Here is a 57,671-nt window from a genome sequence, read left to right on the forward strand (position 1 = left end):
TTTTATCAAAAGGTGTCCTTTTTGTTTACTAAAATAGCGACAAAAAAAGGCGTGGGGTCTACACTTTTTAAGTGTAAGCCCCAACGCCTTAATTTTATTTACTGGAGTTTTGTCCCAGCCTCTTTTTGCAGATGTTTCCCTAATCATTCATCCCAGTCTTTTAAGATTTTTTCCTCTACATTCATAAAACACTTAAGACGTTCCGCTTCTTCCTTCATCCGTTCCAAAGCAAATTCGGTAAACTGTTCAATGTTAGCGGTCCCTAAATAATGGATATAGTCAGGTTTATCTTTAGCCCTTATGATCAGTGGAGGAAGATCTCTTTCTAACAAAGAATAATTGATTAGCATTCTCCCAGTACGTCCATTTCCATCCGAAAATGGATGAATGCGTTCAAACTGAATATGAAAATCGATCACAATTCTAACTATGTCATCACGCTCTGTTGCGTGTTCTAGCTGATAGTTTAGGTTATCTACCCATTGCTTCATAAGATGAGGTGTTTCTTGGGGACTCGCTGTTTTAAAATCCGCCCCCATAATGGCATTTTCCGACTGTTTAAATTGCTCTTTATCAACCAATAATCTATCTGTCAATCTTTCATGGATCCCTTTGATAATGGATAAAGAAAGTGCCGTTCCATTTATAACATTCTCCAGCATATAATGAAACGTTTCTCTGTGATTTTCAATTTCAAAATATTCCCTTCGCGATGTTTTACCTGGGATCGTATTGTGCAAAATAATAGACACTGTATCTGGCAAACTAATCGTATTTCCTTCTATGGCTGAAGAATGATGGGCAAGCCGTACTAAAAAAATCCTGCAAATACTCTTCAGGAAGATCTACCCTAGCCATAAACACAACCACCTCTTTCCAACCGTCAATAGGAGTTTATTTTATGTCTTTCATTATAACGACTTTTCACTCTATCTTCCAATCAGAAAATTCTTCACTTGACCCTTGTCGGAATTTGCGTTATGATTTTACATTGAACGGATACTCTTATCCTGAGATGGTGGAGGGAACAGGCCCTGTGAAACCCAGCAACCTACTACGAATCAATTGATTTCCCGTAGCAAGGTGCTAACCTGGTGCAAGGTGGATGGCCTTGGACGATAAGAGTGAAAGGCTCGGATAAGAATTAACCTTTCCTCTATTTTTATACGGGAAAGGTTTTTCGTTTTTTTAGAGAGAAACTTGGAGGAGGAACATAGGTGTCAAAAAATCGACGTTTATTTACTTCGGAATCTGTCACAGAAGGACATCCAGACAAAATATGTGATCAAATTTCTGACTCTATTTTAGATGAACTTTTGGCTGACGATCCCAATGCTCGCGTGGCCTGTGAAACTTCGGTCACGACTGGGCTTGTACTAGTAGCAGGAGAAATTACCACCACAACATATGTGGATATTCCAAAAATTGTAAGAGACACATTAAAGGACATCGGTTATACCCGCGCGAAATATGGTTTTGATGCGCAGACATGTGCGGTCATGACTTCAATTGATGAACAATCTCCAGATATTGCTTCAGGCGTGAACACAGCATTAGAAGCAAGGGAAGGAAAAATGACGGAAGCGGAAATCGAAGCGATTGGTGCTGGGGACCAAGGCTTAATGTTTGGCTACGCATGTAATGAAACAGAGGAATTAATGCCTCTTCCGATCTCATTAGCTCATCGAATTTCAAGGAAACTAGCGGAAGTGAGAAAACAAAAAGTTCTTCCTTATCTACGACCAGATGGTAAAACCCAAGTGACGGTAGAATATGATGAAGAGGGACATCCTGTTCGAATTGATACGATTGTCATTTCTACTCAACATCATCCAGACATTGAGTTAGCACAAATCCAAGAGGATATGAAAAACTGTGTCATTGCTCCTGTTGTTCCGGAAGGGTTATTGGATGAGGAAACGAAGTACTTTATTAACCCGACCGGCCGATTTGTGATTGGTGGACCACAAGGGGATGCTGGACTAACAGGCAGAAAAATCATTGTTGATACGTATGGAGGCTATGCGCGACATGGAGGAGGAGCTTTCTCTGGGAAAGATCCAACAAAAGTCGATCGTTCCGCAGCATATGCCGCCCGTTATGTAGCCAAAAACATTGTCGCCGCAGGCCTTGCCGATAAATGCGAAGTACAATTGGCCTATGCGATTGGTGTGGCTCAACCTGTTTCCATCTCCGTTGATACATTTGGAACAGGAACCGTATCAGAAGAACTGCTCGTTGAGGCAATTCGTGCCCATTTTGACCTACGCCCTGCTGGAATTATCAAAATGTTAGACCTTAGACGGCCCATCTACAAACAAACCGCCGCCTACGGCCATTTTGGTCGACCTGATCTTGATCTCCCGTGGGAAAGAACAGATAAGGCAGAAGAACTATTGAAAGCTATACAATAAAGTGAAACTTCAATCGGGGATTTACTGGCAGTTGATCCCCCACTTACAACTCTTGTTTCCCTCGGATTCTTGAAGTAGGGGTCTTACTGCCAGTTGATCCGGGATAATATATGTATGATTATTAGGATTTGGGAGAAAATAACAGAGCCAAGATTTGCTCTGTTATTTTTTGAAGGATGTTCAAAAAAGTCCGGTAAAAATGACACATCGAATTTCTTCGTTGGCTTGTTTCTACGCTGCTCATGTATCTAAATGCATACATTGCGCTGCTCGAAACTGCGCCGCCTCGAACTTCTTGGTCCTTTTTATCCTCCTTTTTGAACACTTATTTTTACGGATAAATACTGACAAAGATTTGGATTAAATGCTAAAATAGAAACATTGAGAATGAGTACTAGTTGTTTACTATAGAGGAGTGTCGAAACATGTGCGGTTTTATCGGTTGTATCCATGATCATCCAACATCAGAAAAGCATCCAGACAAAGCACTATTTCATCAAATGAATACAATCATTACCCATCGTGGTCCAGATGATGAAGGTTATTTTGAAGATGAGCATGTTCAATTTGGTTTTCGCAGACTAAGCATCATTGATATTGAAAGTGGAAAACAGCCGCTTTCATATGAAAATGACCGCTATTGGATTATTTTTAATGGAGAAATCTATAATTATGTGGAATTGCGTGAAGAACTGCTCCAAGCTGGATGTACATTTGATACGGATTCCGATACAGAAGTATTAATTGCGCTTTTCAGTCAATTAGGCGAAAAAGCAGTGGAAAAGCTACGGGGAATGTTTGCTTTTCTTATTTGGGATAAAGAAGAACAATCTTTATTTGGTGCCCGCGATCCATTTGGGATCAAACCATTCTTTTATAAAGAAGATGGGGCAAGGACATTTTTCGCATCGGAGAAAAAGAGTATTTTACTCGCGATCGAAAAAAATGAATTGAATCTCGATTCCTTGCAACAATATTTAACGTATCAATTTGTACCAGAACCTGAAACAATGACGAATGGAATTAAGAAATTAGAGCCAGGTCATTATTTTACGAAAAAAGTGAATCAGCCCTTGAAAATCCAACGTTACTGGAAAGCCCATTTCCAGCCTGTCCAAAAATCCGAAAAGGAATTTATTCAGGAAATTAAGGATGTTCTCTTTGATTCCGTCAATATGCATATGCGCAGTGATGTTCCAGTTGGTTCGTTTCTTTCAGGTGGGATTGACTCTACCATTATTGTCTCAATTGCGAAGTTATTTAATCCGGAAATCAAAACTTTTTCCGTTGGTTTTGAGCGGAATGGCTTTAGTGAAATTGATGTGGCCAAAGAAACAGCCGAAAAATTGGGTGTTGAAAACATCAGTTACGTCATTACGCCTGAGGAATATATGAAGGAATTACCGAAGATCATGTGGTATATGGATGATCCATTGGCAGACCCTGCTTGTGTGCCGCTCTATTTTGTGGCAAGAGAAGCGCGAAAACATGTCACAGTCGTGCTTTCAGGAGAAGGGTCAGATGAATTGTTTGGTGGCTATAATATTTACCGAGAACCACAATCTTTAGAAGTATTTAATAAAATACCAAAAGTAGGAAAAACGATTTTACGAGCATTAGCGAATGTGCTTCCGGAAGGGGTAAAAGGAAAAAGCTTCATTGAACGTGGAGTGACCCCAATGGAGGAAAGATATATTGGCAACGCGAAAATGTTTGAGGAAAGTGAAAAACGTCGTTTGTTAAAGCAATATAATGATCGCTTGGATTATCGGGATATCACGCGCCCACTGTACCAAGATACGGTCGGCTATGATCCTGTCGATCGCATGCAATTTGTGGATATTCACACATGGATGCGTGGCGATATTTTATTAAAAGCGGACAAAATGACGATGGCGCATTCCCTAGAATTACGGGTGCCATTTTTAGATAAAGAAGTATTCAATGTCGCCTCAAGAATTCCAACCAGTTTAAAAACAGCGGATGGCACAACGAAATATGTACTGCGCAAAGCAGCAGAGGGCATCATTCCTGACCATGTATTGGATCGGAAAAAGTTAGGCTTCCCTGTCCCAATTCGTCACTGGTTAAAAGATGAAATGCATGATTGGGCAAAAGAAATTATTCGGGGTAGCGATACTGATTATATCTTAGATAAGCAATATATACTGAAGTTATTAGAGGATCATTGCCAAGGAAAAATGGACTACAGCCGTAAAATTTGGACAGTCCTCGTCTTTATGATTTGGCACGCGGTCTATGTAGAAGAACAATACGATTTTGGGAAGGAACTAGCTGTGTCCCACTCGTAAATTATTCAAGACTACTGAGGAGATATGATTTCCAATTTACAATGGGAATCATATCTTTTTTAAGTTACAATAGGAGTACTAAATTTTGGAGAAGGGGATCTTGTTCTCATGGGCATTGATGCATTTGAAAGAAGAGAAGCACTCCTTGATCTTAAAGACAAACTATTACATGCCGAAGAACAACGATTAAATGGAGAAAAGACCACCTCACTTGATTCAGCGTATGAAAGAATTAAGGAGAAAATTAATGAAACGTTATAAAGTGGAATTACTTCCACAGCTGATAGTGACCTTAACGCATTATTACATCATTAAAACATCTTGAGACTTTCCCGTTTGCAGGGACGAAACTGAGAGAGAAATCACTCAGTCATTATGAGTTTCGAAGGATCATTTCGGAACCCTATATAGCTTTTTATCGAGTAATTGAAAACACTGTATTTATTTATCGAATATTGCATGGGGCAAGGGATTACATTCAAGTGTTAAAAATGGCAGGTAAGTAGAATTTATTTATGAACAGGAAGGTATATACAAAATGAAATGGAAAGAAGTCTGCAAACCAATTCATTTGTGATAAAAAGTTTATACATATACTGGAGTGATTTTTATTGAAGAAAATTTATGTTGTTAGGCATTGTAAGGCAGAAGGACAGTCACCTGAAGCGCAACTGACAGATAGGGGTCTTAAGCAAGCGTTAGATTTACGTGAGTTTTTTTCTGAAATTAAAATAGACAGAATCATTTCAAGTCCTTATAAACGGGCGATTACATCTATTCGTCCACTTGCCAAGAAATTAAAGATTCAGATTGAAATAGACACTCGATTAGCAGAACGTATACTAAGCACCCAAAACTATCCCGATTGGTTTGAAAAACTAAAAGCAACATTTGATGATTTTGAACTGAAATTTGAAGGTGGAGAGTCTAGTTTAGATGCCACGAAACGAATTGTTGAGGTTATCGAAAGTATTTTTAATAGTAACCATGAAAACACGATTATTGTGACACACGGAAATTTAATGTCTCTACTCTTAAAGCATTTTGATAAAGATTTCGGCTTCGACGATTGGAAAAATCTGAGTAATCCTGACATTTATCTATTAAAATATAAAAATAATAAGGTAACTTCTGAACGGTTATGGAAATAAAAATGGGCTCAAAGGCGATTGGCAAGTGGTGGATGAGGATGAATTTGAAGAAAATAGTGTGAAATATCAATATCCTGCGGAACTCAAGGAACGAGCTAGATTCGAATTGGAAGAGCTCAAAAGAAAAGTGGCTAGCAGAGAATTCCCGTTTAATTCTGAGGTCATAAAGTTATTACAAATACAATCAAGTTTAGCAAAAGTGACAATTAAAGAAGGAATAACGTTGTAGAAATAAAATAACTATAGGAATACAATTATTTGACAAAGGTGAGAGCTAATGCGGCCTAATGAAATTGTCTTTCCAAATATGAATGAACATCCGGATTACTTACGTGGTCAAAGCAAAGAATGGTGTCAACAGTTGGCGTCTTTAACTGGAAAATATGAGTATACCTGGAATTTTCACCATGAAGGATTAATTGCAGAAAATATACTTGCAAAAGAATTAGAATTTCATCTACACGGAAAGGTATTGGATGTAGGGTGTGGACATGGAGAATTTACAAATAAATGGGCAAGTTTTGCGGATGAAGTCGTCGGATATGATATGACTGAAGGATTTATCGCGACGGCTAATAAACATAAAAAGCCAAATGTAAGGTATGTAATAGGTCGTACACATGAGGGTTTACCTTTTCCAAATGATTATTTCGATGTAGCTTATACCAAAAAAGGTCCGACAAGTTGGTATCAGGAAGGGAACAGAGTTGTTCGTCCTGGAGGTAGTCTAATATTATTTCATCCGGTCGATGGTAACGGGAAAGGTTCTGAGTTAGGTGAGTACTTTCCAGGGTTGTTTCCTCCACCTTCTAAAGGAACACCGGTATTAGATGTGATAATGGAGGACTTGCTAAAAGTGGACTTATCGATATACAGTTTAGACACTTACAGGAAACTGTATGGATTCCTTCACCCGAAGATGTACTAGTTATGAAGTGTTTCGGGCAGAGTGAAGAGTACACACAGTACGTTAATGAAATGTGCTTTGACAAGATTGTAACCAATTTTGAAAAACATGCCACAGAGAAAGGAATTAAGATTACACATTTTTACTGTTTGATATGGGCTAAAGCAACTGAAACTTGAAAAATATGAACGATCTGGAATAAGCTGGAAAGTTTAAAAAAAGAAATTTGCCTTCTAGTAGCATTGAGTATTTTACGAAATAAAGTAGGGTAGCCCCGGAGAGGTTACCCTACTTTATTGTTGAATACGTAATCGCCTGGCTCCCCATTTGCACCCAAGATTTTTCAAAGTCTTTAATGGGAGCTTTTTTGTTTTTCTTTAAAGGATCATTGAAATAGACGAAGTGCTTGTCATACCCAGTGATTAAGACAGAATGTTCTTTCCTCGTAATACGGATTTCTCCTGATTCTGTATGCCAGGTTTGAAAATACGAGTCTTCTAATTCACGGTACTCGGTATTGATAATCACCCACACAGGTCTACCATCCGAAAGAGGGATTTTCAATTCTTCAAACGTTTGTCCAGTTAAATTGACGATTTGTCCTGGTAAATAAGCTTCTGCTAGTTCCATAATGGGCTCGTGATACACCCCAAGCCCAGGCTTCTCAAATGTATACATATCCCCAACAAAGCCGTTATGAGGATCGCCATAATAAATGTTTCCATCCTTTATTTCCCTTTTGGCCGGGTTCTTCTTAACCCTCTCGGCTAGCTCCATTTTATCCGCATGAACGCCAGCACTATCCAGCAACATCGCCAATGAAGTCACCTCACAACCTCTTGGTAATTCAGGAAGTTGAGAAATAACTGGAGTATCGATTTTCACCTCATCCTTTATTTTTATGAAGGCATATTCGGATTGCGGTACCTCAAGCGATTCATGTCCCTCGACAGTATGCACCTCACTCCAATTGGAATCCAATAAAATGACAATGATGAACACTAATAGGCATGTAAGAAAAAGATTTTTCATTTGCTTTAGCTGAAATTTTACGATAAGAAAAACGATGACGATGACAATCAATATGATTAAAGAGCTCAAAAAATAGACCATTGAAAACTCACCCTTGCTTCTATTTCCTTTGTCTATTTTATCGGCAAAAATAAGAAAAACTTCAACATTTTCACCGGATTGTCAGAAGCAGAAAAAAATACCTATGAATCTTTACTTTTTTAACCCCTTATAATACTTCGCCTTTTCCACATACTCCCTTGAAATTCGTTCCATATCTTGAATGTCCTCTTCTGTTAAAGGACGAATGACTTTTGCAGGGCGGCCAAAGGCCAAGCTATTTGGTGGAATCTTTTTTCCTTGAGAAACGAGGCTTCCTGCCCCAATAAAAGCCCCTTCTCCAATTTCAGCACCATCAAGAATAATCGACCCCATGCCAATCAAGGCTTTTTGGCGAATGATACTGCTATGTAAAATCACTTGATGACCAATTGTCACATCATCCTCAATAATTAGTGGGCGATCAGGGCTTTGATGTAAAAGACATTGATCTTGAATATTCACCCGTTTTCCAATGATGGTCGGAGCCACGTCCCCGCGAATGACCGAATGAAACCAAACGCTTGAGTCAGCACCAATTTTTACATCTCCTGTAATCGTGACGAAATCCGCGATAAAAACAGATTCATCCATTTCTGGCTTTTTTCCGTTAAATGGGTAAATAGACAAAAACATCACCTTCCTCTTTGTTCTCCTCTTAGTTTAACAAAAAAGGTATAGAGACTGGAGAGGTGGAGTAAAATTTATATAACAACTATAGGCGAGTGAGTGTAAGCTAAAATCCCGCATAACCTTTGAAATCAGGTTATAATAATGATAGAGAATTTACACGAAAACATGTGGTGAATGCATATGAAAAAATTTGAAACAGAACAGCCTGCTGTTGGTGTGATCGTGATTATTCACGGAGCTATGGAACATCATGGGCGTTATTGGTGGCTGATTGAGATGTGGAAGGCGGAAGGTTTTCACGTCATCACTGGGGATTTACCTGGGCAAGGCTTAACGACAAGAGCACATAGGGGGCATATTGATTCTTTTGATGAATATGTGAATGAAACCGTCGATTGGGTGCAAACAGCTAAAAGTTATCACCTTCCTGTTTTCGTTTTAGGCCATAGTATGGGTGGATTAACGGCGATCCGCATGTTACAAACAAAAGATATCACAGTGGATGGATTGCTTCTTTCCTCACCATGTCTTGGATTAAAAGAATATCCACCGATCCCTTTAAATGCCCTCACAGTGGGCTTAAACTGGATTGCACCGGGATTAAAAGTGAACCCCGGATTAAATGTGAATCTTGCAACAAGGGACGAAGATGTAAAAGAAAGAACGTTAAATGATGGTTTAACGATTACAAAAGTTTCTGTCCGTTGGTATCGTGAGCTTGTGAGTGCTATGAAATTAGCCTTTGCGCAAATATCAAAATTCCCCGATATCCCTTTATTGGTTCTCCAAGGTGGGGATGATAAAATTGTCGATAAACTAGAAGTCTTTGCGTGGTTTAATCAAGTGAAAATCACGGAGAAAATCTATAAAGAATGGCCTGATTGTTATCATGAAATTTTTAATGAACCAGAAAAGGAACAAGTTTTTCTTTATGCGAAAAACTTTGTTGAACTGAGATTGCGTTTTTTGGAATGATGAAGAGGTGAAGGTTATGACATTACCAGTAAATCCTGTCACATTGTTGAATCAAGTGTTTCGTCAAGTTTTTCCAGTTACTAATCGAGAATTAGACGATTGGAAAAATAGAGCAGAGACGATTCCGAACGCGGAGTTAAGGAGTCAAGCTCTTGCGAGTATCGAGCATAAAACCTTCCATTGTGAAGGCGGCTCGATTATGGCGTTAACCGCATTCGATCACAAGGAAACGGCGATCCGGTTTATAGTCGCTTACCAAACCATCAGTGACTATTTAGATAATCTTTGTGATCGCAGCACTTCTTTAGATCCGCTTGATTTTGCCGCCTTGCATGAAGCGATGATCGACTCGCTCACGGTTGGAGCGGAACCCCGGGAGTATTACCGCCATCGAGAAGATCAGGATGATGGTGGTTATTTAACGGCACTTGTTCGAACATGCCAATCGATGCTAGAAAAACTTCCTCATTATGAAGAGATCAAGCCCTATCTTATAGAATTATGCCGTTATTATTGTGATTTGCAAATACATAAGCATGTTCGCGTGGAAGAGCGGGAGGAGAGATTGCAAAATTGGTTTGCGGAACACCAAGCCCAACTGCCGGAAATGACGTGGTATGAATTTTCCGCCTGTGCAGGCTCCACGCTAGGGATCTTTTGTTTAGTATCCTATGGTCTTCGCGCGGATTTTCAAGCGGAGCATGCAAAAATGATTCGCGATGGCTATTTTCCGTATATCCAAGGTCTCCATATTCTTTTGGATTATTTCATTGACCAGGAGGAAGATCGTGAAGAAGGTGACCTCAATTTTTGTTTTTACTATGATCACGATGAACAACTATTTTCGCGTTTGATGCATTTCCTCGAAAAAGCAGACGAACATACCCAATTTTTACCTGATACGAAATTTCATAAATTGATAAACCGCGGATTATTAGGTGTCTACCTCTCTGATCAAAAGGTCAATGAACAGAAAGATGTTCGGCTGCTTGCTAGAAAAGTGATGAAACGAAGTGGTGCAACGGGCTATTTCTTCTATTGGAATGGCAGGTTGTATCGCCGAGTCCAGCATATTTGGAAGAAATCCTCCTAGCGCTCACACGATAAAGGTTAAGTAAAAGGAAAAATCGTTTCGCATTTGACATTACGAAACGTTTTTTCTTTTTTCAATCGCAAGGACAAAGGGAGGGTGATTACGTTGATTCAAGAAGGCATATTGAAGAACATGAAAGAATTCTTGATCAAGCGAGGAAACATATTCAAGTAAGGCATCGCGTTCTTCCGCACCGCCTTCATGGCCATGATAAACAACAAGCACTAGAATGCCACCGACCTTCAAGAGAGGCAACAATTGCTCAATCGCCGTAATCGTTGTCTTTGGCTTGGTCACAATTGCCTTATCCCCTTTGGGCAAATAGCCTAAATTAAATATTGCTGCTGCTAACTGCCCATCATTTTCAGCGGAAAGATAGGAAGCGACATGCTCATGTCCTGTTTGAAAAAGCTGAACAGGCCCTGCTATATTCTCCGTTCGTAAACGTTTCATTGTTTGCTCAATTGCCTGAGCTTGAATATCAAATCCGTATACTTTGCCATTTTCACCGACTAGTTTGGCTAAAAAAACCGTATCATGGCCATTTCCGACCGTCGCATCCACAACCATATCATCTTTTTGTACTGTCCTTGTTAATAAAGTCCGAACATATGTAAGAATCGGCTCAATCCCCAAAACGACTCAACTCCCCTAAATATAACCAATTTCACTAAAAAATTTTATCATAGACCCTCCCTTTTGGGAACAAACTAGACATACCCGCCTTTGCGGGAACATTCGGTGAAGGAGAGGATCGGTTGTGGCAACGCGACAGTCTGTCGAAGATTGTATGAATCGTTGTGAGGACGCCATTCTTTATGCCAATGAACAACTGGATGAAGCATTAAGACAGGGGTTTTATCAAGATGCGGAATTTAGTGAAGCCCAGGCTGGTTTGGAACAAGCGGTGATGGAACTGGAAAAACTCAAAGACAGCTCCAACGCCCAACAACGTGAACAATTAGATCGAACTCGACTGAAAGTCCAGCAGTTGCAAAACCAAATGATTCTCCAAAACCAAGAACGACCTCCATACGGAACGATGATGTAGGAAAAAGCGCCTTGGGCCTGGCTCAAGGTGCTATTCAATACGAAAAGTTAAAATACCGCGCAGCCAACACGATGCGTTGTGGAAACTGAGGATATCCACTATAATGGTATAAAGCGCTTTCTGAACAGAGAACCTCAAGTTGAATGGTGAAAAATACTAAACATAAGGCAGGGGGACTTGTTTTGACAAATACCGATATCAAAATATTTGGCGGCAGTACGGGAAAATCTTTTGCCCAAAAAATGTGTGATTACATAGGAATTGAGTTAGGAAAATCGGAAGTCCTAACATTTTCGGATGGGAATATATTTGTAAAAATTAATGAAACGGTTCGGGATCATGATGTTTATCTTGTTCAACCGATTGGGTTACAGCCTAACGATGAATTTACCGAAATTCTCTTTTGGATGGATGCTTTCAAAAGAGCCAGTGCCAATTCTGTAACGGCGATTATCCCTTATTTTGGTTATGCTAAAGGAGATAAAAAAGATGAGCCTCGAGTTTCGATCAGAGCGAGAGCTTATGCCGAATGTATTGAGTTGGCCGGAGCGGATCGAATTTTAACGATGGATTTACATAGCTCACAGATTCAAGGTTTTTTCAAAAAACCTGTGGATCATTTATTTGCCCTTCCCATCCTTAGTGATTATATCCAAAACATGAGAATAGAAGAGCTAGTGGTCGTTTCGCCTGATGTCGGATTTGCGAAGGAGGCAAGAAATTTTGCTACCTCATTACAAGTCCCTGTGGCGATTGGCGATAAAATGAGGAAATCTCATGATGAAAATGCTAAGGTTCTAGAGATTATTGGTGATGTACAGGGGAAAAACGCACTGATTGTTGATGATTTTAGTATTTCAGGAGGCACATTAGTCGATTTAGCAAAGGGGCTAAAAGAAAGAGGAGCCAATAAAATTTACGCTGCATTATCCCACCTCATGCTTACTGAGGCAGCGGTAGAAAAAATAGAAAACAGCCCAATCGAATTGGTAATCGGCACAGATTCAGTTGAGAACGAAGCCACCCTCTCCAAGAAAATAAAAACGATTTCCGTGGCACCCTTATTTGCAGAAGCCGTTGTAAGAATCCATAACCGGGAATCAATCAGTTCTCTGTTTGATACAGTTCCGCGTAGATAAAATATAGCCTATTCCAAGCCAAAATCGACTTTGTATCCACAAGGTCTTTTTTATTGTGGCTAATCGGTTTAGCCGGAATGGCCCCTACTTAAATATCTGTCTGACTCTTATCGCAAAATCAAGATTGTTCTGGATATTTCCATCCATCTTGCTTCTCCTATTCAAATAGACTAGAATGGCTAAGGCACAAGGCGGAGAAACTTCTCCTGAGGGATTTAAGTCGCAATGGAAATGGGTATTTCCTTTTATATAAAGTTTTTAAAGCTTTGTCCTCACTGTCTTCAAAGAAGAGGTTAACGCACAGAATAGGAGAGGAGATGCAAAGAAATGCCAAGGGCAGTGTGGTTATTAGTTATCGGGATGCTAGTCAGTGTGACAGGGAATTCGTTTTTATGGCCACTGAATGCGATCTATATTCATGATTATTTAGGGAAATCTTTATTTATTGCCGGTTTAGTATTGATGTTAAACTCTGCTGCTAGTGTGATTGGAAATCTAGTAGGAGGGATTTTTTTTGATAAAATCGGCGGTTATAAGTCGATTCTATTAGGGATCTTGATCTCGATTTTATCCTTAGTGGGCATGACGTTTTGGCATGGATGGCCCCATTATGTGATTTTCCTCACCATTTTAGGACTGGGGGGAGGGATCATCTTTCCTTCCATGTTTGCGATGGCTGGTTCGGTTTGGAAAGAGGGCGGCAGACGAGCCTTTAATGCTGTTTATGTCGCACAAAATGCTGGAGTCGCGATTGGTTCTGCTTTAGGAGGGGTGGTCGCCAATTTCTCATTCGACTACATCTTCCTTGCCAATCTATCTATGTATGTCGTCTTCTTATTGATCGCCTTATTTAGCTATAAAAATATGGCGGAGGGACAGCTTGGTCAATCCAATGTACTACAAGAAAGAAGGACCATTCGCGATAAAAGTAAATTTTATGCGTTGGCGATTATCTGTGTAGCTTACTTTTTAGGCTGGATTTGCTATGTACAATGGCAAGCGACGATTTCTTCCTATACACAGGAATTAAATATGTCCCTTAATCAATACAGTCTGCTCTGGACTGTGAATGGAGCCATTATTGTATTAGGACAGCCTGTTTTACAAAAAGTATTACGAAAATTTGGTAGCCAAAACTTAAAGGGACAAATGCTCGTCGGATTTTCCATTTTTATGGTTTCCTATGGGGTTGCCGGTTTTGCCGATGGCTTTAGAGGATTTTTAGCGGCGATGACCATCCTTAGTGTAGGAGAAATGTTAGTATGGCCGGTTGTCCCAACCGTTGCCAATCAATTAGCCCCAAAAGGAAGAGAAGGCTTTTACCAAGGGATTGTCAATAGCACGGCAACAGCGGGCCGTATGGTTGGCCCTGTTCTTGGAGGAATGCTCGTCGATTTATGGGGCATGTCCGTGTTATTTATCATATTGATATTCTTATTGCTTGTTTCGTTTGTATTATCTTATTTCTATGATCGACCTATAAAAAAGAACTCTTCTATGGCGGCCTGACGAATGTAAACAACGTGTAATTTTATACAAACCCTCTTGCTATTATGTATATTTTTGATTACAATTGGAAATATCTGATGTAAAATAGTTGAAACGTGAATAAAGGAATAGTAATGATATCAAACTGTGCAGAGAGTTGACGGTTGGTGGAAGTCAATCAGGATGAATCATGAACTCGCCTTTTAGTTGTATAAGCGAAAGAAGTAGTTTATGCCGTTTTCCGCGTTAAGGATATATGAGTGAATGCAACAAGCATTAATGTGGGTGGTACCGCGGGAGTAAGTAGTCTCTCGTCCCAAGAGGTTTCTTTGGGATGGGAGGCTTTTTCTATTTATCTTTGATCGCGTTTTACAAAATGAACGGAGGAAGAAAGATGAGTTTTAACCATCAAGAATTAGAAAAAAAGTGGCAAACATATTGGGAAAGCAATCAAACGTTTAAAACCGATGCAAACGGTGAAGGTGAGAAGTTTTATGCATTGGATATGTTCCCTTATCCATCCGGTGCCGGCCTTCATGTTGGCCACCCGGAAGGATACACAGCAACCGATATTTTATCAAGAATGAAGAGAATGCAAGGCTATAATGTTTTGCATCCAATGGGCTGGGATGCCTTTGGACTTCCAGCGGAACAATATGCCCTTGATACAGGAAATGATCCAGCAGAATTCACGAAAAAGAACATTGAAACCTTCAAACGACAAATCCAAGAACTTGGTTTTTCCTATGATTGGGACAGGGAAATTAATACAACCGATCCGCATTATTATAAATGGACACAATGGATTTTCCTCAAGCTGTTTGAAAAAGGCCTTGCCTATGTCGATGAAATTCCTGTGAACTGGTGCCCAGCGCTTGGGACAGTTTTAGCGAATGAAGAAGTGATTGATGGCAAGAGTGAACGTGGCGGACATCCGGTTGAACGCCGTCCTATGAAGCAATGGATTTTGAAAATTACCGAATATGCCGATCGCTTACTTGAGGATCTAGAAGAGCTAGATTGGCCAGAAAGCATTAAAGATATGCAGCGTAACTGGATCGGACGTTCAGAAGGAGCGGAAGTGACCTTTTCGATCGCTGACTTCGATGAAACGTTTACCGTGTTCACGACGCGTCCAGACACACTGTTTGGCGCAACCTATGCCGTGTTAGCGCCTGAACATCCATTTGTCGAAAAAATTACAACTGCGGCGCAAAAGGAACAAGTAGAAGCTTATATCCAAAAAATCAAAGCCAAAAGTGATTTAGAAAGAACGGATTTGGCGAAGGAAAAAACCGGTGTGTTTACTGGGGCGTATGCGATTAACCCTGTGAATGGTAAGCAGATCCCAATCTGGATTGCCGATTACGTCTTAATGTCTTACGGAACAGGTGCGATTATGGCTGTGCCAGCCCATGATGAACGTGACTATGAATTTGCGAAGACATTTGGTTTGGAGATTATCGAAGTCGTGTCAGGTGGAGACATTGCCAAAGAAGCCTATACAGGGGATGGACCTCATGTGAATTCCGATTTCCTTGATGGACTTGGAAAAGATGAAGCCATTTCCAAAATGATCGCTTGGCTTGAAGAAAAAGGCATTGGAACCAAGAAGATCACCTACCGTTTACGTGATTGGCTCTTTAGCCGTCAACGTTACTGGGGAGAACCAATTCCGATTATTCATTGGGAAGATGGTACGATGACAGGGGTTCCCGAGGAAGAATTACCGCTGATTTTGCCGAAGACTGATGAAATTAAACCATCGGGAACAGGCGAATCTCCGTTAGCCAATATTTCTGACTGGCTTCATGTCGTCGATCCTGAAACAGGTAAAAAGGGTCGAAGAGAAACAAACACAATGCCACAATGGGCAGGCAGCTGCTGGTATTATCTTCGTTATATTGATCCTAACAACGATGAATTCCTAGCTGACCCAGAACTATTGAAAAAATGGCTTCCCGTTGATATTTATATCGGTGGCGCGGAACATGCCGTCCTTCATTTATTGTACGCCCGTTTCTGGCATAAATTTTTATATGACCTAGGCGTTGTGCCGACAAAAGAACCGTTCCAAAAATTATTTAACCAAGGTATGATTCTTGGAGAAAATCATGAGAAAATGAGTAAATCTAAAGGTAATGTCGTCAATCCTGATGAAGTGATTGAAAGCCATGGGGCAGACACATTACGCTTATATGAGATGTTTATGGGACCATTGGATGCCTCGATTTCCTGGTCGACGACAGGTCTTGATGGTTCACGCCGCTTCCTAGATCGTGTCTGGCGGTTATTCATCCAAGATGATGGCACACTTTCTGGTAAGATCCAAGATACAACCGGTGGCGACCTTGAAAAAGTCTACCATCAAACTGTTAAAAAAGTCACAAGCGATTATGAGCAGTTACATTTTAATACCGGAATTTCTCAATTAATGGTCTTCATCAACGAAGGCTATAAAGTAGATGTTTTACCAAAACCATATGTAGAAGGCTTTATCAAAATGCTGGCGCCCATTTGCCCACATATCGCCGAAGAAATCTGGGAGAAATTAGGCCATACAGATACAATCACCTATGAAAAATGGCCGGAATATGACGAAAGCAAACTAGTCGATAATGAAGTCGAAGTCGTCGTGCAAATCAACGGAAAGGTCCGCGCTAAACTCAAAGTTTCTCGCGACGCCTCTCGTGAAGAACTCGAACAAATTTCATTAGATGATGAAAAAGTCAAACAACAACTTGCAGATAAAACAATTCGCAAAGTCATCGCCATTCCAGGCAAGCTGGTCAATATTGTCGCGAATTAAGCAGGAGGGCCTCATCCATGTGTTGGGCCCTTTTTGGGATGGTATATCAAGAAGTCGCGAATCAGGTACCGAAGTCCCGCAATCCGTAGGGGAAGTAGCGCAATAGAATGAAGAATTTCCGCAATTCAAAGGGGAAATCACACAATCTGGTTTAAGATTCGATCTTTGGGCTAAGTTCCTTATACATGGGGCTCGTTCATTTGACTAACCATGCACAAGGAAAGATAATAATATAGAGACATTTCATTTCGAAAGGAAGATTCGATGAGCGAAATCAAAACCATCACCCCAGAAGAGCTACAGAAAGAGCTAGAAGCAGGGAAGAAATATAACTTAATCGATGTTCGCGAAGAGGAAGAAGTGGCAGAAGGAATGATTGCTGGAGCCGTTCATATTCCCATGGGGAAAATTCCCGAGCATCTCGACGAGCTAGATCCAGACAAAGAATATATTTTGATTTGCCGTTCAAGTGGCCGCAGTGGCAGAACATGCGAATATCTGAATGCGCAAGGCTACAAAGTTACGAACATGGTCGGCGGCATGCTTAAGTGGCAAGGGGAAACAACACCGAAGGGAAAATAAATAGGTGATTTGCAGAGGAATTCCCTAGGATTCTAAAATGAGTCCCGGGGATTTTCTGCTTTTGTGAAAGAAATGTCTCAGACCTCCAACTGTTTGTAACCAAAAAATATTTTCTGAATAGTATAAAATTCACCGATATTGGCGATCATGCTAAAAAGGGGTGGATTGAAGTGGTACAAGTTAAGCTATTTGATTGTGATCATGAAGAGGATTTAGAAGAAGAGATGAATGAATTCCTGGAACAAATTTCTCCAAGAGATGTCATCGATATTAAGTATAATGTCGCCCTGATTGGCGATGCTTCTGGAGAGCAAGTTTTTTGTTTCAGTGCATTAATTATTTATAAAAAATAGAAGGCAGGTGCTATCGTAGTTGATGGTGCTGCCTTTTTGTATGTGGAGAGAGAAGAACTTTAAAAAAGTAGGGGAGCTCAGCATGGCCGTGTCGAAAATAGAGAGAACTCCCGAAAAGCGTAACGGCGCAAGCCACCGCCGTCCCCGAAAAACGAAGAACTCCCAAAAATCGTAACGGCGCAAGCCTCCGCCGTCCCCGAAAAACGAAGAACTCGGAAAAAGCGTAACGGTGCAAGCCACCGTCGTCCCCGAAAAACGAAGAACTCGGAAAAAGCGTAACGGTGTAGGCCCCCGCCGCCCCCGGAAATGGGAAGACTCTACTACTCACTCTTTTTTTCCATATAGAGCGGCATTCATCCCAGCGAGTCTCCCCGTGACCAGGGCAGCTGTAATATTATATCCTCCTGTATAACCATAGATATCCAAAATCTCCCCACAAAAATGGAGCCCAGGCATCCATTTGGAGGCCATTGTTTTCGGTTCGATTTCTTTTACAGAAACACCGCCACCGGTGACAAAAGCTTTTTCTAATGGCAGTGTTCCATTTACCTTGAACGTGAAATGTTTACAGGCTTTTGCGAAGGCCCGTAATTTTTCGGTCGGAATGGTGGCGCAAACCTCTGAAGCATCAATTTCACAGTTAGTTAATAAAAATAATAAGTAACGTTCAGGTAATAATCCTTTGAGTGCATTTTTTATACTCTTTCTTGATTCGTCTTCCTTTATCTTTTGGATTTTTTGAAAAAGTGCTGCCTCCTTCTGATCAGGCAGAGCGTCAATTGCCATCACCACTTCATCCTGACTGGATTTTTTCAAAGCTTTGACAACAAATTGACTACAGCGCAAGGCAGCAGGACCCGAAATACCAAAATGGGTAAAAATCATGTCCATTCTATGGGTAATCACAGGTTTCCCATTTGGCTTCAACACACTGAGCGCCACATCGCGCAAAGACAAACCTTGTAATTGTTTGTCTTTGATAAATCCTTCATTCGAGGTAATCGGCACTTCGGTTGGGAATAGCTCTGTAATCGTATGTCCAGCAGCTTTTGCCCAGGGATATCCATCCCCAGTTGAACCGGTTTGGGGAACAGATGCGCCTCCAGTAGCGATCACGACAGCGGAAGCCGAAAGTTTTTCCCCAGAGTTCAAAAGAACACCTGTGGTGTTCCCCTCTTCATAAAGCACTTCCTGAACAGAGGTATCTAGCCTCACTTCCACTTCTAACTCACTCATCCGCGTTAAAAGCGCATCAACCACGGATTGTGCCCGATTGGAAACCGGAAACATGCGTCCATGATCTTCTTCCTTTAACGCAATCCCGAGGTTTTCAAAAAAAGCAATAATATCTTCATTATTAAAAATGGAAAAGGCGCTATATAAGAAGCGGCCATTGCCGGGAATATGACGAATAATTTCATCCAACGGCAAGCGATTTGTTACATTACAGCGTCCTCCCCCTGAAATCGCTAATTTCTTGCCAAGCTTATGGCCTTTATCAATTAATAAAACTTTTGCCTGATATTCTGCGGCGGCGATGGAAGCCATTAATCCTGAAGGACCCCCGCCAATCACGATGACATCGTACATTTTTTGTTCACATCCATGTTCAGTACTTTCATTAAAATACTATGAACAATTCATAAACTCAAGCGTGAACTCATTGTCAAATTCGGTCGATAGCTGTAAACTAGTGAATAGTGTGATAAAATTTATTTGCTGAAAATGCGAGTTCAAAAAGGAGGATAAAAAGGACCAAGAAGTTCGAGGCGGCGAAGCCTTCGAGCAGCGGAATGTATGCATTTAGATACATGAGCAGCGGAGAAGCAAGCCAACGAAGAAATTCGCAGTGTCATTTTTACCGGACTTTTTGAACATCCGCTGAAAATAAAAATGGAGAGTTCGGGAATGTATGTCTTCTAAACTAATTCGTGGAACATTTATATTAACGTTAGGTACGATTTTATCTAAAATTTTAGGTCTCTTTTATGTCATTCCTTTTAAAGCGATTATCGGTGGGGAAAGTGCTTATGCCATCTATAATTATGGTTATACCCCTTATATGATCTTTATCAGTATTGCTACAGCGGGAGTTCCGATGGCTGTATCCAAGTATATTGCGAAATATAATGCATTAGGCGAATACGAGGTTGGTCATCGACTATTTCGTTCAGGTTTGATTGTGATGACGCTAACTGGAGTTGTCGCTTTCTTTGTGATGTATGGGTTAGCGACACCAATCGCGGAAATAATCTTAACAGGAGCAGACACGAAGTATACCACTGCCGATGTTGCCTCTGTTATTAAAGCGGTCAGTTTTGCTTTAATTATCATCCCAGCCATGAGTTTAATCCGTGGCTTTTTCCAAGGCAATCAATCAATGGGGCCATCCGCAGTCTCCACTGTGATCGAACAATTGGCAAGAATTATTTTCTTGTTGGCTGGAAGTTATACGGTCATCTATATTTTGAAGGGGAGTGTTGTGACTGCTATTGGGGTAGCGACATTCGCCGCCTTTATTGGGGGGATTGCCAGTCTTATTGTCTTGCTTTGGTACTGGAAAAAACGCAAACCAAAATTGGACGAGCAACGTCTGCAAAGTAAAGGGAAACTTGATGTTTCGCTGACCAATATGTATAAGGAAATTATCGTCTATGCGTTTCCTTTTGTTATGGTCGGAATCGCCAATCCCTTATATTCAGCAATTGATCAGTTTACATTTAATCGAGCGATGGCCGCCGGAAGCCAAGCCGCTGAAGCCTTGGATGCGTATGGAACTTTAATGTTAAATCATAAATTGGTGATTATCCCGGTATCTTTAGCTACAGCCTTTGCGATGACGTTGGTTCCATTAATTACGGAATCCTTTGTAAACGGAAATCGAAAAATTCTCTTCCGGCAACTGGATCAGACGCTTCAAGTTTTATTATTTATTACATTACCAGCAGCATTAGGACTTACGATATTAGCAGAACCTTTTTACACCGTGTTTTATGGGTATTCGGAGCTCGGAACAGAGGTACTGAAAACCTATGCGCCTGTCGCCATATTATTTGCTTTATATTCTGTGACCGCGGCGATCTTACAAGGCATTGACGAACAACGTTTTACGGTTTTAAGTCTTTTGACAGGGATTCTCGTTAAATTAAGCCTGAATATCCCACTAATTAAAGCCTTTGGCACAGATGGAGCAGTCTATGCAACAGCTCTAGGTTATCTTGTCTCCATAATCATTAACGCGATTGTCATTAAAATATTTTCCGGGTATCCCTTAAGACTTGTGTATAGAAGGGTACTTTTGATTGTCATTTTTAATGTCATCATGCTTATCCCTGTTTATTTCGTGTACTATGGCTTGCATTCGATTATGAACCCGGAATCTAGGGCGCAGGGACTTCTACTAATCTTGATTTGTGCTACTATCGGGGCGGTGATCTACGGCTTCTTAAGCTTGAAATCTGGATTAGCTGATCGGTTATTTGGAGATCGATTGACAAGATTTAAAAGAAAGTTGGGAATGAATTAAAACCCTATCGCAGATATGTAAAAAGCCCGATTACCTCGGGCTGAAATTTTTCAAGGAAGGTAAGACTATGGCGAAAGAACAAGAGGAAAACCTCTATTCTAGAATCTGCCCTTGTTTGTTAAGTCATTTTAGTAGTAGCCTGTTTCCTCATATCCCGGTCGCGGGAATCCCCCATGGCCTTCTAATCTGGACACTCTTCGATCGAGGCGATTGAATTGGCGCTCTAGTCTCTGTACTTGGTTTTCCAAGCGTTCAACCCTGCGTTCGAGTCTTGATTGATCAGGCCAACCGGGGAAAAATTGTTGTGGCGCCATCTCCCCCTGAAAGGGCTGTGGTGTCTCCTGCTGAAATTGCGGTGTCATTTGGCCGGGAAACTGCATTTGACTCGAAAACGGATTGGGCATTTGTTGGCGAAAACTCATTTTATACGTCACTCCATTTCATTGTCTCTTCCACCATTAGCCTATGTAGAAGTTTACAAACGGTATGGGCATGGGCCTAAAGGGGAGGAATAATCTTTCCGCAAGACACTGATTTGAATTGTAAAAAAGGAGGGGTTACGATGAGACTCGATAAGCTTTTAGCGAATACGGGTTACGGTAGTCGGAAAGAGGTAAAAAAGCTCTTGAAAAATGGCAGTGTCACGGTTGAAGGTGAAGTGGTGAAAGATCCGAAAACGCAAGTGAACCCAGATCAACAATCCATCTATGTTCATGGCGAAGAAGTTCATTATCGCGAATTCATTTATTTCATGATGAATAAACCCGGGAATGTGATTTCGGCAACCGAGGATTTACATGAAAAAACCGTGATCGACTTATTGCATCCAGATGATGCCGTATTTTCTCCATTCCCAGTAGGCCGATTGGATAAGGATACGGAGGGATTGCTATTATTAACCAATGATGGGAAACTAGCTCATCAACTGCTTTCTCCTAAAAAAGATGTACCCAAAACGTATTTTGCTGTCATTAAAGGACATGTTACTGAGGAAGATAAGCGGGCATTTCAAAAGGGTGTAACCTTAGATGATGGCTACCAAACAAAACCTGGATTTTTAGAGATTTTAAAAGCAGGCGAACGATCAGACATTGAATTAACGATCACAGAGGGAAAGTTCCATCAAGTAAAAAGAATGTTTGAAGCGGTGGAAAAACAAGTAAGCTATTTGAAACGAATTTCGATGGGGCCTTTGCAGTTGGATGAAGAATTAGCACTTGGAGAATATCGGGAATTAACAGAAGAAGAAGTATTACAATTAAAGAATAGCGCAATAAAATGACTGCCCTCCATTTATAATGGGCAGTCTTTATTTGTCCATATAGAAGATATAAAAGTCCAATCCTCTTTTTTGAACAAAACACTTATCGTTATGAGTTAGGTTACCTTAACCTTTTTCTTAGTTGTTGTCCATTTTCCGCGTCTAGGGCTACTGATTAGGTCATTGTATTCTAACACATTCAAATCCCTTTGAATGGTGCGAGGTGTGCTTCCAAATTCATCCACAATCTCCCGTGTTGTAACGGTTCCGTTTTCTAGAATATATAAGTAAATGGATTTGACTCTGGTAAGCATTCTATTCGTTGACGGTTTCAATAAAACCACTCCCTCATCTTTAATCCCATGGCAGTACGTTGACATCTTGCCTCGTTAAAGAGATGGTAATTTCCCGCAGACAACTCCTTCTAAGTATATTCTATTTTCGGACAGTTCTATTTTAACGCATTTATGAAAAAATGAAAAGGGATAAGCACTCGATTTGGCAATATTGCGGAACTTTTCACACACTTATCCGTATATGTAGAGAAGCATTATGATATTAATAGGGAGTGAGCACGTGGCTTTGTTAGAGGTGAACATCCAACAAGCAGGTTATCAAATGAATAAGGGAACAATTGCCAATATCGATTTTTCCATTGGACAAGGCGAATTAATCGGCATGATCGGAGCCAATGGTGCTGGAAAAAGTACAACGATTAAAGCGATTTTGGATGAATTACCCTTTATAGAAGGAGAGATTTTAAGAGCGGAAGGCAGTAAGCTGTCCTATATTCCAGAGCGTCCCTTATATTATCAAGAACTCACGCTTTGGGAGCATTTTGAGTTTGTGGCCGCTGTGGAAGAGCTAGAAGAAGAGGCCCTCCGCTATGCAAAAGACATCTTGCGACAATTTCGCTTATCTGCCCATCTTCATGAATTTCCAGGAAACTTTTCTAAGGGCATGCAACAGAAAGGGATGCTTGCGCTTGCTCTATTTACAAAACCAGATTTGCTGATCATCGATGAGCCGTTTATGGGACTGGATCCTAGTTCCACGAAACTCCTTTTAGATCTCTTAGAAGAAGAACGGAGCAAAGGAAAAGGCATTTTAATGTGCACCCATATTTTGGATACAGCTCAGAGAATGTGTGATTCTTTTATCATTATTGAAAAAGGAAGAATGAAAGCGAGAGGTCGCTTAGATGAAGTGCTAGAGCAATGTGGCGCGCCAGATGGTAGTCTCTATTCATGTTTAGATTTAGAGGATGAAGAAGATGAAGAGTAGCAAGCTATTTTGGCTGAGATTGAAGCAAGAATGGGAGCATCGGTTTCGTACGATCAAATCAATTGTGGATTGGACCGTGTTTGTTTATTTCGTCCTGCCTGCAACCGTGATTTCCTTTTTTATCTATCGTTCCTGGTGGCTGGAAATACCTAATTGGATGGAAGGCATGCCTATCCAACTACTCGCATTATTCTTTTTCCTATTATGGGGAGATCATTTTCACACTTATGTAAGGGAAGCAGATCGCATCTTCCTCAGGAAAAACAAAAAATTGTTTCTGCAGTTAAAACAGTGGGGGATTCTCTATTCTTATTGTTTTCAATGTTTATCTGTTTCGGGTCTAGGGATCGCGATTGCCCCATTCTGGTATCAGCATTTTCATTTACATACAGGGAATTTTCTGCTTTTTGCAGGACTTTGGGTATCTTTAAAATGGTTGATTATGTCAATAAAAGGGAAATGGAATGTGCAGGTGCGTGGGTGGAGAAGTTTGTTAAGGGGAATTCCACTTGTCATAGGGGCCTTGATCATTTGGGAACTTGGATTTCGGCTGTTTATACAAGAGGAAGCTGGATGGCTTCTACTACTGATCGTCATCAATACCGCTCTATCGATTTTGTTCGTCCGTCGTCGTTTTACGTCCGTATACAACTTCGAACAAGACTTAGCGATTGATGAACTGGAGAAAAATAAATATACGGAAATGATCTTTCAACTTTCATTGGATATCGAAAAGCAACCAAGAATTTCGACTAATCGAACGAAGCCGCGTTTATACGCACAATCAAATCGCTTGTTTAAAAATCGCAATGAGAAAACCGGTTATTTAGAATTATTTATCAAAGCCGTTACCCGAAACTCGCAATATATTTTCCAATACTTGCAAATCATTAGTGTCACTTCCGCTGCGATTATTCTCTTACCACCAGTATGGTTGAAAATCGCTGTGATGATATCAGGCGCGCTATTTTTAAGCACATGGGTGGGAAACACGTGGCGAAGAATAGTCGAAGAACATCCCTTTGCAAGAAAATATCCTAAGGAATGGGGCTATTTCCAAGCGAAGAAAATTGTCACAGAGGCATTGCTGATCCCATTTATCGTCATTGTCGGTTTGCTCGTGATTGTGCGACTTTTTCTGCTCACGCAAATTCCAAATTTATGAAATGGAAAAAAAGGTATATAATAGGAGAAGAGAATTTTTGAAAAAGGAGTCATGATTGAATGGCGAAAATAGACTGGAAGGCAGAAGTGGAAAAAAGAAAAGACACCATTCTTGCGGATTTACAAGGACTTCTGCAAATCCCGAGTGTGCTGGATGAAGCAAAGGCAACAGATGAAGCTCCCTTTGGTGAAGAGGTGAAAAGAGCATTGGACTATATGCTTGAGCTTGGTCAACGTGATGGATTTTCAACGAAAAATACAGGCGATGTAGCCGGGCATTTAGAGACAGGGGAGGGAAAGGGCTTAATTGGTGTTTTAGGGCATGTCGACGTTGTTCCAGCAGGGGATGGATGGTCGGATGATCCTTTTTCTGGAGTTGTGAAGGATGGAAGAATCTATGCAAGAGGCGCAATTGATGATAAAGGGCCAACAATGGCCGCTTATTACGGCATGAAAATTGTGAAGGAATTAGGCTTGTCGCTCGAGAAAAGAGTACGACTGATTATTGGAACAGATGAAGAAAGTGATTGGCGTTGTGTGGATCACTATTTCGCGGTAGAAGAAATGCCAGAAATGGGGTTTGCACCTGACGCTGATTTCCCGATTATTATCGCGGAAAAGGGAATTGCTGACTTTGACCTTGTCCAAGATGTAAAAGAGACGGGAGATTCCCATGCGCCGATTACCTTATTATCCTTCGTGTCTGGGTTGCGCTATAATATGGTTCCTGATCACGCCAAAGCCGTTCTTGACATCAAAGATGGCCATACAGAGTTTATTCAAATGTTCGAAGATTTTCTGGATACACAGGATCTACAGGGAAAATATTATGTTGAAAGCGGCTATTCGATTATGGAACTTCATGGCATCAGTGCCCATGGTTCAGAACCAGATAAAGGTAAAAACGCTGGTTTATTATTAGCCAACTTTTTATCGACACTTGAACTGGACACAAGAGGGGCTGAATATATGAAAGCGGCTGTGAATTTCTTTTTTGGAGATTCACGGGGGCGTGCACTTGGAGTAGCTTACCAAGATGATATATCAGGGGAATTAACGATTAATGTCGGGAAAATGTCTTATAATGAACATGAAGGTGGCCAGTTCGGGATTACGATGCGCTATCCCGTGACCTTCAACCAAGAAGAGGGGAAGGAAACGATCGAAAAGGTGTGTAAAGAATCTGGTTTTCGGCTTGGGCAGTATTCCAATTCTGAACCTCATCATGTGCCAAAGGATTCTCCTCTTATCCAGACATTGCAGGCTGTCTATGAAGAACAAACCGGTCAGCACGCAGAACTATTGGCGATTGGGGGCGGAACCTACGCAAGATCCCTTGATTCCGGTGTAGCCTTTGGCGCTTTATTTCCTGGGCGTCCCGACGTCGCTCATCAAAAGGATGAATATATGGAACTAGAGGATTTGTGGCAAGCAACAGCGATCTATGCCCAAGCCATTTACGAGCTAGCAAGAGAAAAAAATGAGCACATTTAAATTTCTATAAATAGGGGATGTTCATAATGGGAAAAGTATTGGTAAATGATCAATTAATCGAGCGTACAGAGGCTGTTATTGATATAGAGGATCGTGGTTATCAATTCGGTGATGGCGTATATGAGGTCATCCGAGTGTATGATGGGGATGCTTTTACGGCGGAAGAGCATTTGGATCGTTTTTTGCAAAGCGCGGAAAAAATTAAAATGAAAATGCCCTACGATAAGCAGCAAATGCTTGATTTCATCGATTTATTGATCAAGGAAAATCATCTTCATGATGGGTCGATTTACATGCAAGTGACAAGAGGGACAACATCTAGAAATCACATCTTCCCAGGAAATGACATAAAGCCTGTTTTAACCGCCTATACGAAGGAAGTTGAAAGACCAAAAGAAAAGCTTGAAAATGGTGTAAAAGCCATGGTTGCAGATGATATTCGTTGGTTGCGTTGTGATATCAAAAGCTTGAATCTTTTACCGAATGTTTTAGCGAAACAGGAAGCAATGGAGCAAGGCTGCTATGAAGCGATTCTTCATCGGGATGGCACGGTAACAGAAGGTTCCTCTTCCAATGCCTATGTAGTAAAGGATGGCAAAGTCATGACCCATCCAGCAACCAACCTCATTTTAAATGGGATTACGCGACAAGTTATTTTGCAACTTTGTCAGGCTAATCAAATTCCTGTTACAGAAGAGGCGTTTCAATTAGAAGACTTAAGAACGGCAGATGAAATCTTTATTTCCAGCACAACCTCTGAAGTGATGCCGGTTGTCCAGCTTGACGGACAATCAATCGGTGATGGGAAACCAGGACCTCTTACAAAAAAACTGCAGACTTTATTTCAAGAAAAAATCGAAGCTGTAAAAACTCAAAAAATGTAAAAGAAATCCGATGTTTAAGAAGAGGACCTTAAACATCGGGTTTTTCTAAGGAGGATGACCGATATGGCAGAACATTATTTTTTTGCATTGGCATTACCTGATCCGATTAAAGAAGAGTTAGCGGTACTAAGTAAAAATCTACAGAACACCTTTCCTTTTAAAAAGTGGGTGCACCCAGCTGATTATCATATTACCTTAGCTTTTCTCGGGGCAGCGGAAAAAGGCAAACTAGAAAGTGCAATAGAAAATATCGAGAGGAATCTTTTCGAATTCAAAGCCTTTCACCTAGAAATTCCCCATCTTGATACATTTGGTCAGCGGATTTTTTGGGCAGGATTAAGTGAATCCAATGCGTTGGTAGGCTTGCAAAAAATGGTTCACACATCCTGCCAAAACGCCGGTTTTTCCTTAGAAGAACGTCCTTTTCATCCCCATATCACCTTGGCGCGGAAGTGGACTGGCGAGCAAGGATTGAAGAAGGAACAACTGATTTCATATTATCCATCCCTCTCATTTTTAGCGGATGAAGTGGTTTTATATCAAACGCACCCTGATAAAACGCCGAAATATGAAAAAGTAAAGACATTCTCCCTCTCTCATTCATAATAGGCTATAATAGATGTACAAAGTAAGGAAGGTTACATATAAATGGCGCAATTACTAAAACTGCAAGACTATGTTTCACGTTATGAAACGGACTTATCTCGTTATCCCTCGCAATTCATTCGTCTAAAAAAACAACAATGGGTAAAAATCAAACAAGCATGGGAAACTGGAGAGACTTCTTTCCCCAATCATATACCGGTAGAAACAGACATTGTCCCTGAAAAGGAAAAAAGATTTCCAAAGTTAAAAAAGCTGTTTAAAAGAAAGGCAAATGCCATTGAAATCCCTATTGAATCTTTTGATGAAAATAGGACTCAACAAGATCAAGAGGAAAATTTTGACTTTGCAACGCCTCTTCATGCGCAAACAGAAACGGAATTAAAGCAACGTTTTCTTGATCATTTATTGCTTTTTCAGTTAAAATGGGCGAGTTCTACCGTGATGGAAAAATCCTTTGTCGATCGGCGTTTTTATATAGACGAGCGATTAAAACATTTTCTTCAACGCTTTCCGGATAATTATTTTCTGTTTTATGAACCGATTTTTTTATTAAAAAAAGCGCCAGTCGAAGTGGAAATTTTATTGCTCACTCCTACAGAAATATGGTGTTTATCCTTTATGGAGGAAGCGGATCAGGCTACTTATATCGGTGAGAATCAACATTTTTGGACAATGAAAGTAAAGGAAAAAGAAAAGAAGGTCTTAAACCCTGTGATGTCCGTGAATCGAATGAAAAAAATCGTCAAGCAGCTTTTTCAGTTGTATGAAGTGGAGTTACCGATACGGAAAGCGATTGTCTCCCGGAATGGCTTTATCGATTATCCCGATGCTGCAGTTGACTTAACGATTTTAGACCAACGAACATATGGAGAATGGTTCGAAAAAGCAAGAAAAACGCCCTCTCCAATTAAAATGATGCAAATCCGGGCGGCGAAAGCCTTATTAGATTATGGACAAACAACTGCTTTCCACAGGCCTAATTGGGAATCGGAATCATAGGATTTTTTAAAATCATAAGTCACTTTTCTTAAGAGTTAGAGTACAAATTTCGTCCTTTTGGTGGGCGCTTACGCTTTTCTTAAGAAAATCAAACTTTCAGCAATTGCCACTTGACGAAAAATGACGATTAACGATAAAATTATAAAATACAGATGGCTATTCTATTTCAGTCAATAGCGATCTTTTTTTCTTCTAATGATACTACTATTTGTTGATATAATTGAAGGTGAAATTAGGTGGAACATTTATTGGGGCAGGATTGGGAAATTATACCTGCCGGTGGAGCAACCGGTGAAGCTTTTTTTGCAATCAAAGATAATCAGAAACTGTTTCTCAAACGAAATTCGTCCCCATTTTTAGCTGTTTTATCAGCGGAGGGGATCGTCCCAAAGTTGATTTGGACAAGAAGGATGGAAAACGGTGATGTCGTATCGGCCCAGCAATGTTTAGCCGGCAGGGAATTTTCTGCAGAAGAAATGGCGGGAGAAGAGGCGCCAAAACTTTTAAGAAAAATCCACGAATCAAAGCCGCTTTTAAGTATGATGGCGCGGATGGAGAAAAAACCTTACGGTCCCGATTCGATGCTTCATGATATTAAGTTGACATTGGATCAAGGGTTATTTTCCATTTCCACGATCAGAGAGGCTCTTCATTTTCTTGAAAAAGAATGGACAACTGTACAGAGTAATGATTGGGCCGTTTGCCATGGGGATGTCAACCATAATAATTGGTTGCTTTCCGACAAGGGGGAAACCTTTCTAATTGATTGGGATGGCGCCACGATCGCCGATCCCGCTTTTGATTTAGGGGTGCTTCTACATTGGTATGTTCCGAAAAACAAATGGTCTCACTGGTTAAGTCATTATGGAAGTCCACTTACTGCGAATCTTGAATGGCGGATGAAATGGTATACGATTGCTCATACTTTATTATCCATTCAATGGCATCAAACAAGAGGACATTTGTTTGAAGTGAATTATTGGATAAAGGACTTAGACAATTATATGAGAAATGATTATGCTTGTTCTTATCCTTTGACAAAGCCTTTATGATAAAGTATTGATAACATGTACCCACTGGGAAAGCTGGTCCCGGTGGGCCTTTATATGTTGATCAAAATCACTCGAATTTTTTCCTGTTTGCGAATAGCTGTATATATCGTGTAAAAGAGGTTCCATCTCTTGTGGCACCGAACGATTCGCAAGTAAAGATTTGATCAAACGTTCTACTTGCTCATATTCTGCGACGGAGCCACAACAGTCCTCTAAATGATTATTGATAATATCTTGTAATAGATTGACTTGATCTTGGTGATTTAACGACATGCTTTTTTTCTCTTCCTTTCCAATGAGTTGCTTGTAGTTTGCGTAGATGAAAAGCCTTTATGCTTACTTGATTTTGGAAAGCAAGGGATGTAGCATTTTTTCAGACAAAAGGAATAATGAATCAGAGGTGTTTTGAAACATGCGTGTAAGACATAAACCATGGGCAAAGGAGAAAATAGCGCAATACCCTCAATATGTCATCCCAAATCCGCAAGACTATGCGGGAAAATGGGGAGAACTTTTCGGAAATGACCATCCACTCCACATCGAAGTGGGAACAGGGAAAGGACAATTTATTGCGGAAATGGCGCGCGTTCATCCAAAGATTAATTATATCGGAATTGAACTACAACAAAGTGTGATTGTCACGGCGCTAGATAAAGTATTGGAAACAGATGTACCGAATGTAAAATTATTACATACAGATGGTGCTGATTTAAGAGACTTTTTTGCCCAAGGAGATGTTGACCGGGTTTATCTTAATTTTTCTGATCCATGGCCGAAAAACCGCCATGAAAAAAGGCGCTTAACCCATGAGTCCTTTTTAAAAATTTATGAAGATATCCTTGTAGATGAAGGGGAAATTCATTTTAAAACCGATAACCGCGGGTTGTTTGAATACTCGCTTGTGAGCTTCTCCCATTATGGCATGAAGTTAAATGGAGTATGGTTAGATTTACATAATAGTGATTATGAAGGCAATATCATGACCGAATATGAAGAGAAATTTACCGCAAAAGGCCATCCGATTTATCGCTGTGAAGTGCAGTATACGAAATAAACCGTGCAAACACATGAAACCATAAAAATGTTCATGTGTTTTTTTCTTTGTTACAATCATAATAAAAATAGGAGCGAACTTACATCAAAGGGGGAATCGCAAATGGAGAAATTGCAGATCGGGAAGATTACGTTGCGGTGGCTGAATGGGGGAGACACCTATATGGATGGGGGCGCGATGTTTGGGGTTGTGCCAAAACCTCTATGGACCCGGAAATATCCTGTAAACGAGAAAAATCAAATTGAGTTACGCTGTGACCCGATGTTTTTGCAAGTAAATGGGAAAAACATCTTAATTGAAGCAGGCATTGGCAATGGGAAGTTAACGGATAAGCAGAAACGAAATTATGGGGTGTCAGAAGAGTCTCAGATTGAAGCGGATTTAGAAAAACTCGGCCTCACAGCGGCAGATATTGACATCGTGCTGATGACCCATCTTCATTTTGATCATGCTTGTGGATTAACGAAACCGTCCAATGGCGGGTGTGTTTCAACATTTCCTAACGCCAAAATCTATACTTCGCAAGTGGAATGGGATGAAATGCGCCATCCAAATATTCGTTCGCGCAATACATACTGGCCGGAAAATTGGGAGGCAATCGCTGAACAAGTGATCACCTTTCAAAACGAAATTACCATTGAGGATAACATTCGCATGATTCATACAGGAGGTCATAGCGCTGGACATTCTATTATTATGATCGAAAGTGAGGGGGAAAAGCTGCTCCATATGGCCGATATTATGCCAACCCATGCGCATCAAAATCCCTTATGGGTCCTGGCTTATGATGATTATCCAATGGATTCGATCCGTGAAAAACAAAAATGGATCCCTGAAGCGCTTCAATCAGGTGCCTGGTTCAGTTTTTACCATGACGCTTACTATCGTGCCTTGAAGTGGAATAAGGATGGAGAAATCACGGCTACGTTGGAGCGGGAGCGGCCAGACCAAGGGAAATTACTGAAGAATCTGCATAGAAAAAAATAAAAAAGGCAGAAAGCACCATCAATGGGAGCTTTCTGCCCTCTCCTTAAATCGGGTACACATCCAGAACACTTCCTGTATAGGCATCTGCGATAAATTCAAACTGTTCGCGTTCTCCGTCGCGGGTACGCATAATGCCGCCACGATACACCTTCGTTTTAATCGCATGTTTCTGATAATCTTCAGGCTTCATCTGCATCCACGAACCATCAATACTTCCTTCTTTTTTAAAAGCATGCTTAATATCGGCAAGTACCTTTTCACCTGATAAGGGGACTTGCTCCTCCATTATTTTTCGTAAACAATAGCCACCGATTAACCCAGTAAGAGTTCCAGCTATAAAAGACTTCCAATTCATTTCCTGCACCTCCACATCTCTATTTTTTCAGTATACAGGAATCAAGCAAATTCTTCGAGAATTTAACGAGGAAGAAATCACTCTCTCTTTGCTATCTTTATCGTTGTTTTATTTAATACTCCTTTTCATAATCAACAACATTTAGATGAGGGGCTTGATGGGTGAGGTAATGTCTTAGATTAGGAATAAAAATATCCCGTACAACACGCTCGGTATAATGTTCGGTCGCCCCTGCGGTATGAGGGGTGATGATCACATTATCCAAATCCCAGAGTGGACTGTCTGCCGGTAATGGCTCTACTTCAAATACATCAAGTCCCGCACCTGCAATCTCTTTATCCTTCAATGCCTGAATCAGTGCCGCCTCATCGATAATTTGTCCTCTGCCGATATTGATAAGGAAAGCATTGTTTTTCATTTGGTGAAATTGTTTCTCACCAAACATACGGGTCGTTTCTTTTGTTAGTGGCAGTGTGATCACGACAAAGTCAGATTGCCCAAGGACGTCTGCCAATTGATCAGGCTTATACATGTGATCGATATGTGCTTCAGGTTTTCCCGAGTGTCTTACACCGAGAACCTTCATCCCAAAGGCTTTAGCAATTTTAGCTGTTTCTTGGCCGATGGCACCAACCCCGATAATCCCAATCGTTTTCCCATGAATTTCTAATTCAAGTCCGCCATTATGCCACTTTTTTTCTTGCTGATGACGTACATAAGTGTGAATCTTTCTTGTTAAACCGAGCATAAGCGCAAAGATCGTCTCGGAGATTGGGTAGGCATGGACACCATTTGCACTCGTCAGCACGACATCTTTTTGTTTGAGTGTCTGAAGGGGCAAATTATTCACACCCGCGCTCCATGTCTGAATCCATTTTAGCTGGTCATTTTTTTCAAGCAAAGTCGGTGCCGCTTCCTTTTTCCAGTGCAATATGACTTCCGCTTGTTCCAGTTCATCCTGAATACGAGCACTGTCTTTACAAGCGACAACCTTCCAATCAGGCACTACCTGTTTGATTTCATCTAAAAGATGGTTCGCTAATTCTAGGTTAATCACTAAGGTTTTCGTCGTCATTGGATCACTCCCTATATTATAGTAATTATGTATAATTCTACCTAAAAGCTTCAAATAAATCTCTTGATCAATATGCCAAACCAAAAATATTTAAAGTGGATCCTCAGGGGAGCTAAGGGCTTAGCTTTTGTAAAAAATTTACAAGGAACACTTGTTCTGTGTAACTTGTTTTGCTATACTTTAAAGACAACCTCCATATGAAAGGAGGTGAGGTGAATGGAGAGGTATGTTCTGCTTTTCGTGGCCATTATGAATGTGGTAGTGGCGGGTATCAACCTTGTAACCGCGATCATGAATTATCGCAACAAAAAGGAGCCTTCTTCGTCGGCAGCGAAGAAAGGCTCCCATGAACCTGTGGAATAGGGGGAAACCCCTTTTCCTACTCCATCATCTTATGTCTATCATACCTGATTTATGCTGTTTAGACAATGGAAAGATAGGATGAAGAGATCAAATTCTATTATTTGTTCTTTACCCTAAATATCGGTTCAAATGTACTAAGAACTTCCAAAACATCATCGGAAGTGAGATAAATATGATGCTCTAACTGGGGATTTCAGTATATAGATACTCAATTTGACCTCTATAAATATACCGCTTTCATTTATTGTTCTATTAGTTTAAGATTGATATTGGTAACATAAATCTACCAAAAAGTGATTGTTTGAATTTTAGAAAATAAGGGGGACAAGATATGTCAAGAACTTTCGTTTGTAGTAAAACAGAACCAATTGTAGAAACAAAAGCTGGAAAATTAAGAGGTTATAAGATTGATAGGACGTATACTTTCCACGGCATCAAATATGCGGATGCTAAACGGTTCCAGATGCCCACAGAAGTGCAACCTTGGGTTGGTGTGAAAGAAGCAACATCTTACGGATATGTAAGTCCTTTGTTGAAACAAGAACAACCTTTAGGAGAAATACTTGTTCCTCATCGCTATTGGCCAATGGATGAAAATTGTCAGTATTTGAACATTTGGACACAGAGTATAGACAAAAATGCTAAAAAGCCAGTTCTCGTTTGGCTGCATGGCGGTGGTTTTTCAGCTGGATCGTCCATTGAACAAGTAGCTTATGATGGGGAAAATATGAGCAAATTTGGTGATGTCGTCATAGTAAGCTTAAATCATCGCTTAAATATTTTAGGTTATTTAGATTTATCACCATTCGGGGAAAAATATAACAATTCAGGCAATGCAGGAAATGCTGATATGGTTGCTGCTTTAAAGTGGATTCAAGATAATATTGAGAACTTTGGTGGAGATCCAGAAAATGTAACATTATTTGGACAGTCTGGAGGCGGCATGAAAGTTTGGACTTTGATGCAAACACCAGAAGCAGATGGGTTGTTTCATAAAGGAATCATCCAGAGTGGATTGATTGATGGATTTGTGGCAACAGGAAAAGTAGATGGAACAGAAATCGTAAAAGCCTTACTTAATGAACTTGGCTATGGTGAGGAAGAAGTCGAAAAGCTAGAAACTATTCCATATCCACTTTTAGCAGAAGCCTATAATAAGGTATCGGAAAAAATGGCGAAAGAGGGCCATTATGTTGGTTGTACTCCCATTCAGAATGATTTTTATGTAGGAGATCCACGAGTTGTTGGATTTACGGAACATGCCAAAACGATACCTGTAATGGTAGGCACAGTTTTTGCAGAATTCCCAGCATTTGGACCAGGAATTGCCGACAAAGAAAATCTATCCAGTCAACAAATGGAAGAATTAGTTACAAAAAGATACGGAGAACATAGTGAAAAACTAATAGCTCTCTTTAAAGAAGCTTATCCGGAGAAAAATTTAACAGACTTACTATTTCTCGACTCCTTATTCCGTGCGCCTTCTATTGATTTTATCGCTAAGAAAGCAGAGCATCAGGAGGCTACTACGTATTCGTATATGTTTAGTTTAGAGTTTCCTTATGATGGTGGAAGAACTGCTTGGCATTGCAGCGAAATTCCGTTTGTATTCCGTAATACGGATAAAGTTCCAGTATGTAATATTCCTGGTGTTTCAGATTTATTGGAGCAGCAAATGTTTGATGCATGGATTAGTTTTGCAAAGAATGGTACACCTGCTTCAAGTAACCTGCCTGAATGGCCAGCTTGTAAACCAGATGATGAGGCGACGATGATTTTTGATAGAACATGCGAAGTAAAGCGTAATTATGATCATGAATTAATCGCCCTGCATTCAAGTGTAGCACCATCCTTTGAATCCATTATAAAAAATGAAGATATTCAGCATTAATTATATGTAACCATTATCATTGATAATAGATAATTTTATACTGAATAAACAAATGAATAGCCAACGAGAAAAAATCGGTTAAAATAGAACTATACATACATTTTTGAAATGGGAGGAAAATTGATGAATCAAGAAACCCTTACAATGTTTAAAACGCTGACAGAGTTGCCAGGGATCGCAGGCAATGAGCATGCTGTTCGCGATTATATGCGGGAAGAATTAGAAAAATATGCGGATGGGATTATTCAAGATCGCTTAGGGGGAATTTTTGGGTTCAAACGTGGGGATGAACAAGGCCCAACGATTATGGTCGCCGGTCACATGGATGAAGTGGGCTTTATGGTCACACAAATTACCGATAATGGGATGATTCGCTTTCAAACGATCGGTGGCTGGTGGAACCAAGTTATGCTCGCGCAACGGGTACAAGTTGTGACAGAAACTAATAAGATCGATGGTGTGATTGGTTCGATTCCGCCCCATCTTTTGACAGAGGCGCAGCGCAAGAAACCAATGGATGTTAAAAATATGCTGATTGATGTAGGGGCGGATGACCGCAAAGATGCAGAGAAAATGGGCATCAAGCCTGGGCAAATGATTGTCCCTGTTTGTCCGTTTACACCGCTTGCGAATCCGAAGAAAATCATGGCAAAAGCGTGGGATAATCGCTATGGTTGTGGGTTATCCATCGAGCTATTGAAAGAATTACAGGGAGAAGACCTGCCAAATAGGCTCTACTCGGGAGCAACCGTTCAAGAAGAAGTCGGATTGCGCGGGGCAGCCACTGCGGCAAACATGATTCAACCAGACCTTTTCTTCGCGCTAGACGCAAGCCCAGCCAATGATGCGTCCGGTGATAAAAACGAATTTGGCCAGCTTGGAAAAGGCGCACTTCTCCGGATCTTTGACCGCTCAATGGTCACTCATAAAGGCATGCGTGAATTCGTCCTAGATACAGCCGAATCTAATAACATCGCTTATCAATATTTTGTTTCACAAGGGGGAACAGATGCCGGGCGTGTGCACACCGCCAACGAGGGAATTCCTAGTGCGGTGATTGGGATTTGTTCACGTTACATTCATACATCTTCCTCGATCATCCATGTCGATGATTACGCAGCTGCGAAAGAATTACTTGTAAAACTTGTCAAAGCATGTGATCGCTCAACGGTGGATGCGATTAAGCAGCAATAAAATGTGGATTTGAAATAAAGTTTAATTATTTTAAATAAAGACTGATAATTTGGTAAAAAAATCCTGCATTAAGGGTATGCAGGATTTTTTAGACTTTTAAGCTTATTTAAAAGGCTAAAGATTAGGTATATAGTCCTTTGTGGGGGAGGAGTAATATTGCTATTATCAATCTTTAAAAATCCAGGAGAACCTTCAATATGTGTCAAAATAATAGGTTGTGCGACGGTAGAAAATCTGATCGTTACTTTTATAGCAATATTGATTATATATTATAGGTATCGGTTAAAAATACTTTAGTTGGGGAGTGAGTTTAATGGAGGATTTATTATTGTTAGAACATATTCTTAATCTTGAAAAGCGATTAATGAACTATGATTATAAAGAACTTCATGAGCTTCTTGCAGATGACTTTTTAGAATTCGGGAGTTCAGGGAATTCGTATGATAAAAAAGCACAACTAGATGCAGCGAAAACTATCAATATGAATAAGCCGATACAATTTACAGTAACTGATTTTAAGATTAAATTGTTAGCATTAGATGTTATATTGGCAACGTACCGAACGTTAAGGCACAACGATAGTAAATATGCTTTACGAAGTTCTATTTGGAAAAAGAATAACAGTAAATGGCAAATGATATTCCATCAGATAGCAGCGATTTACTCCCGCATAAGAGAAAAATACTCTCGCATAATACAAAATACTCTCGTATAGAAATATTCCCCTTGTAACAACAAGCTTTTTCCACCCAAGCAACTCAGGGTTTTTCCCACCAGGTATAGGTGTTTCCCTAATAGGAAATCCTTCCCGCTTCTCAGATAATGGAAGTAAGAATCACGATCTACATATTTGTGGGTGTGAAGAAGGAGTGTGGGAGTCCTGTGAAAAAGAAATTTGGCCTAAAATTTTTTAAACCGACAGAACGTTATTCAGGCAATTGGTCGATTTTAGAAGAGAAAAGTCGGGAATGGGAGAAGATGTACCGACAACGTTGGTCCCATGATAAAGTGGTGCGCACGACACATGGAGTAAACTGTACAGGGTCTTGCAGTTGGAAAGTGTTTGTGAAAAACGGGATTATTACATGGGAAAACCAGCAAATTGATTATCCCTCCTGTGGACCGGATATGCCGGAGTTTGAGCCAAGGGGTTGTCCGCGTGGGGCCTCATTTTCTTGGTATGAATATAGTCCGCTCCGCGTCAAATATCCTTATGTCCGTGGTCGTTTATGGCGGTTATGGAAGCAAGCATTACAAGAATATCCAAACCCTGTTGATGCGTGGGCAAGCATTGTCGAAGATCCGGAAAAAGCCAATTCTTATAAAAAAGCACGCGGAAAAGGCGGGCATGTGCGCGTCTCTTGGCAAGAGGTTAGTCGCTTAATTTCTGCTCAGCTTATTTACACGATCCGTCAATACGGACCAGACCGAATTGCAGGGTTTACCCCTATTCCCGCGATGTCAATGATTAGTTATGCGTCCGGTGCCCGTTTTATTTCATTGTTAGGTGGAGAAATGCTGAGTTTCTATGACTGGTATGCCGATCTGCCTCCAGCATCACCGCAAATTTGGGGAGAGCAAACCGATGTACCGGAATCCTCTGATTGGTATAATGCCGGTTACTTGATTATGTGGGGCTCGAATGTGCCTCTCACAAGAACACCAGATGCCCACTTTATGACCGAGGTTCGCTACAAAGGAACAAAGGTGGTGTCGGTTGCACCGGATTATGCAGAGAACGTCAAGTTTGCTGATGATTGGATGGCACCTAATCCTGGATCAGATGCCGCCATTGCTCAGTCGATGACCCATGTGATTTTAAAAGAATTTTATCAAGATCGTAAAGAGCCAATGTTTCTGAACTATGCGAAGCAATATACTGATATGCCTTTCCTCATTCTATTGGATGAGCATGAGGACAAATATAAAGCAGGCCGCTTCTTACGGGCAAGTGACCTGGGAGATACCTCTGAGCATTCAGAATGGAAGCCGGTTATTTTCGATGAAATGGGGGAAGAGATCGTTGTTCCCAATGGCACAATGGGGCAACGTTGGGAAGAAGATCAAAAGTGGAACCTCATTTTGGAGAGAGGAGATGGCACTTCTATTGATCCAGCCCTTTCGATTCTTGAACACGGAGCTGAGTGGGAAGAGATCGTTTTTCCATATTTTGATCATGATCAAAATGGTATTTTTACAAGAACGATTCCGGCTAAAGCTATTCAACTAGCAGATGGTACAACAAGGATGGTGGCAACGGTGTATGACTTGATGATGAGTCAATATGGTGTTGCCCGCCCAGGCGGTAGATTGAATGCAAAAGGCTATGATGATACAGCCTCCCATTACACACCAGCTTGGCAAGAAAAGATCACTGGTGTAAAAGCCGAGCTGGTCACGCAAATTGCCCATGAGTTTGCGCAAAATTCCCTTGATACAGATGGTCGCTCGATGATTATTATGGGCGCAGGAATTAATCACTGGTTTAATAGTGATACGATCTATCGGGCGATATTAAATCTTGTCATCTTGACGGCTTCCCAAGGGGTGAATGGCGGCGGGTGGGCCCATTATGTTGGACAGGAAAAATGCCGTCCGATTGAAGGTTGGTCCACGATTGCGTTTGCAAAAGATTGGCAAGGTACGGCGAGACAGCAAAATGGCACCTCATTCTTTTATTTTGCCACTGATCAATGGAAATACGAGGAAATGGGCACTGAATCATTGAAATCTCCACTTGGTGGTAAAATCAAATACCAGCACCCAGCTGATTATAATGTCTTGGCCGCCCGACTCGGGTGGTTGCCATCCTATCCGCAATTTAATAAAAACAGTCTGCTATTTGCCGAAGAGGCGAAAAAAGTAGGAAAAGAAACCGATGAGGAAATGATTCAACATGCCGTCGATCAAGTGAAATCCGGGGAAACTCAATTTGCGATTGAAGATCCCGATGCACCAGAAAATTTTCCGCGTTCTCTCTTTATTTGGCGCTCTAATTTAATATCTAGTTCTGCCAAAGGGCAAGAGTATTTTATGAAACATTTACTTGGAACGCATAATGGATTACTTTCCACACCGAATGAAAAAGAGAAGCCAGAAGAAATTAAATGGCGTGAAGAAGTGGAAGGGAAATTGGATTTAATGGTGGCACTTGATTTCCGCATGACCGCGACACCATTATATGCCGATGTCGTGCTGCCAGCCGCGACCTGGTATGAAAAAACAGATTTATCTTCCACTGATATGCATCCTTTTGTCCATCCGTTTAATCCAGCGATTGATCCCTTATGGGAATCGCGTTCAGATTGGGATATTTTCCGTACCCTTGCCAAGGAATTTTCGGACATGGCAAAAACGGAATTGCCTGGAGTGTATAAAGACCTTGTGACATCACCGCTCCTTCATGATTCAAAAAATGAAATCGCCCAAAGCTATGGGCTTGTGAAAGACTGGAAAAAGGGTGAAGTAGAAGCGATCCCCGGGAAAACAATGCCGAACTTTTCGCTTGTAGAACGAGATTATACGCAAATCTATGATAAGTACGTCACATTGGGGCCAAATGTGGCGACTGGAAAAGTCGGTGCTCATGGAGTCAGTTTTTCAGTCACAGAAGAATATGAAGAATTGAAGAGAATCAATGGAACTTATTTTGACGACACGATCAAATCGGGGCTACCGAAACTCCATACCGCCAGGCAAGTGGCCGATGCGATGTTGAATTTATCTTCTGCTACCAATGGACGTGTATCACAAAAAGCGTGGGAAGTCGCCGAAAAGAAACATGGTGTACCATTAAAAGATATTTCTAGTGATCGGGCCGCGGAAAAAATTACGTTTCAAAGTATCACCGTGCAACCGCGTGAAGTGATTCCTACACCGGTATTCAGTGGCTCAAACAAAATGGGGAGACGTTATTCCCCTTTTACAACAAACATTGAGCGGCTTGTTCCTTTTAGAACGTTAACAGGGAGACAGCATTTTTATTTAGATCATGAAATCTTTCTCCAATTTGGTGAAAGTCTACCAATCTATAAGCCAACACTGCCGCCAATGGTATTTGGACCCAATGATCGGAAAATCGTAGGTGGAAAGGATTCGCTTGTATTAAGATATTTAACGCCACATGGGAAATGGAATATTCATAGTACGTACCAAGATAATCAACATATGTTGACGTTATTCCGTGGGGGACCAACTGTTTGGATCAGTGATGTCGATGCGGCTGCACATGATATTCAGGATAATGATTGGATGGAAGTGTATAACCGCAATGGGGTGGTGACAGCAAGAGCCGTTGTCAGTCACCGGATGCCAAAAGGGACGATGTTTATGTATCATGCCCAAGATAAACATATTAATGTTCCAGGTTCAGAGATGACCGATTCACGCGGGGGGAGTCATAATGCGCCAACCCGGATTCATATGAAACCAACGCAAATGGTTGGGGGCTATGCGCAGATTAGTTATGGCTTTAACTACTATGGCCCGATTGGAAATCAGCGAGATGAATATGTGGCGGTAAGGAAGATGAAGGAGGTCAATTGGCTTGAAGATTAAAGCGCAAGTTGCAATGGTCATGAATCTAGATAAATGTATTGGCTGCCATACATGCAGTGTCACTTGTAAAACAACGTGGACGAATCGCCCCGGTGCAGAATATATGTGGTTTAATAACGTCGAAACGAAGCCAGGAATCGGCTACCCCCAGCGTTGGGAGGACCAAGAGAAGTATAAAGGGGGATGGCGTCTAAAAAATGGCAAATTAGAATTAAATTCTGGCAGTAAACTAGAGAAAATTGCCTTAGGGAAGATCTTCTATAATCCTGATATGCCGGAAATGAAAGATTACTATGAACCGTGGACGTACAATTATGAGCATTTAACCCATGCCGGGGAGAAAAAACATCAACCCGTCGCAAGACCAAAATCGGTGATCACTGGCGAAAAAATGGATCTTGAATGGGGACCCAACTGGGAAGATGATTTAGCTGGTGGCCATATTACCGGCCCTACAGATCCTAACATTGAAAAAATTGAAGAGGAAATCAAATTTAATTTTGAAAAAGCCTTTATGATGTATCTTCCACGGCTATGTGAACATTGTTTAAATCCAAGTTGTGTGGCTTCCTGTCCATCAGGTGCGATGTACAAACGGGATGAGGATGGGATTGTCCTTGTGGATCAGGAATCTTGTCGGGGCTGGCGTTACTGTATGACGGGGTGTCCTTATAAGAAAGTCTATTTCAACTGGCAAACGAATAAAGCCGAAAAATGTACATTCTGTTTCCCGCGGATTGAAGCTGGATTACCAACTGTTTGTTCAGAAACATGCACAGGGCGGATTCGGTATTTAGGTGTCCTCTTATATGATGCGGATCGTGTCTTAGAAGCTGCAGCGACACCAGATGAGAAAGATTTATATCAAGCCCAATGTGATTTATTTCTTGATCCGAATGATCCAGCTGTGATTGAGCAAGCTCGAAAAGACGGGATTGCGGAAGAGTGGATTGAGGCAGCGCAAAATTCTCCTGTCTATAAATTAGCGATTGAATATAAAATGGCGTTCCCGCTTCATCCAGAATATCGGACATTGCCAATGGTTTGGTATGTGCCACCGCTAAGTCCGATTATGAATTATTTTGAAGGGAAGAATTCGCTTAACAATCCAGATGCAATTTTCCCTGCGATTGATGAAATGCGGATCCCGATTCAATATTTAGCGAATATGCTAACGGCCGGTGATACAAAAACTGTTACAGAGGCCTTACAAAGAATGGCGATGATGCGTTCTTACATGCGGGCCGCCACATCTGGAAAAGACTTTGATGAAACACGTTTGACGCGAGTAGGTCTTACAGCAGAACAAACGAAGGCCATGTATCGTTTACTAGCTATTGCCAAATATGAAGATCGCTTCGTCATTCCCACTTCCCATAAAGAGGGATATATGGACCCTTATCGTGCTCAAGGTCAAGAAGGCTTTGGAACAGATTGTGATGGTTGTGGTCCAGTTCACGCAACACCTGGAAAGAGCGGCAAGGAGATCTATGAAGAAAACTTCTATGGAGGGATTTGGCGTGATTGATCTTGAAAAGCTGTATTCTTATAAAAGCGCATTTGGCTTTTTCTCCCAATTGCTTTCATATCCTGAGAAACTTCATTTTCATCCTAAAACATTGGAAGGGTCCTTTGACTCTTCCCACCCTGCCTATGATGATGTAAAAACATTCTGGGAGATGATGCATACCTTTAGTCTGGATGAAATGGAGGAATATTACACCAAGACCTTTGATTTTGAAAAACATTCCGCTCTTTACATGACCTATTTTAAATATGAGGATGGAAAAGAACGTGGACAGATGCTCGCTAAACTGAAGGTGTTGTATGAAATGTATGGATTGGAAATGCCTGCAAATGAACTATCCGATTACTTGCCTTTGATATGTGAGTTTTTTTATGCGGCAGAATGGTTAGAGGATCCCCGCTCTGCTCAAAGTTTTTCGATTCTATTCTCCATATTGGAAGATGGAACATGGCATTTGCTAAAATCCCTTGAAAAAAACACAAGTCCTTATTTTCATCTTATTAGAGCGTTACGAACTACCTTGAAAACATGTGTCATACAGGGGGATGCGACAAATGCTTAGTCAATTTTCATGGGTAATCTTTCCGTATGTATGTATCGCCGTCTTTATTGTCGGTCATATCTATCGTTATAAAACAGATCAATTTAATTGGACCGCCAAATCGAGCGAATTTATTGAGAAAAAGCAATTAATGATCGGGAGTATCCTTTTTCATTTAGGGATTATTCCCGTTATCCTCGGTCATGTGTCTGGTTTAGGGATTCCGAAATCATGGACTCAGAGCTTAGGAGTCAGTGATCATTTGTACCATCTAGGGGCTTTATATATCGGCGGTTTCTTTGGCTTTATCACATTGGCGGGCATGGTCATTTTAACTGCACGCCGTTTTACCATCAAAAGTGTTCGGAAATTAAGTACGGCTTCTGATTTAATTGTGAATGTGCTTCTATTATTTATTGTTTTTATGGGGATGTTTTCGACTTTGGCCACAAATGTGGTGCAACCTGAATTTGATTATAGAGAATCGATTTCGGTCTGGTTCCGCGGCCTGCTTATCTTTCGACCAGATGCCACGTTAATGGCTGATGTCCCATTATCTTTTAAAATTCATGCCCTTTCCGGTTTTGCTATATTTGCCTTATGGCCGTTCACAAGACTTGTCCATGTGTGGAGCGTTCCGTTGAATTACATTGGGAGAAGTTATATTATTTATAGAAGACATCGTACGCAAAAATTTTAAAAAAGGCTGATCCTGAAATGGGGGAGAGAAAGAAAATGATGGAAAGACAGGCAAAATATCAAGCTGAAGTTAATCAGTTAAAAGAACGATACCAATTTGATCTAGTCTCTCTGGCTCTTACCCAGTCTGTAGAGGATCAATTCGTTTTAAAATGGAAATACGCGGCAGGCAATTTAAATGATCGTTATAAACGCATTACTTTGTATTCTGGAAAAGGAATTGCCGGAATTGTTTTTAAAACAGGAAAATCACTTGTAATTGAAAACATCCAAAAAGAAATTCATGGGAAGGATTTATTTAATTATCCGATTGTGATGTCTGAGTCGCTACAAAGTATTGGAGCCATTCCTCTTTGGGACAATCATCGTGTGGAAGGTGTATTATTGGTCGGTTATCGAAATAATCAAGTGATTACCACCTCACTAATCGAACAAATCCAAAGCGAGATCGTCGATATTTTTTCTCCATTCACAGGAAGGGAGATGCTTTCTTGTGAATAATTTATCAAAAGCAACCATCATTGAATTACTGACAAAGATGTACGAACAAAGCCCAGAAATTATTTTCTTTTTACATGCCAATGGCAAAGTAATCGATATGAATCCAGCGGCGAGAGCGATTGTGGACGAAAAAGAATTGGAAAAAGGCTTTCCCCACTCTATTTGTGAATTTTGCATGGGGTACACAAGTAACACGGAGTCACGGACATGTACAAATTGTTATTTACGTGATGAGGAAGGGGATTTTTCATCGTTTCAAATTTATTTGAAAACAAAAAAGGATGGTACTCTTCCTTTTGCAGCGAGCTATCAAGTGGTCGATGAAGATAGTGAAATACGGATCCTTATGCTCAGAAATTTAACGAAGCCCTTTCAAACGCAGAAAGAACTCTATCAAAATAATATGACGAAACATGTGATTCGCGCCCAAGAGGATGAACGGAAACGAATTTCCCGCGAATTACACGATGGCGTGATCCAAGAGTTATTAAACTCTTTAGTGGAGTTACGGATTCTGAAATATTTGGATAATGACAAAGAAAAAGACGAGAAAATTAAGCAGACGGAGATGTCTTTAACAAGGCTTCTAGACGATGTCCGTAACTTATCGGTTGAACTAAGACCCTCATCACTTGATGATCTTGGTTTAGAAGCGGCATTCCGTTCGCATTTTAAATGGCTAGAGAAGAATTATGGCCTGATTGTCCACTTTACGCCTGAGCTGCAATCCAAACGGTATGGCAATGAGGTTGAAACGGTCTTTTATCGGATTTGCCAGGAAGCGATCTTTAACGCATTAAAATATGCGCAAGTGGATGAAGTTTTTGTCCGTTTATATGAAGAGGCAGGTTTTCTTCATTTGTTGATTGAGGATCATGGAATGGGTTTTGATTTGTCATCAGAGGCAAGAGGAACAGGATTAGGATTATATGGCATGAGGGAAAGAGCTGAATTTATCCACGGTCAATTAACCATCCATTCAGAAATCGGTAAGGGAACGACCATCCATATCCATGCTCCGATCGATTCTCATATAGGGAGGAATATGGAATGATCAAACTAGTGATTGCAGATGATCATGCCGTTGTCCGAAGTGGCTTCTCGATGATCTTAAATTATCAATCCGATATGGAAGTTGTTGCGACAGCAGCGGACGGCATCGAAGCTTATGCGATGGTGGGGAAACACCAACCAGATGTTTTATTATTGGATTTAAGTATGCCACCAGGTGAGAGCGGCTTAATCGCGACAGGAAAAATTAGTGAGGATTATCCTGACACGAAGATCCTTATTCTGACCATGTATGATGATGAAGAATATTTATTCCACGTACTCAAAAATGGAGCATCAGGCTATATTTTAAAGAATGCGCCTGATGAGGAACTCGTCTCAGCCATTCGTACGGTATACAGTGGAGGAACCTATATCCACCCAAAAATGGCAACATCCCTCGTAAAAGAATTTGTCAAAAATGATGGGGTTGCGGGGACAGACGATCCATTTAAAATTTTATCAAAACGAGAATTGGAAATTTTACCTTTAGTCGCAAAGGGATACGGTAATAAAGAAATTGCCGAAAAACTATTTATCTCTGTTAAAACCGTGGAAGCTCATAAAGCCAAAATCATGGAAAAACTTTCATTAAAAAGTCGTCCAGAATTGGTGGAATATGCTTTAAAGAAAAAATTGCTTAATTTTTAAAGGTGATAGGGGGGGAGAAATCCTTGGCAGGAGAAACATTACGATTTAAACTACCAGCCATTCGAATCCTGGAAAACGAACATCAATATTTATCTTTTTTAATGGCGGACTGGCATGCCATTGTCTTGAACTTTGAAAATAACCAATATGAAGAACAGGAAGCAAGAAAAGAATTCAAAAGACTGAGACAACTGCTTGTTGAATTTATTGAACCATTAAAAAATCATACCGAAAAAGAAGAACAATTCTTTTTCCCACTGCTCGGTCAATATATCGGATATGAACAAGGACCGATCATGTCGATCGAAGAGGAACATCAGGAAATAGATGCCTACATTGGTCATTTTCTTCATCATACCTTGCCAAAAATGGACACATTCTCAGTGGAAAAAATGAAAGAAATTGTCCAAGATGCAGGAGAAGCATTTGAAGTTTTAACCGTTCATTTCGTCAAAGAAGAAACAGTTCTATTTCCAATGGCTGAAAAAGTCATGAAAGCTGTAGATGAAGATCATTTATATGAACAACTCAATACGGTTATTATTTAATCGAAATGTGTAAAAAAGGGATAGAGGGACGGGGATATCGTCTGCATCTATCCCTTTTTTACAGGATAAGAAAGTATAAATTTGGGCTAAAATGCTTGATCCAGCTCCAGCGCCCAGCGCCTAGCAAACTTTCGGTGACTCGCCGTTACGTTAATGATGGAGCCGGCGAAAAAGCGTAAGGGCGCTTTAGGTTCATGCCAATGGCTTTATTACTTCATATTGATTTTTTTGCACCAAGCTGAATAGGATAAAAATATTCCTAAAACTCGCGCCATTTCCATAAAATGAATGGTAACAAATTTGATTTTGTGGTAGATTTATAGAATTGTTATTAATTTTAGGAGATGGTATGCAGTGGAACAGGCACTTACAACTAGACAAATACGTTTGTGGCGTATGGCCATTTATTTCTATTTTGGTCTTTCTGGTTTTGCCATGGCATCTTGGGTGGCACAAACCCCGAATATTCGCGATGCATTAGGTGTATCAACGGCACAGATGGGATGGATTATTTTTGGTCTCTCCACTGGTTCGATCATTGGCCTTATGTGTGCAAGTCGTTTAATCGCCCGTTTTGGTGGTCGGGTCATTATGTTAACAGGACTTGGGCTTAGTTCCATTGGACTGATCACGATCGGATTGGGAAGTTCATGGGCTCCTCATGTATGGATTGTATTTAGCGCCCTCGCTATTTTTGGCTTTGGCATTGGAATATGTGATGTAGCGATGAATGTAGAAGGAACAGCGATTGAAAAAACGCTTAAAAAGTCAATTTTGACAGGCTTTCATGCAGTATATAGTTTAGGGACCTTTTTTGGTGCTATGATTGGTTCCCTTGTCAATAAAATCCATTTACCGATCATGGCTCATTTATTTGTGATTGCTTTGATTGTATTCGTCTTAATTGTCTATTTTTCCCGTTTCGTGCCAATCGGATCTGGTCAAGAAGACCAAGATGAGAACAAAAATGAGACTACAGCGACAGAGACCTTGTCTGTTTGGAAAGAGCAACGGACGGTTCTACTCGGAATCATCGTACTAGGAATGGCGTTTGCAGAAGGTTCTGCGGGCGATTGGTTACCGTTAGTTATTGTGGATGGTTATGATAAAAGCCCTGCATCTGGATCGTTAATGTTTAGTTTATTCGTCGCGACCATGACGATTAGTCGTGCAGTGGGGGATATTCTTTTAGATAAGTTTGGCAGGGTGGCGATTCTTAGAGCCTCCGCTCTATCTGCCGCACTGGGGCTTGTAATCGTCATTTTTGGTGGAAATTATTATACGGCCGCCATTGGTATTGTTCTTTGGGGATTTGGTTCGGCTTACGGCTTTCCGATTGGCTTATCTGCAGCTGGCGACAATCCGCATGGGGTAGCTGCGCGGGTCGGAGCCGTCACAACGGTCGGATATATGGCTTTTCTCGTTGGTCCTCCTGTCTTAGGGGCGATTGCTGGCTCAGTCGGTATACTTAGGTCGCTGATTTTTGTATTGATTGGCGTAACAGTGGCTGGGTCGTTGGCACATGCTGCAAGACCTGTTTCACCAAATGTTAAAGAAGCAGAAGCATTAGAACAATAGAATTTGAAAATGTGGTGTCTGTCCCTGATGCGCAAAATAAATCGGGGATAGGCACTATTTTTTTCGTCGCACAAACAAATGTTCATTTTTTCACAAATCAAGGGAAACCCCCTTAAAATGGAGGGAGCTCCCTAATAAAAATAGCCGATAGGAAAAGCTACACTACTAGTAAGAGGAAGTGATTATGTAAAATTATTAAGAAGGAGTAGGTGGTTGGCATGATCAAAAAGGTTCAATTGCCATTACAAACTTTGAATCTAGTTGTTGGGTTTATGGTATGGGTGATTATTTCAGCTTTATTGCCTTTTATCATTGAGGATATCTCGATTCCCGCTGATAAATTAGCGATTTTGACAGCTATCCCAGTTGTATTAGGATCAGTGTTAAGGATTCCGCTTGGGTATTATGCGAATTTATTTGGGGCAAGACTGGTTTTCCTAATTAGTTTCATTTTGTTATTATTTCCGGTCTATTATATTAGTGAAGCATCTAGCTTTACGGATTTAGTTATTGGCGGGTTGTTTCTAGGAATTGGGGGAGCTGTTTTTTCTGTCGGGGTTACCTCGTTGCCGAAATATTATGCAAAAGAAAAGCATGGCCTTGTCAATGGGATTTATGGAGCAGGTAATATTGGAACAGCGATTACGACCTTTGCGGCCCCGGTAATTGCGACACAAATCGGTTGGTCGATGACGGTGAAACTCTATTTAATTTTACTCTTATTTTTTGCAGCTTTGAATATCTTCTTTGGTGACCGCAAAGAAGTGAAAGTTAAGACACCCTTAATGGAACAAATCAAAGGTGTCTATAAAAATGAAAAACTCTGGTTTTTTTCCTTATTTTATTTTATTACTTTTGGATCCTTTGTCGCCTTCACCGTTTATTTGCCGAATTTTTTAGTTGATTATTTCCAATTAGACAAAGTCGATGCGGGGATGAGAACAGCTGGATTTATTGCGGTCGCCACTTTTTTACGCCCGGTTGGCGGGTGGTTAGCGGATAAATTTCAACCTCTATTTTTACTCATGGGTGTCTTTGTGACTTATACAGTGGCAGCGATTATACTGGCCTTCTCCCCATCGATTGGCTTATATACGGTGGGATGTATGGCGATTGCCGTCAGTGCTGGCATTGGAAATGGCGTCATTTTTAAATTGGTTCCCTTTTACTTTAATAAGCAAGCAGGGACAGTGAACGGGATTGTATCGATGGTAGGGGGATTGGGAGGATTTTTCCCACCATTATTATTAGCATCGATCTATTCGATAACAGGTCAATACTCGATTGGATTTATGTTATTATCGCAAGTAGCATTAGCAAGTCTTGTATTAGTCGTTTGGTTATATTATATGGATCGCTTAAGTTTATCAGCTGAAGTTTTCAAATCAACCGGACAGGGGATATTAGTAACGGATTCTCATGGAAAGATTAAAGCAGTCAATCCAGCCTTTACCCAGTTAACGGAATATAAAGAGGCAGATGTACTCAATCAGAATCCGAATATATTAAGTTCCGGCAGACATAATGAGGAATTTTACCAGAAAATGTGGGCGCAAATTAAGGAACAAGGAGAATGGCAAGGGGAAATCTGGAATCGCCGTAAAAGTGGTGAGGAATATTTACAATGGTTAAATATTAGTGCAGTCAAAGATGATACAGGAGAAGATGTCCGCTATGTTGGAACTTTCACCGATATTACAGAGGAACATAAGAAAAGAAAGCATGAATAAGTTATACTTCTCATATGAAGGAATAGAATGCTAGAAAAGCGAAAGGACGGGAGCCATGATGACAGATGTTTTATATGATCGATTAAGAAGACCGATGCGGGATTTAAGGCTATCTGTAACCGATCGCTGTAATTTTCGGTGTACGTATTGCATGCCGAAAGAAATATTCGGTGATGATTATGCTTTTATGCCGAAAGATGCAATGTTAAGTTTTAAAGAAATGGTTAGATTGGCTTCCATCTTTGTTTCCCTAGGTGTTAAGAAAATTAGATTAACCGGTGGAGAGCCGTTGATGAGAAGGAATCTTTCAGAATTAATTGCCCAACTTACCGAGCTAGATGGAGTAGAGGATATTGGCTTGACCACCAATGGAATGTTGTTAAAAGCTCATGCCGATGATCTGTATCAAGCAGGATTAAGAAGATTAAATATTAGTTTGGATGCATTAGAACCGGAATTATTTGGACAAATAAATGGCCGTGGGGTCAAACCAGCCTATATATTAGAAAATATTGCCTATGCGCAAAAACTAGGTTTTGAAATAAAGGTTAATATGGTTGTGCAAAAAGGAGTCAATGATCAGGAAATTATTCCAATGGCCCGTTATTTTAAAGATCAGGGGATTACCCTGCGCTTCATTGAGTTTATGGATGTCGGAAATGATAACGGGTGGAGCTTTAAAAAAGTTGTAACCAAGAAAGAGATTTATGACATGTTGAAGGAAGAATTTGCACTCGAACCAGTGGATCCTCATTATTTTGGTGAGGTGGCAAAGCTTTATCGCTATTCGGACAACGGCGCCCAGGTCGGATTTATTACCTCTGTTTCTGAATCCTTCTGTTCTACTTGTACAAGAGCTCGTCTTTCCTCTGAAGGAAAATTTTACTCATGTCTATTCGCCTCCTCCGGATTTGATCTGAAAAAAATGATGCGGGACGGGGCGACAGATCTGGCATTACGTGCTAAAATTTGCCAGCTTTGGGAGCGGAGAGCCGATCGTTATTCTGATGAACGAACAGAGTGGACGGCTAAAAACCGCAAGAAAATTGGCATGTCTTATATCGGCGGATAATTAAGAAAAGCGTAAGCGCCCGTTTAGCGACGTACAAACTTTTTAGGGGCCTGACGAGATAAAGGAAACACAGTGAGCCTGATAAGGCGAACTGATGTTGACTTATCGTAGGAAGGCACCGAAAGTTTGCTAGTCGCTGGGCGCTGCAGCTAGACAAAGAAAAGCGTAAGCGCCCGTTTAGCGACGTACAAACTTAGTCCATAAGGATGAACGGCTAAAGGCGCGCCGTCCTGGCGCAACGCCGTTCTGACCCACATCCTGTGGGCCTCCGTCCTGGCGGCAGACTCAATCGCGACGTCCTGTCGCTTCGTCTGCACTAGTACATCCTTGTACGTCGCAACGCCTTTGTGACCAACATCCTGCTGGCCTCACGGCGACTACCAACTAAGGGGGTCGTCGTTTTGTTTAAATAAAAATATAATGAAACGGTCGTAAACACCACCAACATGCGGTTGCAAGTACGCAATTTTTGGTTGCAACGCCTGTTTTACATCCGTTTTTTGGGAAAGAAGAGCTCTTATTTCCTTACTATACATTAATTTTGTTAAAATTAGGGAATATAGAAAGAGAAAAACGATTGAAAGGAGTCTTGAGCGATGTCTAAAATAAAAGTCACAAACCCGGCCACTGGTGAGCTAATTGAAGAGATTAGCATGCAATCAAATGCTGAGATCGAGTTAGCGATTAAAAACGGCCATCAAGCCTTTCAAAAATGGTCTAAGTTAGATGCGCATGAAAGATCCCGACTCATCCAAGCTTGGAGCGCAAAGGTTCAAGAAAATAAAGAGGAATTAGCGAAGTTAATGACATTGGAAAATGGGAAGCCTTTAAATGAAGCTAGAGGTGAGATCGATTATTCAACTGCTTATTTAGATTGGTATGCGGAAGAAGCTAAGCGAGTCTATGGTCGTACAATTCCCGCCAATACGAATTCAAAACGAATCATCGTGACGAGAGAACCGATTGGACTTGTTGCAGCGATTACACCTTGGAATTTTCCAACAGCGATGATGGCGAGAAAAGCGGCGCCCGCTTTAGCGGCAGGTTGTACGTTTATTGTCAAGCCTGCATCAGAAACGCCGTTATCAGGGATGAAATTTATTGACTATGCCTATGAAGTGGGGATTCCCAAGGACGTCATCCAGTATGTAATGGGAGAGGGAAAGGTTGTCGGTGAAATTTTTACGAAAAGTGAACGTATCCGGAAAATCACTTTTACTGGATCAACAGGTGTAGGAAAGCAATTGATTGCGAACAGTTCCGAAAATATTCAGAATGTGACCATGGAACTGGGTGGACATGCCCCGTTAATCGTGACAGAAGATGCAGATATTGAACTGGCTGTTCAACAAACGGTTGCCGCTAAATTCCGAAATGCTGGACAAACATGTGTCTGTGCCAATCGAATCATTGTTCATGAAAGTGTTGTAGATGAGTTTACGGAAAAGTTTGCTTCAGAAGTAAAAAAACTTGAGGTAGGTAATGGTTTAAAAGAAGGAATCGATATTGGCCCTATCATCAATGAAAAAGGCTATAACAAAATCGTCGAACAAATTGAGGATGCGATTGCCAAGGGAGCTGAAGCGCTGGTTGGCAACCAATTTCAAGTAGACAAGGAAAAAGGCTGTTTCTTCGTCTATCCAACCGTTCTAAAAAATGTGACAACAGAGATGACGATTATGCATGAAGAAACTTTTGGCCCTGTTGCCCCTATCGTGAGCTATAAAACACTGGAAGAAGCCGTGGAATTAGCCAACAGTACACCATACGGATTAGCGGCATATTTCTTCACAAATGATTATCGAGTGGGACATTACTTACATGATCATTTGCAATTTGGGATCATTGGCTGGAATGATGGTGGACCATCTGCTGCCCACGCTCCTTTTGGCGGGATGAAAGAAAGTGGACTAGGCCGAGAAGGCGGAATCGAAGGGATTGAACCGTATTTAGAGACGAAATATCTGTCGATTGGTGGTCTATAACATTTTAAGCAAGGAAGGTTTACGGAAATGAAAATAGCAGTAGGATCCAAGAATAAAGCAAAATTAAAAGCCGTTGAGACGGTTCTTCAAACATTGGAAAATGAGCTAGACATTGCGCCCATTGATGCCCCATCTAATGTAAGCGGCATGCCTTTTTCAGATGAAGAAACAATGAAGGGGGCGATGAATCGCGCGGAATTCTGTGTCCGTCATCATAATGTCGATCTTGGCATTGGCTTAGAGGGAGGAGTAACGGAAACACCGGCAGGCCTCTTTCTAATCAATTGGGGTGCCCTAGCCGTAAAGGATCAGGCAACACTTGTAGCAGGAGGAGCTCGCATCAAACTTCCGGAGGAAATCGCAACCAGACTTCGAAGTGGGGAAGAACTAGGCCCTGTTATGGATGACTTTTGTCAACGTGAAAACATTCGTCACGGCGAAGGGGCGATTGGAGTTTTTACTAATGGAATGGTCACCCGGGACCTGATGTTTACCCATATTATGAAATTATTAGTGGGGCAGTATCAATATCGGTCATAATGAATTGAATAAAAAGAAGCCATTTTGATCAGTTGTCAAAATGGCTTCTTTATTTATAATCGGGTTGCAAGAGTATTTAGGGAAGTTGTTTCGTCAAATTCGCCATTTCAATGGCGGCTACTGCAGTATCCCAACCTTTATTTCCAGCCTTTGTTCCAGCACGCTCAATTGCTTGCTCAATCGTATGCGTCGTGAGGATTCCAAAGATTACCGGAACGCCAGACTGCAAACCTGCCTGTGCAACACCTTTCGCGGCTTCATTGCATACATAATCGAAATGAGGAGTGTCCCCACGGATCACGGTTCCAAGTGTGATAATCACATCATAATGGCCTGAATCTGCTAGCTTTTTCGCAATAAGTGAAATTTCAAAAACTCCCGGTACCCAAGCGATATCCACATTTTCTTCTTTGACTCCATGCCGTTTCAATGCATCTTGAGCCCCTGCTAAAAGTTTGCCAGTAATAAATTCATTAAATCGACCTACGACAATCCCAATCTTTATATCTGTGCCGACTACATGACCTTCAAATACATTTCCCATCGATAATTCCTCCTAAAATATGAATAAATGTCCGAGTTTATCTTTTTTTGTTTCTAAGTATTGGCGATTTTCTTCCTTTAATGGCATTTGGATTGGAACACGTTCGCTAATATTTAATCCACGCTCTTCTAAACCAGCAATCTTCTTTGGATTATTTGTTAGCAATCGTACGTTCTGCACATTTAAGTCTTTTAACATTTCTGCACTTAGCCGATAATCACGTAAATCTGCTGCAAAGCCTAATTTTTCATTGGCTTCCACTGTGTCGAATCCTTGCTCTTGTAAATTGTATGCTTTTAATTTATTGATCAAGCCGATTCCACGGCCCTCTTGCCGCATGTACAGCAGTATCCCGCGCCCTTCTTTTTCTATTTGTTTAAGTGCAGCATGAAGTTGGGGGCCACAATCACAGCGGTAGGAACCGAGGATATCGCCTGTCAAGCATTCGGAATGAATACGTGCCAATATCGGTTCATCTGTATGCAGATCACCTTTTATGAGCGCAAGATGTTCCTGGCCTGTTACCTTTTCAGAATAACCAACTAGTCGAAAATGGCCATATTCTGTTGGCAGATTAATTTCAGTTTCGCGGATAATTAAGGGTTCCTGTTGCTCTCGGTAATCCACCAAATCTTGAATCGTAATCAGTTTAAGGTCTAATTTTTTTGCTATGAGCTGTAAATCTGGTGTACGTGCCATCGTCCCGTCATCCTTCATAATTTCACAAATCACCCCAGCTGGTGAATATCCTGCTAATCTAGCAAGATCGACGGCAGCTTCTGTATGTCCTTTACGTTGTAACACACCACCGTTTTTCGCGATAAGGGGAAAAATATGTCCAGGTTGGACAAAATCTTGTGCGACTGCCTCCGTTTTCACCATTGCTTCGATCGTTTTTGCCCGTTCAAAGGCACTAATACCTGTATGAGTAGAATAGTGATCAATACTAATCGTAAAGGCTGTTCCATGCCCTTCTGTAGGCTGATCAGTCATTAATTTTAATTCAAGTTGTTTTGCTTTTTCTTCTGTGATAGGAACGCAGATAAGTCCTCTTCCGAACTTCGCCATGACATTAATCATTTCCGGGGTGACTAAATCTGCTAAACCAATAAAGTCGCCTTCATTTTCTCGATCTTCATCATCCACAACAATGACAACTTTTCCTTTTTGTAAGTCGGTTATGGCTTCTTCGATTGAATCAAACATGTTTGTCACCTTTCTTTAAAAGAATCCGTTACGTTGTAAGAAATCTTTTGTCAAACTCTGCTGCTTTACCTTGGATTGAAATACCATCTGTTCCACATATTTTCCCAATACATCACATTCCAAATTGACCACATCCCCCATTTCTTTGTTCGCTAATACTGTTTTCTCTTGGGTATGGGGAATCAGGGAAATGGTTACCTGATTATCTTCCACTTTAAAAATCGTTAACGAAGTCCCATCCAGCGCGATGGCGCCTTTCGGTAATAAATACTTTTTCCATTCATCCGGAATACGGAGTGTCATGTATAAGGCATTTTCCACCTCATACTGCGAATGCACGATTGCAATTCCGTCCACATGACCCGTAACAAAATGACCACCAAGCCGATCTTGCAGCGAAAGAGCCCGTTCTAAATTGACCTCACTCCCTGTTTTTAACTTTTGTAAAGAGGTAGTGTGAAATGTTTCTACGGTAAAATGGGTAGAGGAAAAATGGGTGACCGTTAAGCATACACCGTTTACTGCAATACTGTGTCCTAGTTCTATATCTTGCAAAATAGTATGAGCCGTAATCTCCAACTTTAGGGACTGTGGACGGGACTGGACTTGTGCAATGGTACCAATTTCTTCAATGATCCCTGTAAACATTTGGTTCACTTCCTTTTGGCAAAGCCGTAATTTTGATATCGGGCCCGATCATTTCTACTTTTTCAAATGTGAAAGGATAGGCTTCTGACATGGAAAGTAGATTTTCTCCTATAATGGAGGAGAGGGAGGATTTTCCTCCTAATAATTTGGGTGCAACATAGACAATGACCTTTTGCATAGCTTTGGCGCTTAAAAAGGTAGCATGTATCGTTGCTCCGCCTTCAACCAACAATGTCATAATATTGCGTTTCACTAACTCATTTAAAACTTCAGAAACAGAAATTTTCTCAGTTGCCAAGCGGACGACTTTAGCCTCGCTTCCTTTTTCAAGCTGTTGTTGTCTTTTGCTTGACGCTTGCTGTCCACAAAAAATGAGCGTTGGTGCTTCAGCGTTTTGTATGACTTGGCTGTTGATTGGTGTCTGTAAATGTGTATCTAAAACCACTCGAATAGGATGTTTTCCACCTTGGGGCAATCTGGTGGTAAGAAGGGGGTCATCGTGAAGAATCGTCTGCACACCGACTAAAATTGCATCATGTGCAGCTCGAAGTAAATGAACATCAAGTCGTGCTTGGTCACTTGTGATCCATTTACTATCTCCTGTTGCTGTAGCTATCTTTCCGTCTAATGTCATCGCTATTTTCATCGTTACGTAAGGTTGTTTTGTTTGAATATAGTGAAAAAATGGTGCATATAGTTGGGTGGCTTCTTGCCTGCAAAGACCAACATCCACTCGAATCATGGCGTCCTGCATGCGTTGGATTCCCTTACCTGCAACAAGGGGATTGGGATCTTTGGTTGCAATCCATACTTGTTTAATCCCATAAGCTATTACGGCATCTGCACATGGAGGCGTTTTTCCAGTATGAGCACATGGCTCTAAGGTCACGTAAAGATCTGCGCCTCGGGCCTCGGCTCCAGCCATTTGCAGGGCGATCTGTTCGGCATGAGCTTCACCAGCCTTTAAGTGTGCGCCCATACCGATGACTTGACCGTTCTTCACGACAACCGCTCCTACAGGGGGATTGGGTGAAGTCTGACCCGCAACGGCGCGCGCTAAAGATAAGGCTAACTCCATATAATTTTC

57 protein-coding genes, 1 riboswitch and 1 other annotated feature (1 of these 59 running past the window's edge) are annotated in these 57,671 nt (G+C 40.9%); of the genes, 43 read left to right on the forward strand and 14 right to left on the reverse strand.

What is annotated here, in order from left to right; genetic code table 11:
- Window positions 1–143: 143 nt before the first annotated feature.
- The gene (locus KI363_RS09655; RefSeq protein WP_246516824.1) at window positions 144–764 is read right to left on the reverse strand and encodes a Fic family protein; all 621 of its coding nucleotides are present in this window, start codon (window positions 762–764) and stop codon (window positions 144–146) included.
- 238 nt (window positions 765–1,002) lie between these two features.
- A riboswitch (SAM riboswitch) is annotated at window positions 1,003–1,125 on the forward strand.
- Window positions 1,126–1,217: 92 nt separating this feature from the next.
- Between KI363_RS09655 and metK the strand changes: the two genes are divergently transcribed.
- The 7 genes from metK to KI363_RS09690 all read left to right on the forward strand — a co-directional run bounded on the left by metK (window position 1,218) and on the right by KI363_RS09690 (window position 6,805).
- Window positions 1,218–2,414: a methionine adenosyltransferase gene (gene metK, locus KI363_RS09660; RefSeq protein ID WP_158321444.1), complete on the forward strand. Its 1,197-nt coding sequence runs from the start codon at window positions 1,218–1,220 to the stop codon at window positions 2,412–2,414.
- 425 nt (window positions 2,415–2,839) lie between these two features.
- Window positions 2,840–4,726: an asparagine synthase (glutamine-hydrolyzing) gene (gene asnB / locus KI363_RS09665; RefSeq protein ID WP_212966214.1), complete on the forward strand. Its 1,887-nt coding sequence runs from the start codon at window positions 2,840–2,842 to the stop codon at window positions 4,724–4,726.
- Window positions 4,727–4,834: 108 nt separating this feature from the next.
- The gene (locus KI363_RS09670; protein WP_212966215.1) at window positions 4,835–4,987 is read left to right on the forward strand and encodes a hypothetical protein; all 153 of its coding nucleotides are present in this window, start codon (window positions 4,835–4,837) and stop codon (window positions 4,985–4,987) included.
- Between the two features lie 41 nt (window positions 4,988–5,028).
- A complete protein-coding gene (locus KI363_RS22360; protein ID WP_373306770.1) occupies window positions 5,029–5,232 on the forward strand; it encodes a type II toxin-antitoxin system RelE/ParE family toxin in 204 nt (67 codons plus the stop codon).
- Between the two features lie 105 nt (window positions 5,233–5,337).
- Window positions 5,338–5,877: a histidine phosphatase family protein gene (locus KI363_RS09680; RefSeq protein ID WP_212966216.1), complete on the forward strand. Its 540-nt coding sequence runs from the start codon at window positions 5,338–5,340 to the stop codon at window positions 5,875–5,877.
- 25 nt (window positions 5,878–5,902) lie between these two features.
- Entirely contained in the window at window positions 5,903–6,106 is a 204-nt protein-coding gene (locus KI363_RS09685; RefSeq protein ID WP_158321441.1) for a DUF402 domain-containing protein, read from the forward strand.
- Window positions 6,107–6,154: 48 nt separating this feature from the next.
- Window positions 6,155–6,805, forward strand: coding sequence for a class I SAM-dependent methyltransferase (locus KI363_RS09690; RefSeq protein ID WP_212966217.1), 651 nt, complete (start codon window positions 6,155–6,157; stop codon window positions 6,803–6,805).
- Window positions 6,806–7,072: 267 nt separating this feature from the next.
- On the opposite strand, the gene KI363_RS09695 is transcribed toward KI363_RS09690, so the two are convergent.
- A complete protein-coding gene (locus KI363_RS09695) occupies window positions 7,073–7,897 on the reverse strand; it encodes a C39 family peptidase (protein WP_212966218.1) in 825 nt (274 codons plus the stop codon).
- Between the two features lie 111 nt (window positions 7,898–8,008).
- Window positions 8,009–8,530 (reverse strand): gamma carbonic anhydrase, encoded by a 522-nt coding sequence (locus tag KI363_RS09700; protein WP_158321438.1) that lies wholly within the window; start codon window positions 8,528–8,530, stop codon window positions 8,009–8,011.
- Window positions 8,531–8,707: 177 nt separating this feature from the next.
- Here KI363_RS09700 and KI363_RS09705 point away from each other — a divergent pair, with 177 nt between their 5' ends.
- A complete protein-coding gene (locus KI363_RS09705) occupies window positions 8,708–9,502 on the forward strand; it encodes an alpha/beta hydrolase (protein ID WP_212966219.1) in 795 nt (264 codons plus the stop codon).
- A 16-nt stretch (window positions 9,503–9,518) separates the two neighbouring features.
- Window positions 9,519–10,595 carry a tetraprenyl-beta-curcumene synthase gene (gene tbcS, locus KI363_RS09710; RefSeq protein WP_212966220.1) on the forward strand — a complete coding sequence of 359 codons (1,077 nt, stop codon included), beginning with the start codon at window positions 9,519–9,521 and terminating at the stop codon, window positions 10,593–10,595.
- 51 nt (window positions 10,596–10,646) lie between these two features.
- Here tbcS and mnmM read toward each other — a convergent pair whose 3' ends face one another.
- Entirely contained in the window at window positions 10,647–11,231 is a 585-nt protein-coding gene (gene mnmM, locus KI363_RS09715) for a tRNA 5-(aminomethyl)-2-thiouridylate-methyltransferase MnmM (protein WP_158321435.1), read from the reverse strand.
- Window positions 11,232–11,355: 124 nt separating this feature from the next.
- Here mnmM and KI363_RS09720 point away from each other — a divergent pair, with 124 nt between their 5' ends.
- From KI363_RS09720 to KI363_RS09745, 6 genes are all read left to right on the forward strand, one after another.
- On the forward strand, window positions 11,356–11,646 hold the full coding sequence (locus tag KI363_RS09720; protein WP_057982151.1) for a YtzC family protein: 291 nt from the start codon (window positions 11,356–11,358) through the stop codon (window positions 11,644–11,646).
- A gap of 182 nt (window positions 11,647–11,828) precedes the next feature.
- Complete coding sequence (locus KI363_RS09725) at window positions 11,829–12,785, forward strand: ribose-phosphate diphosphokinase (RefSeq protein WP_212966221.1); 957 nt, start codon at window positions 11,829–11,831, stop codon at window positions 12,783–12,785.
- Between the two features lie 327 nt (window positions 12,786–13,112).
- On the forward strand, window positions 13,113–14,294 hold the full coding sequence (locus KI363_RS09730; protein WP_158321432.1) for an MDR family MFS transporter: 1,182 nt from the start codon (window positions 13,113–13,115) through the stop codon (window positions 14,292–14,294).
- Window positions 14,295–14,381: 87 nt separating this feature from the next.
- Window positions 14,382–14,595: a binding site (T-box leader), on the forward strand.
- A 72-nt stretch (window positions 14,596–14,667) separates the two neighbouring features.
- Window positions 14,668–17,082, forward strand: coding sequence for a leucine--tRNA ligase (gene leuS, locus KI363_RS09735; RefSeq protein ID WP_158321431.1), 2,415 nt, complete (start codon window positions 14,668–14,670; stop codon window positions 17,080–17,082).
- A gap of 264 nt (window positions 17,083–17,346) precedes the next feature.
- Entirely contained in the window at window positions 17,347–17,664 is a 318-nt protein-coding gene (locus tag KI363_RS09740) for a rhodanese-like domain-containing protein (protein ID WP_158321430.1), read from the forward strand.
- A 170-nt stretch (window positions 17,665–17,834) separates the two neighbouring features.
- Complete coding sequence (locus KI363_RS09745) at window positions 17,835–18,017, forward strand: sporulation protein Cse60 (RefSeq protein WP_158321429.1); 183 nt, start codon at window positions 17,835–17,837, stop codon at window positions 18,015–18,017.
- Window positions 18,018–18,341: 324 nt separating this feature from the next.
- On the opposite strand, the gene KI363_RS09750 is transcribed toward KI363_RS09745, so the two are convergent.
- Window positions 18,342–19,607, reverse strand: coding sequence for a BaiN/RdsA family NAD(P)/FAD-dependent oxidoreductase (locus KI363_RS09750; RefSeq protein ID WP_158321428.1), 1,266 nt, complete (start codon window positions 19,605–19,607; stop codon window positions 18,342–18,344).
- Window positions 19,608–19,929: 322 nt separating this feature from the next.
- Here KI363_RS09750 and KI363_RS09755 point away from each other — a divergent pair, with 322 nt between their 5' ends.
- Window positions 19,930–21,543, forward strand: a complete 1,614-nt coding sequence (locus tag KI363_RS09755) for a putative polysaccharide biosynthesis protein (RefSeq protein WP_212966222.1) — start codon at window positions 19,930–19,932, stop codon at window positions 21,541–21,543.
- 128 nt (window positions 21,544–21,671) lie between these two features.
- Here KI363_RS09755 and KI363_RS09760 read toward each other — a convergent pair whose 3' ends face one another.
- Window positions 21,672–21,857: a hypothetical protein gene (locus KI363_RS09760; protein WP_158321426.1), complete on the reverse strand. Its 186-nt coding sequence runs from the start codon at window positions 21,855–21,857 to the stop codon at window positions 21,672–21,674.
- 248 nt (window positions 21,858–22,105) lie between these two features.
- On the opposite strand from KI363_RS09760, the gene KI363_RS09765 reads away from it, so the two are divergent.
- Window positions 22,106–22,825: a pseudouridine synthase gene (locus tag KI363_RS09765; protein ID WP_212966223.1), complete on the forward strand. Its 720-nt coding sequence runs from the start codon at window positions 22,106–22,108 to the stop codon at window positions 22,823–22,825.
- Window positions 22,826–22,920: 95 nt separating this feature from the next.
- On the opposite strand, the gene KI363_RS09770 is transcribed toward KI363_RS09765, so the two are convergent.
- Window positions 22,921–23,139, reverse strand: a complete 219-nt coding sequence (locus KI363_RS09770; protein WP_158321424.1) for a DeoR family transcriptional regulator — start codon at window positions 23,137–23,139, stop codon at window positions 22,921–22,923.
- 241 nt (window positions 23,140–23,380) lie between these two features.
- Between KI363_RS09770 and KI363_RS09775 the strand changes: the two genes are divergently transcribed.
- The 7 genes from KI363_RS09775 to KI363_RS09805 all read left to right on the forward strand — a co-directional run bounded on the left by KI363_RS09775 (window position 23,381) and on the right by KI363_RS09805 (window position 30,287).
- Entirely contained in the window at window positions 23,381–24,088 is a 708-nt protein-coding gene (locus tag KI363_RS09775; protein WP_158321423.1) for an ATP-binding cassette domain-containing protein, read from the forward strand.
- The gene (locus tag KI363_RS09780) at window positions 24,078–25,253 is read left to right on the forward strand and encodes an ABC transporter permease (protein ID WP_212966224.1); all 1,176 of its coding nucleotides are present in this window, start codon (window positions 24,078–24,080) and stop codon (window positions 25,251–25,253) included. Before KI363_RS09775 ends, KI363_RS09780 begins: the two co-directional genes overlap by 11 nt.
- A 59-nt stretch (window positions 25,254–25,312) precedes the next feature.
- A complete protein-coding gene (pepV, locus tag KI363_RS09785; RefSeq protein WP_212966225.1) occupies window positions 25,313–26,746 on the forward strand; it encodes a dipeptidase PepV in 1,434 nt (477 codons plus the stop codon).
- A 26-nt stretch (window positions 26,747–26,772) separates the two neighbouring features.
- Window positions 26,773–27,630, forward strand: a complete 858-nt coding sequence (dat, locus tag KI363_RS09790; protein WP_212966226.1) for a D-amino-acid transaminase — start codon at window positions 26,773–26,775, stop codon at window positions 27,628–27,630.
- Window positions 27,631–27,693: 63 nt separating this feature from the next.
- Window positions 27,694–28,236: an RNA 2',3'-cyclic phosphodiesterase gene (gene thpR / locus KI363_RS09795; protein ID WP_212966227.1), complete on the forward strand. Its 543-nt coding sequence runs from the start codon at window positions 27,694–27,696 to the stop codon at window positions 28,234–28,236.
- A 42-nt stretch (window positions 28,237–28,278) separates the two neighbouring features.
- On the forward strand, window positions 28,279–29,235 hold the full coding sequence (locus KI363_RS09800) for an NERD domain-containing protein (RefSeq protein WP_212966228.1): 957 nt from the start codon (window positions 28,279–28,281) through the stop codon (window positions 29,233–29,235).
- A 236-nt stretch (window positions 29,236–29,471) separates the two neighbouring features.
- Window positions 29,472–30,287: a phosphotransferase family protein gene (locus tag KI363_RS09805; protein ID WP_158321417.1), complete on the forward strand. Its 816-nt coding sequence runs from the start codon at window positions 29,472–29,474 to the stop codon at window positions 30,285–30,287.
- Here the strand turns inward: KI363_RS09805 and KI363_RS09810 are convergent.
- Window positions 30,282–30,560, reverse strand: a complete 279-nt coding sequence (locus KI363_RS09810; protein WP_158321416.1) for a YtzH-like family protein — start codon at window positions 30,558–30,560, stop codon at window positions 30,282–30,284. The genes KI363_RS09805 and KI363_RS09810 overlap by 6 nt on opposite strands.
- A gap of 139 nt (window positions 30,561–30,699) precedes the next feature.
- Between KI363_RS09810 and trmB the strand changes: the two genes are divergently transcribed.
- Together trmB and KI363_RS09820 are read left to right on the forward strand one after the other, a co-directional pair.
- A complete protein-coding gene (gene trmB / locus KI363_RS09815; RefSeq protein WP_158321415.1) occupies window positions 30,700–31,341 on the forward strand; it encodes a tRNA (guanosine(46)-N7)-methyltransferase TrmB in 642 nt (213 codons plus the stop codon).
- Between the two features lie 102 nt (window positions 31,342–31,443).
- Entirely contained in the window at window positions 31,444–32,328 is an 885-nt protein-coding gene (locus tag KI363_RS09820) for a YtnP family quorum-quenching lactonase (protein ID WP_158321414.1), read from the forward strand.
- Between the two features lie 43 nt (window positions 32,329–32,371).
- Here KI363_RS09820 and KI363_RS09825 read toward each other — a convergent pair whose 3' ends face one another.
- Complete coding sequence (locus KI363_RS09825; protein ID WP_212966229.1) at window positions 32,372–32,683, reverse strand: PepSY domain-containing protein; 312 nt, start codon at window positions 32,681–32,683, stop codon at window positions 32,372–32,374.
- A gap of 112 nt (window positions 32,684–32,795) precedes the next feature.
- Complete coding sequence (locus KI363_RS09830) at window positions 32,796–33,758, reverse strand: D-2-hydroxyacid dehydrogenase (protein WP_158321412.1); 963 nt, start codon at window positions 33,756–33,758, stop codon at window positions 32,796–32,798.
- Between the two features lie 216 nt (window positions 33,759–33,974).
- On the opposite strand from KI363_RS09830, the gene KI363_RS09835 reads away from it, so the two are divergent.
- The 17 genes from KI363_RS09835 to KI363_RS09915 all read left to right on the forward strand — a co-directional run bounded on the left by KI363_RS09835 (window position 33,975) and on the right by KI363_RS09915 (window position 54,186).
- On the forward strand, window positions 33,975–34,121 hold the full coding sequence (locus tag KI363_RS09835; protein WP_191967390.1) for a hypothetical protein: 147 nt from the start codon (window positions 33,975–33,977) through the stop codon (window positions 34,119–34,121).
- Window positions 34,122–34,452: 331 nt separating this feature from the next.
- On the forward strand, window positions 34,453–36,012 hold the full coding sequence (locus tag KI363_RS09840) for a carboxylesterase/lipase family protein (protein WP_158321411.1): 1,560 nt from the start codon (window positions 34,453–34,455) through the stop codon (window positions 36,010–36,012).
- A 123-nt stretch (window positions 36,013–36,135) separates the two neighbouring features.
- A complete protein-coding gene (locus KI363_RS09845; protein ID WP_158321410.1) occupies window positions 36,136–37,206 on the forward strand; it encodes a M42 family metallopeptidase in 1,071 nt (356 codons plus the stop codon).
- A gap of 313 nt (window positions 37,207–37,519) precedes the next feature.
- A complete protein-coding gene (locus tag KI363_RS09850; protein WP_212966230.1) occupies window positions 37,520–37,921 on the forward strand; it encodes a nuclear transport factor 2 family protein in 402 nt (133 codons plus the stop codon).
- Between the two features lie 167 nt (window positions 37,922–38,088).
- Complete coding sequence (locus KI363_RS09855; protein WP_212966231.1) at window positions 38,089–41,763, forward strand: nitrate reductase subunit alpha; 3,675 nt, start codon at window positions 38,089–38,091, stop codon at window positions 41,761–41,763.
- Window positions 41,753–43,291, forward strand: coding sequence for a nitrate reductase subunit beta (narH, locus tag KI363_RS09860; RefSeq protein ID WP_212966232.1), 1,539 nt, complete (start codon window positions 41,753–41,755; stop codon window positions 43,289–43,291). Before KI363_RS09855 ends, narH begins: the two co-directional genes overlap by 11 nt.
- Window positions 43,284–43,853 carry a nitrate reductase molybdenum cofactor assembly chaperone gene (gene narJ / locus KI363_RS09865; protein ID WP_212966233.1) on the forward strand — a complete coding sequence of 190 codons (570 nt, stop codon included), beginning with the start codon at window positions 43,284–43,286 and terminating at the stop codon, window positions 43,851–43,853. The genes narH and narJ overlap by 8 nt, the downstream gene beginning before the upstream one ends.
- Entirely contained in the window at window positions 43,846–44,532 is a 687-nt protein-coding gene (gene narI, locus KI363_RS09870) for a respiratory nitrate reductase subunit gamma (protein WP_212966234.1), read from the forward strand. Before narJ ends, narI begins: the two co-directional genes overlap by 8 nt.
- A gap of 35 nt (window positions 44,533–44,567) precedes the next feature.
- Window positions 44,568–45,032: a GAF domain-containing protein gene (locus KI363_RS09875; protein ID WP_246516825.1), complete on the forward strand. Its 465-nt coding sequence runs from the start codon at window positions 44,568–44,570 to the stop codon at window positions 45,030–45,032.
- Window positions 45,025–46,086, forward strand: coding sequence for a sensor histidine kinase (locus tag KI363_RS09880; RefSeq protein WP_373306768.1), 1,062 nt, complete (start codon window positions 45,025–45,027; stop codon window positions 46,084–46,086). Before KI363_RS09875 ends, KI363_RS09880 begins: the two co-directional genes overlap by 8 nt.
- On the forward strand, window positions 46,086–46,733 hold the full coding sequence (gene nreC, locus KI363_RS09885; RefSeq protein WP_212966265.1) for a nitrate respiration regulation response regulator NreC: 648 nt from the start codon (window positions 46,086–46,088) through the stop codon (window positions 46,731–46,733). Before KI363_RS09880 ends, nreC begins: the two co-directional genes overlap by 1 nt.
- A 23-nt stretch (window positions 46,734–46,756) precedes the next feature.
- Complete coding sequence (locus KI363_RS09890; RefSeq protein WP_212966235.1) at window positions 46,757–47,281, forward strand: hemerythrin domain-containing protein; 525 nt, start codon at window positions 46,757–46,759, stop codon at window positions 47,279–47,281.
- Window positions 47,282–47,635: 354 nt separating this feature from the next.
- Complete coding sequence (locus KI363_RS09895) at window positions 47,636–48,859, forward strand: MFS transporter (protein WP_246516826.1); 1,224 nt, start codon at window positions 47,636–47,638, stop codon at window positions 48,857–48,859.
- A 218-nt stretch (window positions 48,860–49,077) separates the two neighbouring features.
- Window positions 49,078–50,589 (forward strand): nitrate/nitrite transporter, encoded by a 1,512-nt coding sequence (locus KI363_RS09900; RefSeq protein WP_212966236.1) that lies wholly within the window; start codon window positions 49,078–49,080, stop codon window positions 50,587–50,589.
- 55 nt (window positions 50,590–50,644) lie between these two features.
- Window positions 50,645–51,661: a GTP 3',8-cyclase MoaA gene (moaA, locus tag KI363_RS09905; RefSeq protein WP_373306769.1), complete on the forward strand. Its 1,017-nt coding sequence runs from the start codon at window positions 50,645–50,647 to the stop codon at window positions 51,659–51,661.
- Between the two features lie 596 nt (window positions 51,662–52,257).
- On the forward strand, window positions 52,258–53,646 hold the full coding sequence (locus KI363_RS09910; RefSeq protein WP_212966238.1) for an NAD-dependent succinate-semialdehyde dehydrogenase: 1,389 nt from the start codon (window positions 52,258–52,260) through the stop codon (window positions 53,644–53,646).
- A 27-nt stretch (window positions 53,647–53,673) separates the two neighbouring features.
- Window positions 53,674–54,186 carry a DUF84 family protein gene (locus KI363_RS09915; protein WP_158321402.1) on the forward strand — a complete coding sequence of 171 codons (513 nt, stop codon included), beginning with the start codon at window positions 53,674–53,676 and terminating at the stop codon, window positions 54,184–54,186.
- A gap of 76 nt (window positions 54,187–54,262) precedes the next feature.
- Here KI363_RS09915 and ribH read toward each other — a convergent pair whose 3' ends face one another.
- The 4 genes in view from ribH to ribD are tightly spaced (at most 15 nt apart) and all read right to left on the reverse strand, a layout consistent with a single transcriptional unit that may run on beyond the window.
- Entirely contained in the window at window positions 54,263–54,730 is a 468-nt protein-coding gene (ribH, locus tag KI363_RS09920; protein ID WP_158321401.1) for a 6,7-dimethyl-8-ribityllumazine synthase, read from the reverse strand.
- A 12-nt stretch (window positions 54,731–54,742) separates the two neighbouring features.
- Window positions 54,743–55,936 (reverse strand): bifunctional 3,4-dihydroxy-2-butanone-4-phosphate synthase/GTP cyclohydrolase II, encoded by a 1,194-nt coding sequence (locus tag KI363_RS09925; protein ID WP_212966239.1) that lies wholly within the window; start codon window positions 55,934–55,936, stop codon window positions 54,743–54,745.
- A gap of 15 nt (window positions 55,937–55,951) precedes the next feature.
- Window positions 55,952–56,584 (reverse strand): riboflavin synthase, encoded by a 633-nt coding sequence (ribE, locus tag KI363_RS09930; protein WP_212966240.1) that lies wholly within the window; start codon window positions 56,582–56,584, stop codon window positions 55,952–55,954.
- On the reverse strand, window positions 56,565–57,671 hold the 3' portion of the coding sequence (gene ribD / locus KI363_RS09935) for a bifunctional diaminohydroxyphosphoribosylaminopyrimidine deaminase/5-amino-6-(5-phosphoribosylamino)uracil reductase RibD (protein ID WP_212966241.1). The gene runs 9 nt beyond the window's last position; the window shows 1,107 of its 1,116 coding nt (coding positions 10–1,116); the start codon falls outside the window, past its right edge; it ends in the stop codon at window positions 56,565–56,567. The genes ribE and ribD overlap by 20 nt, the downstream gene beginning before the upstream one ends.

Source organism: Lederbergia ruris (assembly GCF_018332955.1).
Classification (GTDB): Bacteria; Bacillota; Bacilli; order Bacillales; family Bacillaceae_C; genus Lederbergia; species Lederbergia ruris.

Bases quoted from the DNA above. Each gene is read 5' to 3' on its own strand.
- pepV (WP_212966225.1), top strand. From the start codon at position 25,313: ATGGCGAAAATAGACTGGAAGGCAGAAGTGGAAAAAAGAAAAGACACC.
- KI363_RS09850 (WP_212966230.1), top strand. From the start codon at position 37,520: ATGGAGGATTTATTATTGTTAGAACATATTCTTAATCTTGAAAAGCGA.
- dat (WP_212966226.1), top strand. From the start codon at position 26,773: ATGGGAAAAGTATTGGTAAATGATCAATTAATCGAGCGTACAGAGGCT.
- thpR (WP_212966227.1), top strand. From the start codon at position 27,694: ATGGCAGAACATTATTTTTTTGCATTGGCATTACCTGATCCGATTAAA.
- KI363_RS09910 (WP_212966238.1), top strand. From the start codon at position 52,258: ATGTCTAAAATAAAAGTCACAAACCCGGCCACTGGTGAGCTAATTGAA.
- narI (WP_212966234.1), top strand. From the start codon at position 43,846: ATGCTTAGTCAATTTTCATGGGTAATCTTTCCGTATGTATGTATCGCC.
- moaA (WP_373306769.1), top strand. From the start codon at position 50,645: ATGATGACAGATGTTTTATATGATCGATTAAGAAGACCGATGCGGGAT.
- KI363_RS09875 (WP_246516825.1), top strand. From the start codon at position 44,568: ATGATGGAAAGACAGGCAAAATATCAAGCTGAAGTTAATCAGTTAAAA.
- KI363_RS09780 (WP_212966224.1), top strand. From the start codon at position 24,078: ATGAAGAGTAGCAAGCTATTTTGGCTGAGATTGAAGCAAGAATGGGAG.
- KI363_RS09830 (WP_158321412.1), bottom strand. From the start codon at position 33,758: ATGACGACGAAAACCTTAGTGATTAACCTAGAATTAGCGAACCATCTT.
- KI363_RS09760 (WP_158321426.1), bottom strand. From the start codon at position 21,857: ATGGCGCCACAACAATTTTTCCCCGGTTGGCCTGATCAATCAAGACTC.
- KI363_RS09825 (WP_212966229.1), bottom strand. From the start codon at position 32,683: ATGAATTGGAAGTCTTTTATAGCTGGAACTCTTACTGGGTTAATCGGT.
- KI363_RS09810 (WP_158321416.1), bottom strand. From the start codon at position 30,560: ATGTCGTTAAATCACCAAGATCAAGTCAATCTATTACAAGATATTATC.
- KI363_RS09925 (WP_212966239.1), bottom strand. From the start codon at position 55,936: ATGTTTGATTCAATCGAAGAAGCCATAACCGACTTACAAAAAGGAAAA.
- KI363_RS09915 (WP_158321402.1), top strand. From the start codon at position 53,674: ATGAAAATAGCAGTAGGATCCAAGAATAAAGCAAAATTAAAAGCCGTT.
- KI363_RS09900 (WP_212966236.1), top strand. From the start codon at position 49,078: ATGATCAAAAAGGTTCAATTGCCATTACAAACTTTGAATCTAGTTGTT.
- KI363_RS09845 (WP_158321410.1), top strand. From the start codon at position 36,136: ATGAATCAAGAAACCCTTACAATGTTTAAAACGCTGACAGAGTTGCCA.
- KI363_RS09820 (WP_158321414.1), top strand. From the start codon at position 31,444: ATGGAGAAATTGCAGATCGGGAAGATTACGTTGCGGTGGCTGAATGGG.
- KI363_RS09755 (WP_212966222.1), top strand. From the start codon at position 19,930: ATGTCTTCTAAACTAATTCGTGGAACATTTATATTAACGTTAGGTACG.
- asnB (WP_212966214.1), top strand. From the start codon at position 2,840: ATGTGCGGTTTTATCGGTTGTATCCATGATCATCCAACATCAGAAAAG.
- ribE (WP_212966240.1), bottom strand. From the start codon at position 56,584: ATGTTTACAGGGATCATTGAAGAAATTGGTACCATTGCACAAGTCCAG.
- KI363_RS09840 (WP_158321411.1), top strand. From the start codon at position 34,453: ATGTCAAGAACTTTCGTTTGTAGTAAAACAGAACCAATTGTAGAAACA.
- tbcS (WP_212966220.1), top strand. From the start codon at position 9,519: ATGACATTACCAGTAAATCCTGTCACATTGTTGAATCAAGTGTTTCGT.
- KI363_RS09750 (WP_158321428.1), bottom strand. From the start codon at position 19,607: ATGTACGATGTCATCGTGATTGGCGGGGGTCCTTCAGGATTAATGGCT.
- trmB (WP_158321415.1), top strand. From the start codon at position 30,700: ATGCGTGTAAGACATAAACCATGGGCAAAGGAGAAAATAGCGCAATAC.
- KI363_RS09700 (WP_158321438.1), bottom strand. From the start codon at position 8,530: ATGTTTTTGTCTATTTACCCATTTAACGGAAAAAAGCCAGAAATGGAT.
- KI363_RS09835 (WP_191967390.1), top strand. From the start codon at position 33,975: ATGGAGAGGTATGTTCTGCTTTTCGTGGCCATTATGAATGTGGTAGTG.
- KI363_RS09695 (WP_212966218.1), bottom strand. From the start codon at position 7,897: ATGGTCTATTTTTTGAGCTCTTTAATCATATTGATTGTCATCGTCATC.
- KI363_RS09730 (WP_158321432.1), top strand. From the start codon at position 13,113: ATGCCAAGGGCAGTGTGGTTATTAGTTATCGGGATGCTAGTCAGTGTG.
- KI363_RS09705 (WP_212966219.1), top strand. From the start codon at position 8,708: ATGAAAAAATTTGAAACAGAACAGCCTGCTGTTGGTGTGATCGTGATT.
- leuS (WP_158321431.1), top strand. From the start codon at position 14,668: ATGAGTTTTAACCATCAAGAATTAGAAAAAAAGTGGCAAACATATTGG.
- KI363_RS09765 (WP_212966223.1), top strand. From the start codon at position 22,106: ATGAGACTCGATAAGCTTTTAGCGAATACGGGTTACGGTAGTCGGAAA.
- KI363_RS09800 (WP_212966228.1), top strand. From the start codon at position 28,279: ATGGCGCAATTACTAAAACTGCAAGACTATGTTTCACGTTATGAAACG.
- KI363_RS09690 (WP_212966217.1), top strand. From the start codon at position 6,155: ATGCGGCCTAATGAAATTGTCTTTCCAAATATGAATGAACATCCGGAT.
- ribH (WP_158321401.1), bottom strand. From the start codon at position 54,730: ATGGGAAATGTATTTGAAGGTCATGTAGTCGGCACAGATATAAAGATT.
- KI363_RS09670 (WP_212966215.1), top strand. From the start codon at position 4,835: ATGGGCATTGATGCATTTGAAAGAAGAGAAGCACTCCTTGATCTTAAA.
- KI363_RS09740 (WP_158321430.1), top strand. From the start codon at position 17,347: ATGAGCGAAATCAAAACCATCACCCCAGAAGAGCTACAGAAAGAGCTA.